At 37.4% G+C, this 57,671-nt stretch carries 57 protein-coding genes and 1 tRNA gene (2 of these 58 only partly in view); 35 read left to right on the top strand and 23 right to left on the bottom strand.

Translation table 11 applies throughout. The features are described from left to right. The 6 genes from PP182_RS09710 to PP182_RS09735 all read left to right on the top strand — a co-directional run. A protein-coding gene (locus tag PP182_RS09710) for an MFS transporter (RefSeq protein ID WP_272651047.1) crosses the window boundary here: on the top strand, nucleotides 1-940 show its 3' portion. The gene continues 269 nt to the left of window position 1, outside the view; the window shows 940 of its 1,209 coding nt (coding positions 270-1,209); its start codon lies beyond the left edge, outside the window; its stop codon occupies nucleotides 938-940. A gap of 2 nt (nucleotides 941-942) precedes the next feature. After that, nucleotides 943-2,133, top strand: a complete 1,191-nt coding sequence (locus tag PP182_RS09715) for a phospholipase D-like domain-containing protein (RefSeq protein ID WP_272651048.1) — start codon at nucleotides 943-945, stop codon at nucleotides 2,131-2,133. A 138-nt stretch (nucleotides 2,134-2,271) separates the two neighbouring features. After that, on the top strand, nucleotides 2,272-3,984 hold the full coding sequence (locus PP182_RS09720) for a GMC oxidoreductase (RefSeq protein WP_272651049.1): 1,713 nt from the start codon (nucleotides 2,272-2,274) through the stop codon (nucleotides 3,982-3,984). After that, complete coding sequence (locus PP182_RS09725) at nucleotides 3,984-4,631, top strand: gluconate 2-dehydrogenase subunit 3 family protein (protein ID WP_272651050.1); 648 nt, start codon at nucleotides 3,984-3,986, stop codon at nucleotides 4,629-4,631. The genes PP182_RS09720 and PP182_RS09725 overlap by 1 nt, the downstream gene beginning before the upstream one ends. A 59-nt stretch (nucleotides 4,632-4,690) precedes the next feature. Next, the gene (locus PP182_RS09730; RefSeq protein ID WP_272651051.1) at nucleotides 4,691-5,143 is read left to right on the top strand and encodes a pyridoxamine 5'-phosphate oxidase family protein; all 453 of its coding nucleotides are present in this window, start codon (nucleotides 4,691-4,693) and stop codon (nucleotides 5,141-5,143) included. 112 nt (nucleotides 5,144-5,255) lie between these two features. Next, nucleotides 5,256-5,762 (top strand): hypothetical protein, encoded by a 507-nt coding sequence (locus PP182_RS09735; RefSeq protein ID WP_272651052.1) that lies wholly within the window; start codon nucleotides 5,256-5,258, stop codon nucleotides 5,760-5,762. 20 nt (nucleotides 5,763-5,782) lie between these two features. Here the strand turns inward: PP182_RS09735 and PP182_RS09740 are convergent, their stop codons facing one another. Beyond that, nucleotides 5,783-7,459, bottom strand: a complete 1,677-nt coding sequence (locus PP182_RS09740; RefSeq protein ID WP_272651053.1) for a DUF6035 family protein — start codon at nucleotides 7,457-7,459, stop codon at nucleotides 5,783-5,785. A 5-nt stretch (nucleotides 7,460-7,464) separates the two neighbouring features. Continuing rightward, nucleotides 7,465-8,343, bottom strand: a complete 879-nt coding sequence (locus tag PP182_RS09745) for a HEPN domain-containing protein (RefSeq protein ID WP_272651054.1) — start codon at nucleotides 8,341-8,343, stop codon at nucleotides 7,465-7,467. 167 nt (nucleotides 8,344-8,510) lie between these two features. Here PP182_RS09745 and PP182_RS09750 point away from each other — a divergent pair, with 167 nt between their 5' ends. The 3 genes from PP182_RS09750 to PP182_RS09760 all read left to right on the top strand — a co-directional run bounded on the left by PP182_RS09750 (nucleotide 8,511) and on the right by PP182_RS09760 (nucleotide 12,932). Beyond that, entirely contained in the window at nucleotides 8,511-12,296 is a 3,786-nt protein-coding gene (locus tag PP182_RS09750; protein ID WP_272651055.1) for a hypothetical protein, read from the top strand. Between the two features lie 243 nt (nucleotides 12,297-12,539). Continuing rightward, nucleotides 12,540-12,612: transfer RNA gene (locus tag PP182_RS09755), tRNA-Met, on the top strand. 53 nt (nucleotides 12,613-12,665) lie between these two features. Next, complete coding sequence (locus PP182_RS09760) at nucleotides 12,666-12,932, top strand: hypothetical protein (protein ID WP_272651056.1); 267 nt, start codon at nucleotides 12,666-12,668, stop codon at nucleotides 12,930-12,932. Nucleotides 12,933-13,275: 343 nt separating this feature from the next. Here the strand turns inward: PP182_RS09760 and PP182_RS09765 are convergent, their stop codons facing one another. The 8 genes from PP182_RS09765 to PP182_RS09800 all read right to left on the bottom strand — a co-directional run bounded on the left by PP182_RS09765 (nucleotide 13,276) and on the right by PP182_RS09800 (nucleotide 19,782). Further along, nucleotides 13,276-13,947: a type 1 glutamine amidotransferase domain-containing protein gene (locus PP182_RS09765; RefSeq protein WP_272651057.1), complete on the bottom strand. Its 672-nt coding sequence runs from the start codon at nucleotides 13,945-13,947 to the stop codon at nucleotides 13,276-13,278. Nucleotides 13,948-14,169: 222 nt separating this feature from the next. Further along, the gene (locus PP182_RS09770; protein ID WP_272651058.1) at nucleotides 14,170-15,396 is read right to left on the bottom strand and encodes an alpha/beta hydrolase-fold protein; all 1,227 of its coding nucleotides are present in this window, start codon (nucleotides 15,394-15,396) and stop codon (nucleotides 14,170-14,172) included. After that, entirely contained in the window at nucleotides 15,393-16,100 is a 708-nt protein-coding gene (locus PP182_RS09775; protein ID WP_272651059.1) for a DUF4386 domain-containing protein, read from the bottom strand. Before PP182_RS09775 ends, PP182_RS09770 begins: the two co-directional genes overlap by 4 nt. Before the next feature lie 150 nt (nucleotides 16,101-16,250). Beyond that, a complete protein-coding gene (locus PP182_RS09780) occupies nucleotides 16,251-17,369 on the bottom strand; it encodes a type 1 glutamine amidotransferase domain-containing protein (protein ID WP_272651060.1) in 1,119 nt (372 codons plus the stop codon). A 111-nt stretch (nucleotides 17,370-17,480) separates the two neighbouring features. Continuing rightward, nucleotides 17,481-18,011, bottom strand: coding sequence for an NADPH-dependent FMN reductase (locus PP182_RS09785; RefSeq protein ID WP_272651061.1), 531 nt, complete (start codon nucleotides 18,009-18,011; stop codon nucleotides 17,481-17,483). 2 nt (nucleotides 18,012-18,013) lie between these two features. Further along, nucleotides 18,014-18,469: a DoxX family protein gene (locus PP182_RS09790; protein ID WP_272651062.1), complete on the bottom strand. Its 456-nt coding sequence runs from the start codon at nucleotides 18,467-18,469 to the stop codon at nucleotides 18,014-18,016. A 21-nt stretch (nucleotides 18,470-18,490) separates the two neighbouring features. Then, nucleotides 18,491-19,135 (bottom strand): hypothetical protein, encoded by a 645-nt coding sequence (locus PP182_RS09795; protein ID WP_272651063.1) that lies wholly within the window; start codon nucleotides 19,133-19,135, stop codon nucleotides 18,491-18,493. A 53-nt stretch (nucleotides 19,136-19,188) separates the two neighbouring features. Next, nucleotides 19,189-19,782, bottom strand: a complete 594-nt coding sequence (locus PP182_RS09800) for a Crp/Fnr family transcriptional regulator (RefSeq protein WP_272651064.1) — start codon at nucleotides 19,780-19,782, stop codon at nucleotides 19,189-19,191. A 418-nt stretch (nucleotides 19,783-20,200) separates the two neighbouring features. Here PP182_RS09800 and PP182_RS09805 point away from each other — a divergent pair, with 418 nt between their 5' ends. The 13 genes from PP182_RS09805 to PP182_RS09865 all read left to right on the top strand — a co-directional run bounded on the left by PP182_RS09805 (nucleotide 20,201) and on the right by PP182_RS09865 (nucleotide 30,270). Next, a complete protein-coding gene (locus PP182_RS09805; protein WP_272651065.1) occupies nucleotides 20,201-21,190 on the top strand; it encodes an AraC family transcriptional regulator in 990 nt (329 codons plus the stop codon). 258 nt (nucleotides 21,191-21,448) lie between these two features. Next, the gene (locus tag PP182_RS09810) at nucleotides 21,449-21,940 is read left to right on the top strand and encodes an anthrone oxygenase family protein (RefSeq protein WP_272651066.1); all 492 of its coding nucleotides are present in this window, start codon (nucleotides 21,449-21,451) and stop codon (nucleotides 21,938-21,940) included. 30 nt (nucleotides 21,941-21,970) lie between these two features. Then, nucleotides 21,971-22,381, top strand: a complete 411-nt coding sequence (locus PP182_RS09815) for a DUF5367 family protein (protein WP_272651067.1) — start codon at nucleotides 21,971-21,973, stop codon at nucleotides 22,379-22,381. Nucleotides 22,382-22,403: 22 nt separating this feature from the next. Continuing rightward, the gene (locus PP182_RS09820) at nucleotides 22,404-23,228 is read left to right on the top strand and encodes an NmrA family NAD(P)-binding protein (protein ID WP_272651068.1); all 825 of its coding nucleotides are present in this window, start codon (nucleotides 22,404-22,406) and stop codon (nucleotides 23,226-23,228) included. Nucleotides 23,229-23,242: 14 nt separating this feature from the next. Continuing rightward, the gene (locus tag PP182_RS09825) at nucleotides 23,243-23,674 is read left to right on the top strand and encodes a hypothetical protein (protein ID WP_272651069.1); all 432 of its coding nucleotides are present in this window, start codon (nucleotides 23,243-23,245) and stop codon (nucleotides 23,672-23,674) included. Nucleotides 23,675-23,699: 25 nt separating this feature from the next. Then, the gene (locus tag PP182_RS09830) at nucleotides 23,700-25,391 is read left to right on the top strand and encodes a serine hydrolase domain-containing protein (protein WP_272651070.1); all 1,692 of its coding nucleotides are present in this window, start codon (nucleotides 23,700-23,702) and stop codon (nucleotides 25,389-25,391) included. Beyond that, nucleotides 25,388-26,317: a hypothetical protein gene (locus tag PP182_RS09835; protein WP_272651071.1), complete on the top strand. Its 930-nt coding sequence runs from the start codon at nucleotides 25,388-25,390 to the stop codon at nucleotides 26,315-26,317. The genes PP182_RS09830 and PP182_RS09835 overlap by 4 nt, the downstream gene beginning before the upstream one ends. Further along, nucleotides 26,301-26,753: a GNAT family N-acetyltransferase gene (locus PP182_RS09840; protein WP_272651072.1), complete on the top strand. Its 453-nt coding sequence runs from the start codon at nucleotides 26,301-26,303 to the stop codon at nucleotides 26,751-26,753. Before PP182_RS09835 ends, PP182_RS09840 begins: the two co-directional genes overlap by 17 nt. 52 nt (nucleotides 26,754-26,805) lie before the next feature. Further along, nucleotides 26,806-27,258, top strand: coding sequence for a GNAT family N-acetyltransferase (locus tag PP182_RS09845; RefSeq protein WP_272651073.1), 453 nt, complete (start codon nucleotides 26,806-26,808; stop codon nucleotides 27,256-27,258). Between the two features lie 374 nt (nucleotides 27,259-27,632). Continuing rightward, on the top strand, nucleotides 27,633-28,178 hold the full coding sequence (locus PP182_RS09850; RefSeq protein WP_272651074.1) for a carboxymuconolactone decarboxylase family protein: 546 nt from the start codon (nucleotides 27,633-27,635) through the stop codon (nucleotides 28,176-28,178). Between the two features lie 363 nt (nucleotides 28,179-28,541). Continuing rightward, entirely contained in the window at nucleotides 28,542-28,952 is a 411-nt protein-coding gene (locus PP182_RS09855; RefSeq protein WP_272651075.1) for an OsmC family protein, read from the top strand. 20 nt (nucleotides 28,953-28,972) lie between these two features. Beyond that, nucleotides 28,973-29,383 (top strand): nuclear transport factor 2 family protein, encoded by a 411-nt coding sequence (locus tag PP182_RS09860; RefSeq protein ID WP_272651076.1) that lies wholly within the window; start codon nucleotides 28,973-28,975, stop codon nucleotides 29,381-29,383. A gap of 2 nt (nucleotides 29,384-29,385) precedes the next feature. Then, nucleotides 29,386-30,270 carry a helix-turn-helix domain-containing protein gene (locus PP182_RS09865; protein ID WP_272651077.1) on the top strand — a complete coding sequence of 295 codons (885 nt, stop codon included), beginning with the start codon at nucleotides 29,386-29,388 and terminating at the stop codon, nucleotides 30,268-30,270. Between the two features lie 457 nt (nucleotides 30,271-30,727). On the opposite strand, the gene PP182_RS09870 is transcribed toward PP182_RS09865, so the two are convergent. The 5 genes from PP182_RS09870 to PP182_RS09890 form a co-directional block, all read right to left on the bottom strand. Beyond that, a complete protein-coding gene (locus PP182_RS09870) occupies nucleotides 30,728-31,753 on the bottom strand; it encodes a phosphotriesterase family protein (RefSeq protein ID WP_272651078.1) in 1,026 nt (341 codons plus the stop codon). 1,786 nt (nucleotides 31,754-33,539) lie between these two features. Then, complete coding sequence (locus PP182_RS09875; RefSeq protein WP_272651079.1) at nucleotides 33,540-35,726, bottom strand: xanthine dehydrogenase family protein molybdopterin-binding subunit; 2,187 nt, start codon at nucleotides 35,724-35,726, stop codon at nucleotides 33,540-33,542. Nucleotides 35,727-35,730: 4 nt separating this feature from the next. Next, complete coding sequence (locus PP182_RS09880) at nucleotides 35,731-36,204, bottom strand: (2Fe-2S)-binding protein (protein ID WP_272651080.1); 474 nt, start codon at nucleotides 36,202-36,204, stop codon at nucleotides 35,731-35,733. Between the two features lie 183 nt (nucleotides 36,205-36,387). Further along, nucleotides 36,388-37,119, bottom strand: coding sequence for an SOS response-associated peptidase (locus tag PP182_RS09885; RefSeq protein ID WP_272651081.1), 732 nt, complete (start codon nucleotides 37,117-37,119; stop codon nucleotides 36,388-36,390). A 78-nt stretch (nucleotides 37,120-37,197) separates the two neighbouring features. Beyond that, nucleotides 37,198-40,500, bottom strand: a complete 3,303-nt coding sequence (locus PP182_RS09890) for a WD40/YVTN/BNR-like repeat-containing protein (protein ID WP_272651082.1) — start codon at nucleotides 40,498-40,500, stop codon at nucleotides 37,198-37,200. A gap of 276 nt (nucleotides 40,501-40,776) precedes the next feature. Here PP182_RS09890 and PP182_RS09895 point away from each other — a divergent pair, with 276 nt between their 5' ends. Together PP182_RS09895 and PP182_RS09900 are read left to right on the top strand one after the other, a co-directional pair. Then, nucleotides 40,777-41,229, top strand: a complete 453-nt coding sequence (locus tag PP182_RS09895; protein WP_272651083.1) for a response regulator — start codon at nucleotides 40,777-40,779, stop codon at nucleotides 41,227-41,229. Between the two features lie 195 nt (nucleotides 41,230-41,424). Further along, the gene (locus PP182_RS09900) at nucleotides 41,425-41,739 is read left to right on the top strand and encodes a BLUF domain-containing protein (RefSeq protein ID WP_272651284.1); all 315 of its coding nucleotides are present in this window, start codon (nucleotides 41,425-41,427) and stop codon (nucleotides 41,737-41,739) included. A gap of 75 nt (nucleotides 41,740-41,814) precedes the next feature. On the opposite strand, the gene PP182_RS09905 is transcribed toward PP182_RS09900, so the two are convergent. The 5 genes from PP182_RS09905 to PP182_RS09925 form a co-directional block, all read right to left on the bottom strand. After that, nucleotides 41,815-42,201: a hypothetical protein gene (locus tag PP182_RS09905; protein ID WP_272651084.1), complete on the bottom strand. Its 387-nt coding sequence runs from the start codon at nucleotides 42,199-42,201 to the stop codon at nucleotides 41,815-41,817. A gap of 111 nt (nucleotides 42,202-42,312) precedes the next feature. Then, the gene (locus PP182_RS09910; RefSeq protein ID WP_272651085.1) at nucleotides 42,313-43,314 is read right to left on the bottom strand and encodes a helix-turn-helix domain-containing protein; all 1,002 of its coding nucleotides are present in this window, start codon (nucleotides 43,312-43,314) and stop codon (nucleotides 42,313-42,315) included. Between the two features lie 165 nt (nucleotides 43,315-43,479). Further along, on the bottom strand, nucleotides 43,480-45,024 hold the full coding sequence (locus PP182_RS09915; RefSeq protein WP_272651086.1) for a PAS domain-containing sensor histidine kinase: 1,545 nt from the start codon (nucleotides 45,022-45,024) through the stop codon (nucleotides 43,480-43,482). A 214-nt stretch (nucleotides 45,025-45,238) separates the two neighbouring features. Next, nucleotides 45,239-45,670, bottom strand: coding sequence for a response regulator (locus tag PP182_RS09920; RefSeq protein ID WP_330097988.1), 432 nt, complete (start codon nucleotides 45,668-45,670; stop codon nucleotides 45,239-45,241). Between the two features lie 20 nt (nucleotides 45,671-45,690). Further along, entirely contained in the window at nucleotides 45,691-46,242 is a 552-nt protein-coding gene (locus tag PP182_RS09925) for a helix-turn-helix domain-containing protein (protein ID WP_272651088.1), read from the bottom strand. Nucleotides 46,243-46,622: 380 nt separating this feature from the next. On the opposite strand from PP182_RS09925, the gene PP182_RS09930 reads away from it, so the two are divergent. Beyond that, nucleotides 46,623-47,282: an ankyrin repeat domain-containing protein gene (locus tag PP182_RS09930; RefSeq protein ID WP_272651089.1), complete on the top strand. Its 660-nt coding sequence runs from the start codon at nucleotides 46,623-46,625 to the stop codon at nucleotides 47,280-47,282. 52 nt (nucleotides 47,283-47,334) lie between these two features. Further along, nucleotides 47,335-48,048, top strand: coding sequence for a VIT1/CCC1 transporter family protein (locus tag PP182_RS09935; RefSeq protein WP_272651090.1), 714 nt, complete (start codon nucleotides 47,335-47,337; stop codon nucleotides 48,046-48,048). Nucleotides 48,049-48,080: 32 nt separating this feature from the next. Here the strand turns inward: PP182_RS09935 and PP182_RS09940 are convergent, their stop codons facing one another. Then, nucleotides 48,081-48,857 carry an RNA polymerase sigma factor gene (locus PP182_RS09940; RefSeq protein WP_272651091.1) on the bottom strand — a complete coding sequence of 259 codons (777 nt, stop codon included), beginning with the start codon at nucleotides 48,855-48,857 and terminating at the stop codon, nucleotides 48,081-48,083. Between the two features lie 176 nt (nucleotides 48,858-49,033). Between PP182_RS09940 and PP182_RS09945 the strand changes: the two genes are divergently transcribed. Continuing rightward, nucleotides 49,034-49,879: a universal stress protein gene (locus PP182_RS09945; protein WP_272651092.1), complete on the top strand. Its 846-nt coding sequence runs from the start codon at nucleotides 49,034-49,036 to the stop codon at nucleotides 49,877-49,879. 16 nt (nucleotides 49,880-49,895) lie between these two features. After that, nucleotides 49,896-50,741, top strand: a complete 846-nt coding sequence (locus tag PP182_RS09950) for a universal stress protein (RefSeq protein WP_272651093.1) — start codon at nucleotides 49,896-49,898, stop codon at nucleotides 50,739-50,741. A 22-nt stretch (nucleotides 50,742-50,763) separates the two neighbouring features. Here PP182_RS09950 and trxA read toward each other — a convergent pair whose 3' ends face one another. After that, a complete protein-coding gene (trxA, locus tag PP182_RS09955) occupies nucleotides 50,764-51,063 on the bottom strand; it encodes a thioredoxin (RefSeq protein ID WP_272651094.1) in 300 nt (99 codons plus the stop codon). A gap of 112 nt (nucleotides 51,064-51,175) precedes the next feature. Here trxA and PP182_RS09960 point away from each other — a divergent pair, with 112 nt between their 5' ends. From PP182_RS09960 to PP182_RS09990, 7 genes are all read left to right on the top strand, one after another. Beyond that, the gene (locus tag PP182_RS09960) at nucleotides 51,176-52,012 is read left to right on the top strand and encodes a universal stress protein (protein ID WP_272651095.1); all 837 of its coding nucleotides are present in this window, start codon (nucleotides 51,176-51,178) and stop codon (nucleotides 52,010-52,012) included. A gap of 3 nt (nucleotides 52,013-52,015) precedes the next feature. Beyond that, nucleotides 52,016-52,870, top strand: coding sequence for a universal stress protein (locus PP182_RS09965; protein WP_272651096.1), 855 nt, complete (start codon nucleotides 52,016-52,018; stop codon nucleotides 52,868-52,870). A gap of 111 nt (nucleotides 52,871-52,981) precedes the next feature. Beyond that, complete coding sequence (locus PP182_RS09970) at nucleotides 52,982-53,392, top strand: hypothetical protein (RefSeq protein ID WP_272651097.1); 411 nt, start codon at nucleotides 52,982-52,984, stop codon at nucleotides 53,390-53,392. 10 nt (nucleotides 53,393-53,402) lie between these two features. Beyond that, nucleotides 53,403-54,308: a mechanosensitive ion channel family protein gene (locus tag PP182_RS09975; protein ID WP_272651098.1), complete on the top strand. Its 906-nt coding sequence runs from the start codon at nucleotides 53,403-53,405 to the stop codon at nucleotides 54,306-54,308. Beyond that, on the top strand, nucleotides 54,305-55,147 hold the full coding sequence (locus PP182_RS09980; RefSeq protein WP_272651099.1) for an ATP cone domain-containing protein: 843 nt from the start codon (nucleotides 54,305-54,307) through the stop codon (nucleotides 55,145-55,147). Before PP182_RS09975 ends, PP182_RS09980 begins: the two co-directional genes overlap by 4 nt. A 4-nt stretch (nucleotides 55,148-55,151) precedes the next feature. Beyond that, a complete protein-coding gene (locus tag PP182_RS09985) occupies nucleotides 55,152-56,528 on the top strand; it encodes an MBL fold metallo-hydrolase RNA specificity domain-containing protein (protein ID WP_272651100.1) in 1,377 nt (458 codons plus the stop codon). A gap of 74 nt (nucleotides 56,529-56,602) precedes the next feature. Beyond that, nucleotides 56,603-57,238 (top strand): hypothetical protein, encoded by a 636-nt coding sequence (locus PP182_RS09990; RefSeq protein WP_272651101.1) that lies wholly within the window; start codon nucleotides 56,603-56,605, stop codon nucleotides 57,236-57,238. 13 nt (nucleotides 57,239-57,251) lie between these two features. Here the strand turns inward: PP182_RS09990 and cls are convergent, their stop codons facing one another. Then, nucleotides 57,252-57,671 carry the final stretch of a cardiolipin synthase gene (gene cls / locus PP182_RS09995; RefSeq protein WP_272651102.1) on the bottom strand. It continues 987 nt past the right edge of the window, so the window shows 420 of its 1,407 coding nt (coding positions 988-1,407); its start codon lies off the right edge, out of view; its stop codon occupies nucleotides 57,252-57,254.

The following is a 57,671-nucleotide window of genomic DNA, read 5'->3' on the forward strand; positions in this document are numbered from 1 at the left end:
GTTTATAACAATGAACCTATTGACCGGTCTGGCAACTTCGCTCACCATGTTGTATGTAGCCCGTATAATCGGAGGAATATTTACCTCTTCGGTAATTCCCGTCAGCAATGCCTATCTAAGTGATATAACCTCGGAAAAGCGTAGGACCAAGATAATGGCGTGGTCAGGGGTCGCAATCAGTTCGGGTGTTATCTTTGGCCCTGTTTTGGGGGGGCTGTTATCACAGACCAACGTGCACTTGAAATATTCTTTTGGCGTATTTCATTTTGACCGATTTTCGGTTCCATTTTTCTTTGCTTCCATATTAGGGTTAATCATATTATTCATAATTATGAAATGGTTGAAGAACACGGCAATAATGACCAAGATCAGAGAAAAAACGATAAAATTTAATTTTACTTTTAGTAATTATTTTATCATACTGTTGCTGCTATCCTTTGTAATGCAATTTGTTGTGACCCTGTTTGAAACCGTATTTTCAATCTATGGCAAGGATGAATTAGCGTTCAATAGTAGTCAAGTCGGTATTGGCTTTATGCTTTGCGGTTCAGTGATGGCAGTCTTACAGCCTGTTTTTGCTACTTATGGGGAAAAGATAATGACCTCGAAACAGCAAATCACGTTAGGCTTAGTGATTACCGGACTTTCACTTATTGTATTCCCTTTTTTGCGCAATGAGCTATCTGTATATGGTATGATAATAATATTTGCCAGTGGTGGTGCGATGGTAACCCCAAATCTGCTTTCAGCCGTCTCTTTGTTATCTAAGGAAGATACGGGAAGAAACATTTCCATACAAAGCTCAACGAACAGTATCGGACAGATTTTGGGGCCCGTATTGGGAACTTGGTTGCTTGCAGGTGGCTTTTATTATCCTTTTATAATTGCAGGATTAGTCGTTTTAGTTGCAATAGGATTGGTTTATTATTTAAGGAAATAGTGATGATACAGAAATCAGCAGAAGATAATACCAAAAAAGTATTGCACGTTATGGACCATAATGAAGACTATATCGAGTTGGTGCATTCGGGCGAAGATTATTTTTATAGGTTGGAAAAAACAATTGAAAAGGCGCAAGAGGAAATACATTTACAAACCTACATTTTTGAAAACGATAGTACGGGAAATCGCATAGCTACTCTACTGAAGGAAGCCGCCAAACGAAAAGTCAAAGTGTATGTCTTACTGGATGCCTATGGCTGTGCTGCGCTTCCAGATAGTTATGCCCATGATTTGGTACAACATGGTATTTCACTACGTTTTTTCTCCCCTTTGTTCTCTTGGAACAATTTTTATCTCGGTAGGCGTATGCATCACAAAGTAGTCGTTGCCGACGGAAAAACAGCACTCATCGGGGGAATCAATATTGCCGACAAATACCACGGCACAACTGAATCGGAGCCTTGGCTAGATTATGCCGTGCAGTTGTATTGTCCGGCCGCAGAAGATTTACAGAAACTGTGTAGGGATTATTTTTTTAAACAAAGTAGCTCAAAAAAAATAAAGCCTGTCTTGCATTTGGTGGAAAAAGCAAGGGTTGGAATCTTACAGAACGACTGGCTTAAAAGTAAAACTGAAGTCTGCGATGCCTATACTAATGCCATTCTCCATGCCGAAAAAGAGATAGTAATCGTAGGCTCGTATTTTTTGCCTGGAAGCATAATAGCAAAGGCATTGAAAAAAGCCTGTAAAAGAGGAATAAAGACAACGGTAATCTTAGCGGGCATTAGCGATGTGCCGTTGGTACGTAGGGCAACCGAACATTTGTATTCCTCTTTTTTAAACCACCATATGAGGATATATGAGTGGAACAAATCCGTAGTGCATGGTAAAGCCTCCGTGGTAGATAAAAAATGGTCCACCGTAGGCTCATTTAACCTGAACAGTCTTAGTTGCTACGGTAGTATTGAAATGAACGTGGAAATTCACTCCGTAGAATTTGCCGAAAACCTTCGCGCTGACTTTGAAAAGGTTATCAGCGAGTGTAGCGAAATTACAAAGGAGAGTCTCAAACAAAGAGCAGGTATATTCAACAGGTTGGCAAATTGGGTTTCCTATCAAATGGTTCGTACGGCGATGCTTTTACTCACCTTTCTTCCCCATTTAAGGTTTTTGAAAGACTACAGGTTATAGAATATTGATAAATGGTTATAAGAACTATGGTGCCCGATTAGAAAACTAAATGCTAAAAGATGATAAAAATGTGAACACAAAGTCATTTATACATTTTAAGATAGCGAAAGAATGAATGGCTTTTTAAAAGATTTGACAATGAAAAAATTCTATTACAACGAAGAACAGCAATCCTATGATGCGATTGTTGTGGGAACCGGCATCAGCGGTGGCTGGGCCGCCAAAGAACTTTGTGAGAACGGCCTTAAGACCTTGGTTCTTGAGCGTGGAAGGATGGTACGCCATATCGAGGACTATCCGACTGCCTATAAAGATCCATGGGACTTACCGAACGGAGGGAAACCAACCCAGGAAGATTTAAAAAAACAACCAAAGCAAAATAGGACCGGGTACACGACCAATGCGGCCAGTGCCCTGTGGTTCGTGAACGATTTGGAACACCCCTACAACGAAATCAAACGTTTTGACTGGATGCGTGGCTACCATGTGGGTGGGCGTTCTATCATGTGGGGGCGACATAGTTACCGCTGGAGCGATATCGATTTTACCGCCAACCAGCGAGAGGGAATCGCAGTGGATTGGCCTGTTAGATATAAAGATATTGCCCCTTGGTACGATAAAGTAGAGACCTATATCGGCGTGTCGGGGGAAAATCTTGGGTTGAAACAATTACCCGATGGCCAGTTTTTACCGATGATGGAACTAAATTGTGTCGAACAACGTTTTCGGGAAAAGGTAAGCGAGAATTTCGATGGCCGTGTGGTCACGGCAGGAAGGGTCGCCAATATCACGGGAACCAAGAAATTCGAGGGACGGCAGCATTGCATGTTCAGAAATCGCTGTATTAGGGGTTGCCCATTCGGGGCGTATTTTAGCAGCAATTCATCTACTTTGCCCGCTGCCGAACGCACCGGAAATATGACATTGAGACCAGATTCCATCGTACATCAGATAATATACGGTCCGGATACGAAACGGGCAACCGGAGTTAAGGTCATCGATAGGGTCTCCAAGGAAGCCTACGAATTCAAGGCCAAGGTAATTTTCTTATGCGCCTCGGCCATTGCCTCAACCTCTATATTAATGCAATCGAGATCCGATCGCTTCCCAAACGGGATGGGCAACGACTCAGATCAATTGGGAAGAAATATCATGGATCACCATCTCGGTGTCGGGGCACAAGGAAAGTTCGACGGCTTCGAGGATAGATACTATAAAGGAAGAAAACCTAATGGCATCTATATTCCGCGTTTTAGAAATCTGGGCGACAATACCAACAGAAACGATTACAAAAGGGGCTTTGGCTACCAGGGCGGTGGCGGAAGGGGCAACTGGGAAGACTTGATCGCGGAACTATCTTTTGGCAAGGAACTCAAGGAGGCCGTTCTAAAACCGGGAGGTTGGTCCATGGGCCTTGGGGGCTTCGGTGAAGTGCTCCCATATGAAGACAACAGAATGACCTTGGACTATGATAAATTGGACGGCTGGGGGCTGCCCACGGTAACCTTCGATGCCGAATTCAAGGCGAATGAATGGGCCATGCGCAAAGACATGAAAGAATCCGCCGTTGAAATGCTCCAGAAGGCAGGTTTTCGCAACGTAGAACCTTATGACACCCCCGGGGCACTGGGTCTTGGCATTCATGAAATGGGTACGGCCCGGATGGGCAGGGACCCTAGGACTTCTGTCCTTAATGGAAACAATCAAATTCATGACGTTCCCAATGTATACGTAACCGACGGGGCTTTTATGACCTCTGCCAGTTGTGTAAACCCATCATTGACCTACATGGCCTTTACGGCGAGAGCTGCCGATCATGCAGCGCAAGAACTTAAAAAAGGAAATATCTAATGGAAAGAAGAAAAGCATTGAAGAACATGGGGCTGTCTCTTGGTTATATTGTGGCAACCCCGACATTGATGGGCATTGCCCAAAGCTGTAAAAATGAAAGTGCAACTACATGGACACCGAAATTTTTTACAAAGGAAGAAGGTACGGTTATTACTCACTTGGTGGACATTATTCTTCCAAAGACCGATACACCGTCGGCCTCTGAGGTAAAAACACACCTATTTATCGACAAATTTTTCGATGAGGCCATGGAGAAGAATCAGCAGGATTTCGTTAAAATGTCAATGGGCCGTTTTATGGACAAAGCTTTAAAGGATTCTGGCAAGGATAGGGCATTTGACCTCACTCCCGAGGATTTAAAGCCGGTCTTGGCCTCGTCATTAAAGGTATCCAAAGAACAGGAGGCCAAAAATTTTGAAACGATAAACTCGTATCAAGAATCGGTTGCCCATGGTAACATTGCTAATCTGGATGACATTGTTGCCCGATTTGGCTTTGCGAACAATCTTCGTGGGCTGACTATCTGGGGCTATAAAATCTCTGAATATATGGGTGAGGAAGTACTGGCCTATCTCCCTATTCCGGCAGAATATATTTCATGTGAGGCTACACAAAAACTTACTGGAGGTAAAGCATGGTCATTATAATTAATCGACCTGTTCCAAAACAGTCTCTAAACGATTTGTAATTTTTAAAAAAAAAAACGATGACAGATTTAACAACAAGCGCAAGTACGCGTGTCTTCAGAAACAACTACCTTGGCCACCTGGCCTATCTATGGCAGGGCAAACCCTATGTAATTCCCATTACCTATTATTTTGATCCTACTGACAATACAATCATTAGCTATACCTCGGAAGGCCATAAAATCGATGCGATGCGCAAAAACAATTCGGTCTCCGTACAGGTTGAAGAAATACAATCCATGTTTAATTGGGAATCGGCCATGGCACACGGCACATTCGAAGAACCTGAAGGCAGCGTTGCAAAGCAAAAGTTACACGTATTTACCGAAGGCATAAAAAATACAATAAAACGAAAAGAACACAAAGAGGTCGAGTTCATCAACGAATTTTCAAGCAAATTATACTCTAGGGGTATTCCAATTGTTTACCGTATCAAAATACTGGAAAATATGGGAAAACGCAGGGAAACCTAAAGATACTATCAATAATGGGCTAAAGCTATAGGGCAATTTTAAAAAATGATGAAATGCCAAGAATAGATACATTGAACGTTATGATAGAAAGTAACTTTATACTACTATAGCTATGTTAAAACGGGCAAATCTTTTATTACCCTTAATTTTGTTGATTTTATTGGCATGTAATAACGACGACCAAGGTTCACAACAGGTTAACCTATTGTTTACCGAAGATAATCTAATAGGAGATTGGAAAAGGATAGCCGAATTTAGAGGGCAACCTAATGATTCATTGGGAATTTTGGAACCAACAGAAGATTTATTTACCCAATTCGAGAATTGCCGAAAAGATGATATGATCCGCTATGTCAAGGCAATACAACAAGAAGAAAACACTTATTTCTGGGGAATCGGGGAAGTTGCATGTCATAACCAGATACCCAACTCATTTATAGAAATTGGCACTTGGACTATTCAGGAATCAGGGAAACTAAACCGCTTTTATTCGGATATCAGTGAACCCTTTGTCGTAGTCTTATTGACAAGCCAACAGTTGCGTATTCGAAAGGAATCGGGAGTAAAGGAATCTGAAGGAACCATCTATGAATTTACTGAATATGAACGTGTGAGATAAAGCTATTGGGCAAATTCTAATTACCATTCAGATTCTTCCTTCTTCAATTCAGGATATAGAGCATTTAGCAAGGGTATGCAATCAATTTTCTGTTTTGGATTTGTAGCATGGAACTTTGCCAACTTTTTTTGAAAGGTTTTCTTTTTGTCCAAAAGCATCAATTTTTCCCAAATACCATAGCTCTTAAAGGCTTTTTCGATGTAACTCCAATAGTCGGCATAACTATGTATGGCATTGTTTGCAAAGGCTATCCATTGATTTTTTTGATATCTGTAGCCAATAATCTCATCTCTTTTTGCGCTTTCAATTATGCAAATAAGGGGTTTATGTTCGAAAAGTTCATCGATTATATAACTACTATTAAGCACATTTGCCAATCGAAACATTAATAATGTCGATTCGTATTCAATAATATCGGTTTCGATTTGGGCTAATATTGTTTCGTCCTCTTTTTTTAACATATATCCTTTTCGGACAAGTTTCCTTAAAAGCCACATTTTATGCTCAATAGCGTTATTTTCAAAAATTGTTGTAAGAAGCGTTTTATTGTCCTTGGATTTTTCGTTTAAGTCAATTTCCAAATATGAACTATCAATCATATGCTCCAAAAAACCCATATGACCTTTTTTTGCTATTGAAAACCAATGGTGGATTCTTGGTTGACCATCATTAGGTTTAAAAGCATCGGATTCATTTAATATCGATAGTTCAAATTCGTCCAAATTTTCCATTTGTTCTTCGATGGAAGAAAAATTATAACTTTTGTTTTTCCATAAGAATCGGAGATTCTCTATTATAGAGGTTGCTTTTTCTTCCGCTACTATCTTTCTTCGAAGCTCTTGATTTTTGATTTCCTCTTGCCTTTCCTTTTCAAGAAGTTTGGCATGTTCCTTCTCTCTAACCTTTAGTTTTTCCCCATAGTCGTAATAATAAACCTGACAAGATCCAATACTGAACTTGAGTTGCTGCAAGCTGACCGATTTTTCTATCCATTTGCTGAGTAATTTATTATCATCTGTTAGAAATGGATATTTGTACGTACACAGCAATCTAAAAGGTTCTGAGTCTTCATCCAGTTTGAAGAAGTTTTGAAAATCCGTAAGATATTTGATATCGCGTTCCATTTGTCGCTGGCCATGAACATCAAAATCATCCAATATCCAAATAAGAAAGATCCCTTTCCTTTGGTAAAAATCATGGCGGTCATAGATATAACGCAGGGATAGGTCGGATAGTTGTATCTCGAAAACTAGTTCTTTGTCCAAATATTTACAATACGCATCGGGCCTGCGTTTTTCATTCTCATCGTAAATAAAGGTATCATCTACGCAGATAGAATGAACACCACCTATGTTGGAAAGTTTTTCGGCTATTTTGTTCTTGAGTGTCTTATGTCTTGCACTTTCTTTTCCCCGATAAAGCTGTGCCATTTGGTCTGTTTCCTCTTGCGATAGGTTGGCTTCTTTTAAATAACAGTACGGCGCATTTGGTTGGTGCTTAAAATGTAGTCTATCATACTTGCTATTGGAAACATTCAATTTTTGGTCACACTCACAACAGTAAAGTTCTACTTCATCCATATGATACCGCTTGCGAAGTTCAAATGAATTTTTAGCTGTGTCAAAGACATCATCCGCTTCAAGAATCTCTCCTGAAGTTTTGTCAAAAGCTACTTTTATTGATCTTTGAAATGGCATTTCTATTATTGAGTAGTTTTAAGGTTCGAAAACAAGTTTTGTAACACTTGTTTATTCGCATTCATTTTCTCCAAACGAAGTATCGCCTCCTTTAACAATTCCATAAAATCCAATTGTTTTTGTACAATTGGTAGTTCTTTGATGTAAATGCTCTCTGGATTGATTCCGTTTTTGGGATATCTTGTCATAGAACTATGTTGAATGGTCAATAGAGCACAGAAGTACAACGCATAATCTATAAATATAGAATCCAATTGAATTGGTATTAAACGATGTATTATATTTTGAAAAAAGCTCTGCGATTTATTTTTATCCGCAAGCAAATCCATAATTTCCTTTTCTGTTTCTAAAGCATCTACCGTACCAAATTGGCCAAAGTATTTTGCCATGGCCTGCAAGTGCGATCTAAGTATTGAATTGTTATTTTCCGGAAACTTATATTCTATAGTTTTTAACCCTTTTAGCAATTCTAGATAGCCATCGAGGTCTTCCAATGTAAAATTAACCAAATCGTAATTTTTCAAACTATCTATGAGACGAATACCATCCGAAATTGATTTGTAGTGTTTGGCAAAACCCTCATTAGAAAAAGGCTCTATATCTTTTGGCATGGGATAGAGTTCAAGAAGCCCTATTGCAGCCTTCATTTTTTCTTCTTTTCGCACCATAATTTTTCTGGGGATTTTAAATTGATTGTGGGAGGCTTCCTCGACTTCCTTTTCTGTAAAATCGCCGGAGAAAAGAGCCGCCGCTTTATTGGCTTTCTCGCTTGCCTGTTGGAACAGGAAATAAGAGTTTCTAAAATGTCCTGTTTGATGCAGTATAAAGGCAGATTCCAAATCTTTATCAGCAATCTTTAGCCAAGTGTTAACAGTTTTTCTCATAAGTAATGTACGTGTTCTTTGAATAATAATATTGATATTTCAATCAGTGTGCAAAACATAAACCAGCATGCCAATATACTTTCTTAAATTTACTAATAGCAAATGAATAAGTTCCTGCCATTTTTTAATGGTCATTGAGATTTACTATTGCGAAAAAATATTGGCGAATGCAATTAATAGATAGAAAAAATCTAGAAAACTGGGCAGACACCTATGATTCCATGGGCTATCTGCCCTACTTGATGTTGCGTTTGATAAGGGCCTCTACACCGAATACGACTTTCGTTGATATTCCGTTCGGAAGTGCCGTGACCGTTGGAGGTTGGGACGGAGTTGTCAAATGTTCGGGTTGTGGAAACCATGTTCCCGATGGAATTTCATTATGGGAATTTGGGACAGATTCAAATGTCAAGGGCAAAGCAGAAAAGGAATATACCAAACGAACTGGCGATCCCTTGGGTTATGACATAGACCAATCCACTTTTGTTTTTGTAACACCAAGATTTTGGAAGTTCAAAGAGAAATGGAGACAGGAAAAGATTGCCGAAAAGAAATGGAAAGATATAAGGGTATACGATTCTTCTGATTTAGCACAATGGTTGGATTCAACTATGGCGGTTGCCAGATGGTTCTCAAGTTACATCGGAAAATACCCTATGGACGGTATTGTTACGGCTGATGAATATTGGGAGGAATGGTCTTCAGGACCGGCTGGAATTCTACCTCCTGAGACGGTTACCTCGGGCCGACAAAAGGAAATGGAATTATTGGCGAATTTTCTAAATGACAGTCCTGCAATTAAAGGTGTTAAGGCTTCGACCAAAGGAGAAGCGATTGCCTTCATCATAGCTTGTGCGAAACAGTTTGAACCATCACTGAACGAGAGATTCTTTTCTAAAACCCTATTGGTCGATACTGAAGGGAATTATAGAGGTATTCGTATTAACACGACAGCTCTCAACCTAATACCAAGATTTGAAGACACCCAACCCCTCTATGCGGCAATAGCCAAAGGTCATCATGTGCTTGTTCCGCTTGGAGGGGATGATTCCTTCAATCAAGATACCATTGTGCTGCCAACTATTGAAAAAGATGGGCAAGTAGCTAGTCTAATTGATATGGGCCTATCAAGGGAGGATGCAGTAAAGTATTCTAGGGAATCAGGTCGCAACATTACAATTCTAAAAAGATTGATAGGTTTTCCACATTTGTCCGCAAAGTGGCTAAATAAGGAAGATATCCGAGATATAGTACCAGCACTACTGCTCGGCAGATGGAACGAAAACCACCTTGGAGATAGGGAGCTTCTGGAACAACTATCGGGTCAGACCTATGCCGACTATATTAAAGTCATAGCATACTGGAGGGATATCGATGAATCTCCGATAATTCAAATAGGCGAAACTTGGAGGCTCCTCTCTCCGCTGGATGCATGGACGCAATTGGCACCTGTACTACAGGAAGAAGACTTAAAACTTTTAGGGCAGTGCTTTCTACAGGCTTTTCAAAATGGAAATCCCGATATAGAGGATGCTAATCCGTTATTTTCTGAAGTGCAATATTTAAGTCGAGAGAAAAAATTTTCTGGTTGGGCGCGAGAAGGCTTGATACAGTCTTTGATACTGATAGCACACTTTGGGAAAAGTCTTAAAATTCCCCAGCTTGCCATGCCACAAGATTGGGTGGATGGACTACTAAGTCGATTGCTTAATGATGCGGACGGAAAACTTTGGATATCGTTGGATCATGAATTACCACTAATTTCGGAAGCTTCCCCAGAGGTTTTCCTTAATTCGGTCGATAAATCCCTGTCTATGGACCCGCCCCCAATAATGGAAATGTTCGAGGAGCATGAAGGGTTCTTGTATAAGAATAGTAATCATACCGGTTTGTTATGGGCATTGGAGGGATTGGCTTGGGCTCCTGAATACTTGTATGAAACAACCGTTCTGTTATTAAAGTTATCCAAATTGGATCCCGGTGGAAATTTATCCAATCGACCTATCAATAGCCTTGCTGAAATTTATAAGCCATGGCACTATCAGACCCTAGCTGATTTTTCCGAAAGAATGGATGTTTTGAAAAGGGCGGTATTTGAGGAAAAAGAATTAGGTTGGGTACTATTATTGAGTATGCTGCCAGATAGCTTGGGGGTTGCACAGCCCACTCACAAAATGAGATGGCGTTTGTTTGCCGAGAATGTCAATCTTACGTACACCTATGATGAAATCTTTGGCACATATTCTACTGTCGTCGATTTACTTATTTCAATTTTTGACAACTCCGATGAGAGATTGTCCGAGCTGATAAAAAATTCTGTGAAACTTTCCCCGCCTGATAGGGTTAAAATTATTGAATTGGCGAATCAGAGTATTCCAGATTTAAAACGGAACAGATTTGTTACGTGGGATGCGATTAGGGAAATCCTAAACCATCATCGGTCACACCCCGAAACCGATTGGGCGTTGCCGGAAAAAGTATTGGCTGATTATGAAGTCCTCTATAAAAAACTAGAGCCTCAGAATACCGTCAAAAAACATCTATGGCTTTTTAATGACCACTGGCCTCATTTTCCAGAGGGCTTTAAAGATGTTAACGATGCAGCGGTCGATCGCTATAATACACAGGAAATAAAAATTGACGAAGAAAGAGAAAAGGGTTTGAAGGCTATTCTGAAGGAATTGGGCATTGTAAAAACTCTTGAATTAGCTTCCGACGTTAAGGAGAAATGGAGTTTTGGCAAGGCGTTGGCTAATATAACGGATAGTCATGGATCTGTGTTGACAGTACTACAACTTTTGAAAACAGGAGATTTTGAAGAATGGTTTGTGCACAGTTATATATACTTTAAAGTTAATGAGAATGGTTTTGAGTGGCTTTTGGAATTTTATGAAGAAATAAAAGGAGATTTTATCGATGAACAGTTGGCGCATTTGTTCATACCATTGGATCAATCGAAAGAACTTTGGGATTTTATAGATAACACTAACGACAAATTAGTCGAAAAATATTGGGTCAACATGTTACCTAGATTTCATAATTTAAGCCAAAAAGAAAAAATATACGGTACAAACCGGCTGATATATTTCAAAAGATTTTTTACAATCATCAATAGTGCACATACAATTTTCGAGGACATCCCATCGGATTTGTTGGTAGAACTATTAGAGAAAACGGCGTTAGTCAAGGCGAATGAAAAAGTTAATTTCAGGGAATATGAACTCTCCAAAATTTTCGAGGTTCTTGATGCAAGGAATGATGTTGAGCACCAAAAGCTAATAAATTTAGAATGGTTGTACCTTCCTGTATTGGCAAGATATGGCGCCCATAGAAGTCCCAAAACTCTTCATAAAGAACTTACTGAAAATTCAGATTTCTTTATTGAATTGTTAAAGTGGGCTTATAGACCGAAAGATAATGATAGAGCAGAGGCCGAAGCAAAAGATACTTCGGATCCGGATATTCAGGAGCGTGCAAAACAAGCCTATCAGCTTTTAAGCTCATGGAAAGGTATTCCTGGGGTTGAAACAGACGGAACCATCGATAAGGATAAATTGTTGAGTTGGATCGATCGTGCAAGACATTTAGCCAAGGAAGCAGATCGTATCGAGGTCGCTGATGCGCAAATAGGGCAAAGTCTGGCTCAGTATCCGGAAACTGGTATGGAATGGCCGCCCGATGAAATTTGCGAAATTATCGAGCGAATAAATACGGATAGTTTAAAAAGAAATTTTTCAAGTGCCACCAGCAACAAGAGAAGTTTTTCCTCAAGGGGTGCCTTTGAAGGTGGCGACATAGAACGTGATAAAGCTATGTATTTCGAAAAATTAGCTTTAAGGATAAAATCAAAATATCCGAATGTTGCGGCAATACTTCAGAGGTTATCAAAAAGATATTTGATAGACGCCAAAAGAATGGATGATCGTGCTGAAAGAGATAAATTGGAGTATTAACCCAAATTTTAAGAATCCTCCTTTTCGGAGGTCGTAAACAGAACTTCTGTCTGAAATAAAATTAATGTCGCCATGATTACCCACAAGTGAAGGTGGCATAATTATTTCTAAAAAATCTATACGAATCTTTTGAAACAAAACTTTTTTATGATACTTTTACCGTATATAAAACCGCATACGCCGTATGTAGTTTATAAGATTTAAGCGATTATTAACTCGCTGTTAATTAAAGAGTTATAAAACCGCGGGATAGAGCAGTAGGTAGCTCGTCGGGCTCATAACCCGAAGGTCACTGGTTCGAGTCCAGTTCCCGCTACAAAGGCCAAGGCCTAGAGAATCAACGGTTTGTGTACCCACAGACCGTTTTTTATGTCCATTATTTTCCCACTTTTACAAAACGAATACAAAAAGGCATACGTTTTTCGCAGGAAAATTAATTTTTCAGAGCCAAAGATTTATACTGGGGGGGGGGGGGTAGATATCGTCAAGTGGTCCACCCTATCCAGCAAAAAACAAAATGACGCTTTGAAAAAACGTTGGTATGTTTATTATTCCTTTAGAAATCCCGAGACCGGGAAGTTCACCAGACAGAGACAGATCAAGGGAGGCGCCAATACTTTAAAGACCAAAAACTAACACTAAAAGTTTAGTCCATTTTTCGCAACAACCGGCACCAATTGCTTCCCATGTGATTAAATCTCTACTATGACAATTCTGAACTCATCAAAAAAATAGAGGGAGAACCCAATCTAAAGGAGGATCGGTTCAAAACTAAAAAAAGAAAATCCAGTACCAAAAATGAAATCGGTACCAGAGTCGAGTGGCCTGATGTGGACCTGTATGCTGATGAATGAATAAAAATCCAATTACGTTAAAAGTACAGACAGCCGCTTAGATGAATTTCGCTTACTGGAATCTAAATCCGGCTTTCATTGACCTAGTCAGGGTCATGACCATAGCCTCCACCTATTGCCTCAAATCAGTTCCCTTCCAATTCAACAATCATTTCTTTTGCCACTATTGCGGACGAAGGTAAGAACATGGTAGTAACGATTCTTGAATCTAGTACCACATCGTGTTTATCGTTTAAGTCATTTTTAGTCTGAAAAAGGGCGCCATTTTTCCGTAACTGATCTTCAAGCATTACAGGTAATAAGGTCCCTTCTTTAGCCCAACTTTTGGTCACCTCCGTAGAATTTGGAAATCCGGTCACCTTTTTATCCTTGACCATATATTCGCCACTACCAAGTTTTACATTGGCCAAAGCACCAGGGCCATGTCCGCAACCTCCCACTACTCCACCATTTTCATAAATTTGGGCAATGATGGACACCAAACTCTCGTTGTTGGCAACATCAAACAAGGGTCCATAACCTCCTCCAATAAAAACAGCTTTATAATTTTTGAAGTCCATTTCATCAGGTGTCAATGAACTTTCAACTTTGTCCTTAAAATTCTCATATTTAATGGTGTAGCTACTTATTCCCATAGGGTCAATGGAAAAAGGTACGTTTCCACCCGTAGGTGAAACAAAATCAACTTCATATCCATGTGACACAAAAACGTGATATGGGGGTGCTACTTCCCATAGGTTGTTTCCTGCAAAATGCTTTTCAGGGTCTCCCATGTCTTCCATGTTTGATACTATCATCAAAATTTTTCCCTTTTCGCTTTTAGTATCCTTACACGCAATAAAAAGTAGCATTATTACTATTGCCTAAAATGTTCTTTTCATCTTTATTTATTTAAGGTTTATACTTGTTTATTGTTTCAATTTGTGCTGTATGCGAAATCAATTAGGTTTAATGAAATAATAAGAACTCAGGCAACCATACGTTTGATTCTGATATCATTTTGCCCTTTTGAATTATGTTTATTTATTTGTTTCTCTCAGTCTTCTAATCTCCACCATTAAATCCTTCTCTTGTCCCTGCTTGTACTTTTTGGAGACTTCAACCCCTTGAAGGTAGGTGGCTATAGCTTTTTCCTTCTGACCGGTTTTCTCATACAATCGTGCCAAATAGGTCAACAATCCAATGTACATAGGATATGCTCCTGAAGCTCTTTTGAGTACGGTAATCGCACCAAGCTCATTCCCTTTGTCAACCAATTCCGAAACAAGGTCCATATAGTCCTCCGCGGGTCTTCTCACCCGTTTTCCGTACTTGTTTTTCAGTTGTTCCTCTGCGCTTAGAAAGTCCGTATCATTGAAGTTATCCTTCAAAGCTTCCTCTAATTTTAAGTCCGAAAACAAAAACCTTAAACCATTGTAGTTTAACAGCAACCTGGAAGCCATGTGGCCTTCATCTCCCGCCTCCTCATGTTTCCACCTAAAGTTTTTTGGTGGGTGCTTTTCTATCACCTCAACATACCTGATTAATTCCTGACGCATTCCCCAACCGTCTCCTCCACCAATTCCGAAGTATATCGTTTTTTCCAAATTTTTAGTTGATTTAAAAAAGCTTTTTCCCTTTTCCGTCATCTCTTCTTTGTTCCACCACAACTCTGGAGCTTCCACAATAAACGCATCAAATAGATTGGGTCTTCCCATGAGTGTGAAGACACTAAACAGACCTCCCAAAGAATGACCCTCCAAAATCCGATAGGGATGTGTTCTGTAGTTGGTATCCATAAAAGGAATCAATTCCTCACCTAAAAACTCAAGAAATTTAGGGGCACCGCCACTTTGAGGTATACCAGCGTTTCCAACACCACCATGAACATTCTGCCCAGCTTTGGATGGGGTTAAATCTTTTGTTCTGTCCAAACTCTCTATCCCCACTATGATCAAAGGCGATATCAAGCCTGATTCCGTTAATAATTCCACAGTACCCACCGTGTGCTTTATATTTTGTAGGCCATCCAATACATATAGAACCGGATACGTTGCATCGGTATCCTTGTAACCTAAAGGCAATGAAATAATTATGGGCCTTTCTTCTTGTAGAATATTTGATTTTAGTATATGTTGTTTTCCCAATCCCAATAATTGCCAATCTTGCGTCATTTCTATCTTTTCGGCTACCTGTGTATATGATGGATGACAGCACAGTATCACGATGACTGCGGATACTAGTTGCTTGATGATATTAGTTTTCATAATGTTTTTTCTTTTAAATTTTTATAAGATTCTGTAGTGCCTTTTAAAAGTATATAAAAGGTTAACCCAACTTCTCCGAGTGCAGCAGCTACACCTACAAACAATGCAGTATAACCTTCGTAGCCCGGAGCATTAAAATTCCCGAAAGTTTCTATGAGATAGCCTGCGGCGGATCCCAACAACAATCCTCCAAACACTTTTGGAAAAACATTGGACCTGTAAATAAGTATGGCCAGTAAAAGGCAATGCACCCCAAAAAAGGCTCCTGCAATGAGATAGCCATACTGATGGGCTTCCATAAAATAGGCACTTATTTGCTGTATTTGGGTTGTCTCGAATGAACCAGGCAAGGTTTCAGTATTGAGTACTTTTAGCGCCATATAGTGATTCAATAAATTAAGACTTCCAATGGCCGGATGGGCTACAATCCTAAATGCAGAGGATACCATGGCCAAAGTCGCATTGAAGGGTTTGAAGATTTTGTACAATAGTATGGCAATCACCACATCTAAAAGAAATGCCAACAAGTCGGTCGTCATCCCTAATTGAAACAGTCCTTTATTTTGAAGAATATTGCTTGCAGTTTCCACAGGGTTTTCTGGGATAACAAGGATACCCCGAACATACCCTTGGCCAAACCCCGCAAAGATGATGACCAATAGGTACAATAACCCGGTAAGCCGAATCATTTTTATACTTGCCATTGTTTTTAACCTTTTTATTTTTTTAGTTTTTATATTTGAAGGAAGTTGAGCTAAAGCATTATTCTTAAAGTAGCTTTTTCCCAAAAAATTGATATCCGGTTACTTTACAGGTATTCAAATTAGGGTGAGTAAGCTGCCGAACAATCTATCTCAGTTCAACGCTACAAGTAATTGTTCCGCTTCCTTCTTTAATAAATTTTTCGAAATCAATTCGTTTGCTATTTGCTTTGCCCTTTCCCTATTATCTAATGTCATATGAGTTTTGGCCAATAGGAGTTGTAGGTTTTCATTAAAAAAATAGGGTGCAGTCAGTTCCACCAATTCCACACCTTTTATTAAACCTTCTTCGTTTTCTGCGGATGATAAAATTTTATAATATCCATAGACAGCAATCAATGGAACATCATAGTTGGTTTCGTTTTTAGACAGTTCCATTTCCGCCCATTTTAAGGTTTTTGTCTTGTTCAAAAGGTCTTGAATCAGATAGGCACTTCTTTCGTCTTTATACAGTTCTCTCTCAACAGGTACAAGCCCCAAAGATGCAACGACCGCTTCAGCTGATTTTATTGTTGAAAAGGGGTTTTGACCGGTAACAAACTTTCCAGATACCACCACTTTGGACAACATAAAATCGGTTTGCTGAAAAATTGCTCCTCTTGAGGTTAACTGGTCTTCTAAACTAAATGGAAACTCTTTTACCCATTTTTTACCAAAAAGCTCTTCTTCCACATTTGTAAAACCGGTTAATGCGATATCTTTGATTATGTAGTCATCATCATTCTTGACATTCGCAAATACTGCTGGTCCATGACACACTGAAGCGATTACGGTGTTTTCTCGGTTATAAAGATTCAATATGATATCTTGAAGTGAAGGATCAAAAGGTAAATCAAACATAGCACCCTTACCCCCAACAATATAAATAGCATCGTAGTCTTCGGCGCTAACGCTAGTCGTAGGCTTGGTGTTGTTTAATAAGTTCAAAGCTTCTTGATCTTCTAAAAGCTTCTGATTGTAAAGCTTGTCTTTATTGTATTGGTCAGGTTCGACTTTTCCGCCCTTAGGACTAGCTACATCGACTTTTAAATTGTTGGCTTTAAATACCAGGTAAGCTTGTGAGAACTCATCAAACTCATAACCAGGTCTCACTGCTCCCATATCTTTTCCGTAGCTACTAACCACCATTAAAACTTTTTTTCGGACATCGTTGGTTTGGGAGAGAAGCATGATTGGTACTAACAAGAGGATACTTAAAATTGATTTTTTCATTTTTTGATTATTTTGATTGTTTTGATTGTTTTGATTGTTTGATTGTTTTGAATTTCACTAATAACACGAAAGAAATACAATAGTGTTACATCAATAGTTTTATAATCAATGTCAAATTGTTTTCTGAAATTTATGAAGCTTGGTAGCAAGCTCCTTTTTCAAGCTTTCATTGCTGATTTCCCCTTTGGTAAAATTATCATAGAAGGAGGGCAATGAAAAGGTATCCGTGATACTGGCTCCCATAAAGGGAAAGTAAGTACTTGCCGCATGTAATACTGTTGCTCCTCCCCTTCCCCCCGGCGAGGTTGCCATTAACAGCATCGGTTTCTCCCTCCAAACCTTCCCGTTCACACGAGACAACCAGTCCAAGGTATTTTTGAATACCGATGCATAAGATCCATTGTGTTCTGCCAGGGATAACATAAAACCATCGGCCATATTCAATAGCTCGTCCAATCTTTTTATTGCCGTCGGTATACCATTTTCGGCTTCAAAATCAACACCATATATGGGTAGGACATAATTGTTCAAATCAATTGAAATGATTTCAGTATTTTCCATCATATCAGCGGTATAGAATAGTAAACACCTATTAATGGATTTTTGACTATTGCTTCCTGTTATTGTGATTATCTTTTTCATGATTATTGGTTTTTAGCGATTATAGTATCTATTGACCATTTTCCACTGCCATTGACCAGTATGGTCATGGCCAGACCGATTACCAGAAGGGAATATTCATACCCCTCACCTGCTTGGTTCCCGAACCAGTTCATAAAAAAACCATGTTCTAACTGCGTCGTGTAAATGATACCTATAAACATTCCAGCAAGTGATAGAGCCCAAAACCTACTGAGGAAACCTAGAATAAGTGAAATGGACCCAAAAAATTCGATTATGATAATCGAAAAGGCCACAAAACTTGGTAATCCCATTTGTGTGGTGAAAAAATCCATGGTTGCGGAATACCCATTACCTCCAAAAAGTCCCAAGAGTTTTTGGGCTCCATGTGGAAATATGACCAAGCCAAGCGCTAATCGTGCAATGCTAAACCCAATATTCGGATTCGTTGTTAAAAGTGTTTTTACTAAATGTTTCATACTGTTTTGGATTTAAATTGTTTATAAAGTTTTTCGATAGTATATACCGAAGGATGATTTTTTAATTGGTTCTGGCCCATACTGGTCAAAGTCCACACCCACACCAAATTGGTGCCCATTGAATGACACTCCTGCACGTAATTGCTGAAAACTCCTGGAGTGTGTTTTAAACTTGTCCCAAACCGTTAAAAACTGCCCGTTTAACCATAGGTAAACCTTATCGTTTATAGGTACACTGAATTGGATTTGTGAAAACGCTTCCGCATAGCCAGCATTCTTTTGCTCGGAACGGGCAACCGTAGGAATAAGAACGAATAATATGCGTGAGTTCTTTAGTGTGAGCTTTGCCGATAGGCGTTCTGAATAACCGGCAAAACTGTTGTAGTATAAAGATGGACCAACGGCAATGTTTTTGTTGATGTTCCAAAATAAACTAGGTTGAACGCCCACTTCATCTAATCCTTCATTTTCTTCTTTATTGAATTTTTGAAAGAAAGCAAGCGTTGCAATACTTAGCGTATTCTTTTCATTAATCGGATAACTGGAATACAGGGTGAAATCCGTTTTATCAAAACCTGAAAACAGTTCTACTTGGGTGAATTGCGCATTTAAGTGCTGTGCAAATCCAAGAATTATCAGTAAAAAGGTGATTGCTATTTTTTTCATGCTTCAAAATTCCGACAGGAACACATGAAAAAAAATGAACTAGTTTAAGACTTTTACATTCTGTTGACCTTGGAGATAATCTTACTCATAAATTCAGGAGTAATGCCAATATAGCCTGCTAAGTCCTTCTGGGTAATTCGATTGACGGTTTTAGGGTATTTCCTTTTGAACTCGATATATCTTTCCTCTGCGGTAAGTGATATACCATGGTTGGATCGCCTTATATAACTTATGAGTGATTTCTGGTACAATATGCGGTAGAACCGCTCGAATTTTGGTATCTCTTGAAAAAGCAGGTCATAATTCGCTCTGGAGATACCTAACAATTCCGAATCTTCCTTAGCCTTGATGAAATAACGGGATGGTTCCTTGGTCATAAAACTGGCCATGTCCCCTGTCCAATAATCCTCAACGGCAAACATGGAGATGTGGGGCGCCCCATCTTCATCCAAAGTATAGACCTTTAAACAACCTTTGGTTATAAAGTATTCGTATTGCGCAATATCGCCGGCCTGCATCAAAAAAGTCTTTCTTTTTACTTTGACTTCTGTCAGTAGGGAAATATACTTCTGTTTTTCAAGCTCGGTCAAATCAATAAACCTACCGACATTGTCAAGAATTAGTTGATATGAGGTCTCAAAGTTCAAAACAAATTACAATTTCTTCTAAATTAAGTATTTAAAACTTTCGTTTGAAAACACGATTCAATAATTCCAAAATAAATGATGCCATCTATTCCCGCCGAAAATGAACTTCTACTATCCCTCTTTATTTTATCATGTAATACCTATTTTAAATCCTTATTACTATCTTGTCAGTATGGTTAGTCAGAATGGCAAAGGAACCGATTGCCCGAAATAATCATGGAAATCCATGTTAATGGTTTTTTGGTGAGAAACGCCTAATGATTGGCTTAAAGAATAGTACCATATAATTGGAAGAAGCATCTACGAGTAAAAAATCAATAGATTCTTTTTTTTATGAACCTATACTAGCCATAGTAATTTTTAGCGAAGGGCATGTCTACCAAAAATTAAATAATGAAGTTATTAGTGCTGACACAAAATGAATTACTTCTCTGTTCGTCTTTATGAAAAAATTCTTAATTGTGCTATTGCCGAAGGTTTAACCAGCAAGGATTTAAAAGATTTGACCATTTCACCGGAAGATGCCGAAAGTTTAAAATTTGTTTCAGCCGATGAACATCTAAGAGCCCATGAATTACTAAATCAAAAACTTAAACCTGGGTTTGCCATTAGAGTAGGTCAGCAGATGAAAATAGATGATTATGGTGTTCTAGGGTTATCATGGAGAACCTGTTCTAGAGTTAGGGAAATTTTTGATCGAAGCGAGCGCTACTTTAAGTTGCTTTCCAATACCTATAATTGGGAAGTCCAGGAGGGAGCGTCTATTTCCCAAATAATTCTCAACAGGGAAGCCCATAAAAGAGGTATGCAACTATCTTCTGAAGCTAGTTTGTCCGCTACCGTAGTCGTGATTCAGGCAATGTCCGAAAAAAAATTAGGGCCTGTAGAAGTATGCTTTAAACATAATCCTCCCAAAGACTTAACCAGCTTTACCGAAGCTTTCAAATGTAAGATAAACTTCAATCAACCCCAATATTCGATAAGTTATAGAACCATTGACCTTAATTTAAGGACAGCCAAGGCAGATGCAAGCATCAATGAATATTTATTAAAACAGGTTGATGAGGAGACCAAGGGCATCAAGATCCAGAGTAATAAATTTGTACAAGATGTTGAATTATTAATTCAAGATGCACTTCCTACTGGAATTCCCAGTATTCATTATATTGCCGACCTTACGGCTATGAGTAACCGTACACTGACAAGAAGACTGTCTGAAGCTGGTGTCACCTACAGGGACTTAATTAAAAAAACGCAGGAAACCATCGCAATGGATATGCTGAGCAATACGAATCAAAGCATAGGCGAAATCGCCTTCTTAACAGGTTTTTCCGAGCAAAGTGCGTTCAATCGTGCATTTAAAAAATGGACGGGCCTAACACCATCAGAATTTAGAAAACCCAATTAAAACTTACCATTTGGCGTAAAATGTCAAATCATTGTCTTTAAGTGTCAAAAATCCCTTTTGAACACTTCTCACCTTTGTATCATCAAATTAGTTAAATCAAATTAACGATGGTCACCTTAGTAAAACTTTTAGTAATAATGATAACATCCATTACAGTTCATTCAATGGATGCTTATGAGAAAGGCAAAAATATAAAACTCACCGCTTCCGAGTATCTAGAATTATTAACCTGGATACCATCCAATAAAACTTTAACCCATGGAATTTAAACTAAAATTTATAGTGTTAGTTCTCGGCATACTATTTACGGGACTTACAGCTGGCTTGTGCTTTACTTGGTCCAATGCCGTAACACCCGGGATTGGTCGTCTAGACAATCTAACCTTCTTAAAATCTTTTCAATCAATGAATAGAGCCATAATTAATTGGAAATTTATGATTGTATTTTTTGGACCGGTTTTACTGCTCTTTCTTAACACTTATCTATTTAAGGAAAACAACACCAGCTTTTGGCTATTTCTAATAGCAGCACTACTCTTCTTTGCGGGAATAGGTTTGGTCACCATTTTGGGTAACGTACCCTTAAATGAAGTTTTGGACAAATCGCATCTAGAGGAACTTTCAAAAATTGAATTGCAAGAACTTAGAAACAAATTTGAACAGCCTTGGAACCGCTGGCATACCATAAGAACAATCTCCTCTATTAGTGCTTTTGTGCTCTTAATCATGGGAATTCTTTACTCAAAATAAGACAACTCATCAATCAAAAAACGAACAATCATGAAACTAACAAGAACTATTGGATTCGGACTACTTATTTGGATAATCGGAGTGAATTTATATGCACTATCCTTTTATCTACCCATTCTAGAAGATTCTGAAAAACAAGCCAATATATGGCTGTCAATAATCATAATACCCGTGGTTTGGTTTTGTTCCAAACTGTATTTCAAAAAAGACATTACTACACACGGTCTATGGATAGGGCTTATTTTCTTTGGTATATCGGCAATTTTGGATGCATTAATAACTGTTCCCTTTACCATATTGCCCTATGGCGGTACCTATTATGACTTCTTTGTCAACTTCGGTTTTTGGTTCATTGGTTTGGAATTTATAGTAACCACGTACCTCTGTTGGTACATCAATGTTAGGAGTAAAAGAACAATATCAAAAGTTTCACACAATTAATATCAATTTAAAACAAACAGAAATGAAAACAGAAAACATTTTAGTTATCGGAGGAACCGGAAAAACCGGACGTCGAGTAGCAAAAAACTTAAAGGAAGTTGGTCATAACATCAGAGTTGTGGGTAGAAATACAACTCCTGCCTTTGATTGGGAAAATCCTGAAACCTATGACGCGGCTTTAAAGGACATGGACAGGGCCTACATTGTCTATTATCCAGATTTGGCCGTACCTGGCTCCAGAAATGCTATTACTACACTGACCAAAAAAGCCTTGGAAGCTGGTTTGGAAAAAGTAGTTTTATTATCCGGCAAAGGAGAGACGGAGGCTGAAGCCTGTGAGGATATCGTTGCCAATTCAGGTTTAAACTACACCTTGGTTAGAGCTTCTTGGTTCAATCAAAATTTTAGTGAAGGTGCTTTTTTAGATTTTGTTCTTGACGGTGTAGTTGCACTACCCATGCCAAAGGCCGAAATTCCTTTCGTGGATGCAGATGATATTGCCGATGTCGTTTCCAAGGTACTAGTCGATGATTCGTACAACGGACAAACCATAACCGTTACCGGACCGCAAAAAAGAACCTTTAAGGAGGTGGTTGCTATTATGTCAGAAGCTTCTCATAAGCACATCCAATTTGTACCCATCTCCATAGATGAGTTTAAGGAGGGAATGCGAAAAGCAGGCTTGCCCGATTCCTATGTTTGGCTCTTCGGTTATTTATTCAAAGAAGTACTGGGAAATCCAGATAACCAAGAAGTTTCTAATGATGTTGCCAAAGTGCTAGGTAGACCCGCTAAAGATTTTGAAACCTATGCTAGAGAAACTGCTGCAACTGGTATTTGGAATTAGGGAAAAGGAATCAAATGATATTAAAAAAGAGTACAATTTCGTTCGTTATCCTTTTGTATGCTGTGGCCGTCCCATTTCTAGAAATTAATGACACACATGTGTTTAATCCAGATTGGACTCCACATGCTAAAATTCATGAAGTTTGGCAACTTCTTACCAACTCTTCAATCGGCATATTCTGCCTTTGGTTAGTTTGGGTAAAAAAAGAACTAAAAACAAGCGTACTAATAAGTATGCTTGTTACTGGTGGATTTTTAATTGCTTATAGCATTCAAAATTTATATGGCGGTTCAATGAAATACTTAGATGGAAGTGAAAAAACCATTCTGGGTTTGAATATAGGTGTTGTTGGGTTTGGAGTGGGTTTTATACTATTATCAATACTTTATTTTAAAACTCATAATCATGGTGAAAAACTTAACAATAGATGGTTAAAAGGGCTTTAGAATTGTCTGAAATAATTAATATAACATGGAAACAAATTTAAAATCAAGGGTAATTCTTCTTCTTATTTTATGTGCTATCAAAACATCTGCTCAAAACAATATTGAGGAAATCAACACCCATCGCACAGCCATAAAAATCGATAGCCTGTTAAGTGGTTATAATGAGACCGAACCAGGCGTTGCAATTGGTCTTGTACAGAAAAATGAATTGATATATGAAAAGTACTTTGGAATGGCCAATCTTGATTATGAGATACCGATTCATAAAGGGACTTCTTTTCATGTGGCTTCCGTATCTAAACAATTTACCGCGTTTGCCATACTCTTACTTGAAGATGAAGGAAAACTGTCTTTAGAAGATGATATTAGGATCTACCTGCCCGAGATGCATAAGTTTGAGCCTAAAATTACCATTAGCCATTTGTTAAATCACACCAGTGGACTAAAAGATAAGTATAACCTATTACGCCTTTCAGGCTGGACGCTAAATGATGTCATTACAAATGAACAGGTGTTAGAGCTTATTTTCAATCAAGAGAGCTTAAATTTCAAGCCCAACGAAAAACATATGTACAGCAATGCTAACTATGCACTGTTGGCCGAAATAGTGGCGCGTGTATCGAAAATGTCCTTTGCAGAATTTACGCATCAGCGCATTTTTGAACCGCTACAAATGGAGGATTCTAAATTCGTTGATCAAGAAGGACAGGTTGTTAAAAACAAAAGTCTTTCATATTACAAAGTCGATTCAATTTATGTGGAAGATCTATTTAATAATTTCAGCGTTGGCGCTACCAATTTGAACACGACAATTACAGATCTGAGTAAATGGGCCATTAACTATGACACAAAAAAAGTAGGTAGCGAAGCGATTTTTAATAAAATGCAAACCCTAAAGCACTTAAATAATGGGGAAACCTATGGCTACGCAAATGGTTTATTTATCAATACCTACGAGGGATTCAAACGTATAGAACATAGTGGCCAAGATGCCAGCTATCAAGCCTATTTGGCTACTTTTCCAGAATTGAACTTGAGCGTGATTTTCACCAATATAAATGGCGAAATCAATGGTGCTAGAATGGTGTATGATATCATGGACATTTGTTTAGAACAATATGTAGGCAATGAAGCGACCAAAAAACCAACTGAAGAAAAATTGACCCATCAAAAACCAATTTCAAAAACACCTGCGGAGTTAAGACGTTATGAAGGCCATTATTGGGATGAAGGAGATAGCTATTCAAGAGAAATAAAAGTAGAAAACGACACCTTACGTTTCATTACAAAGAATGGAACTACTACTTTAGTGCCCGTGGACGAACATGCTTTTGAACTGGATATTGATGACTATGTGGGTATCTCCTTTGCAAACAACCAGATGATTATCACTTTGGATGATGGCTATCAGATTTATACGGAAAAATATGTGCCTGCACATTACACTGCAACGACACTTGAAGAATTTACAGGAAGGTATTACAGTTCTGAGTTAAACGCCTATTACTCGTTTTATATTGAAGAAGACCAGCTAATAGCAAAACATACAAGACTTGGGAACTTTCCACTAAAAGCAATCAAAAATGACTATTTCATCGGTAATAAAGGATCTTTTCTAAAAGTAGTTATTGTAAGAAACTCGTCTAATGATGTGAGAGGTTTTGAAGTATCGAGCAGCAGGGCGAAAAATGTGTTGTTCACAAAATTAAAATCATGAAAGTACCATACTTTACATTCTTATTCTTCGCATTCCTTTCATTTTCTTGTAAAAAAGGAGCCACATCAAATTTAATGTTGCTAGATGCGAACATTCCAACAAATAAGCCTCTGGTTTTTGGTGAAGGTATTATCTCTACCCATAGTTATGAGTTTGCAATCACATTTACTCCAGAAATGGATGAACTCTATTTTACACGTAGGAAACCTGAAGAGGACAATAAAATTTATACTATGAAAATGGTTGATGGCAAGTGGTCTAATCCAGAGCCCGCATTTTTTACAGCAACTGAAGGCTGGGATTTTGAGCCTCATATTAGTCCTAAAGGAGACAAACTATATTTTGGAAGTACAAGACCACTACCAGACTCTTTAAAATCAAATGGACTTCACCAATGGTATAGTACGAAAACTCAGAATGGATGGAGCAATCCTGTTCCATTAGAACATCCATTTATGGACAAATTCATCATCATGTATTTAACCTCTTCAGAAAATGAGAACCTATATTTCACAACTGGAGAAAAAGGAGACAAACCCGAAGATTGGGTGATATACAACTCTGAGAAAGAAGAAGGTCAATACAAAAGTATTGATAGAATGAGTAACGCAATAAATGGCACTGGAAAATGGGTCGCCCACTCATACATTGCTCCAGACGAAAGCTATCTCATCTATGATTATAAGAGTGATTTAGGCTTTGGGGAAAGTGATCTGTACATCAGCTTTAACAAAAATGGAACATGGACAAAGCCTTACAATCTAGGGCCTAAAGTAAACACTGAACAAACTGAAATGGCAGCAAATGTCTCATTAGATGGCAAGTATTTATTTTTTCATAGAGGAAATGAAAATGAGGGCAATATTTATTGGTTAGAATTTGAACCTATTAAAGAAAAAATTAAAAACGATGTGGGAAATAGATAACATCTATAAAAATGAATATCAAGAAGTCGTAGAGCTTTGGGAAGCTTCAGTTCGGGCAACGCATCATTTTCTCAAAGAAGATGATATTGAATTTTTTAAGCCTCTAATTCTAAACACTTATTTAGATGCCGTTGAATTGAAGTGCATAAGAAATAATGATAAAAAAATAATTGGTTTTTTAGGAGTAGCTGATCATAATCTTGAAATGCTTTTTATTCATCCTAACTTTAGAGGAAAAGGAATAGGAAAAATACTTTTGATTTATGCTGTAGACTTTTTGAAAGTGACAAAAGTAGACGTAAATGAACAGAATCAGCAAGCTGTTGGATTTTACAAACATTTTGGGTTTGAAACTATTAAACGCTCTGAATTGGATGCTTCTGGAAAACCCTACCCAACTTTGCACATGTGTTTACATCAATTAAAGAATAAGTAAAAAATTCAGCATCAGAAATTGAAAAATAGAAACTCGCTAAAACAAATTAAAGATGAACTTTAGAAAAGCAACAATATCTGATGTTCCGCTAATTGTAGAAATGATAGCAGATGATGAATTAGGTAAAACAAGAGAAGATTTTAGGATACCATTGCCAAAACCATATTATAGCGCATTTGAAAATATTAACTCTGATGAAAATCAAGAACTCATGGTAGTAGAAAATGATAAGCTTGAAATTGTTGGTACTATGCAATTATCATATTTACAATACTTAACCTACCAAGGAGGCATTCGCGCACAAATTGAAGGGGTACGCGTACACAAGGACCATCGAGGTTTGGGAATAGGTAAAATTATATTTGAATGGGCCTTCCAAAGAGCCAAGGAGCGTAATGCACATCTATTACAGTTGACCACAGACAAAAAACGTCCAGACGCCATTCGGTTTTATGAATCTCTTGGATTTAAAGCCAGCCATGAAGGTATGAAAATGCATTTTTAAAAAAATTCAATATTAAAGGAAAAAACTTCAGTCAATTTGAACGGAAGAGGTTATATAAATAGTGATGTTTTGTTTGATAGCCTCCCTTGTTTGATTCAATTTGAATCAAGCCAGTTTTCTATCGAATTATTCATTAAATATCCCTGAGTATCCTTAGTATTATAAAGGCAAGCCTAAGAAAAAGATTTCACATTCCTTAAGCTTAAGGAATAACAAGGTTGTAAGATTTCTTAGTCAAAAAGAACTTGGGTTGACAAACTTTAAAGCTTAAGGAAAATTATCCATTCATTGGGGAAGATCATCCATTTTAAGCAACTACCATTTGCTTCAACTTTGCAGTGTCAATAATGACAAACAATTTTAATTATAATCAAATGGAAAATGTAACCGCAACAGAATTTAATGTTCCAACTCGAGAAGAAGTATCTCCAATCAATCAAGAGATTTTTGACAATCTAAACAAAGCGTTGGGCTTTGTGCCAAATCTATATGCCACCATAGCGTATTCAGATAATGGCCTTAAACGATTTTTAGATTACCAGAATGCAAAAACATCGTTATCCAATAAAGAAAAGGAAGCGGTAAACCTAATTGTAAGTCAGGTAAACGAATGTGCTTATTGCCAAAGTGCACATACTGTTTTGGGAAAAATGAATGGGTTTAGCGATGAACAATTATTGGACATTCGAAAAGGAAAGAGCAGCAACGCGAAATTGGATGCCTTAGTAAAATTAGCAGCTGATATAACCTTGAACCGAGGCAAAGCAAGTGGGGAAAAGATTGATGAGTTCTTCGCCCAGGGCTATACCAAGGAGCACCTCGTAGATGTCATTCTTCAGGTGAGCGATAAAACCGCAATGAACTATTTACACAATCTTACTAAAGTACCCGTAGATTTCCCAATAGCGCAAACATTATAATATTTTAAGGGAAGTGGGCATTTGCATACTTCCCTTTTTAAATTTTAAAGCCAAAAAAATGAATTCATTAAACAACATAATTCAGTTTTTAAGAAAAAATCCAAACCATACCAAAGAAAAATCACCGGAAGGGTTTTGTCCTAATTGCTGGGGAAGACAGGAATATGGGGGCACTTTTATAATGCCTTAAAATCTGAAAGCCCAAAAGATATGGAACTAAAAAAGGGGTGGATCACAACATATGTTGAGCAAAATTTAAAAAGTATACAAATACCGGCAAAGACTGTAAAACCTTTATGTAACGTTTGTTTTGAAAGTTTTCCTCGATAAGCATCCGGAATATTAAACACCAATTTTGTAAAAATGGCAACAAAAATTAATATCAAGAACATACCCACAGGCTACCAATCCATCATCACAAATGGTAGGCATAGCATAGTAGGTGACGAACCTGAAAAGGTAAATGGAACTGATTTGGGCATGACACCTACAGAACTTGTCTTGGCAGGTATCGCTATGTGCAAGGTGGCGACTATTAGAAATATAGCCAGAAGCAAGAATATCGAAATAGAAAATATAGATGCGGAACTTTCTCAAATAACAAAAAGAAATACCGAGGGCAACTATACCACGGAAGTAAATTCCGCTATTAAAATTTCAGGAAACATAACGCCAGAGCAAAAAGCAATGCTGATTCAAGAAGCAGATAATTGCTATGTTACTAGGCTAATAAAAGGAGATTGGGTCTTAAATGATTCCACCGATGTACATTAACCGCAATAAAAATTGAAAAAATGAAAAAATATCCGCTACCCCCTTTTACCGAAGAAACTGCAAAACTCAAAGTACAAATGGCAGAAGATGCCTGGAATACAAAGGACCCCGTACAAGTTTCAAAAGCCTATACCGTAGATTCCAAATGGAGAAATAGAACCCAATTCATAAATGGTAGAGCGGAAATCGTAGACTTTTTAACCCAAAAATGGAAAAACGAAAAGAATTATAAGCTTAAAAAAGAGCTTTGGGGTTTTAGAGAAAATAGAATGGCCGTACGATTTGAGTATGAATTTCAAGATATTTACGACCAATGGTATAGAGCCTACGGAAACGAACTCTGGGAATTTGATGAAAACGGGCTGATGAAAAAACGATTTGCAAGTATTAATGATTTAAAAATTAAGGAAGAAGATAGAAAACTTAAATAGTTGTGATACAAACAAATACATATACCCTAATTGAACCTCGAACAGGAAATTTGGCACTTAAAATCTGTGATTTCGAAAAGGAAAACCCTTTTGACCAAATTCAAAGACTAAACCATTATTCACTTATTTGGATTCGAAAAGGACGTGGAAAATTAAACTCAGAGCTCCATGAATATGATTTTAAGGAGAACATGTTGTTATCATTTTCTCCATATCAACCTTTTACGCTTTGTTTTGATGGTGAGGCTAAGGGTACGGTCATTCAATTTCATCCCGACTTTTTCTGTATTCATAAACACCATCAGGAAGTTGCTTGTCACGGCGTCTTGTTCAATAATATTTATGACACACCCACAGTCCGTGTGGATGAAAAATCTGCAATGAACTTTGAGATGGTAGTTGACCAACTTCAAGAAGAGATTAAGAAGTCTGCATTGGCCCAATATGAATTGCTGATCTCCTATTTAAAAATATTTCTGATCACGGCATCCAGACTTAAAAGAGACCAACAATCTGATAATGAAGATTCTCCTATTAATAAAGAGGAACCATATATTTTACAGAACTTAAAGAATTATATCGAAACACATTATAAGACAAAACACTCTGCGAGTGATTACGCAGACATGCTAGCCATTACACCCAAAGCATTAACCAAAATCACAAAATCACACTTTAACAAAACATTGACCGATTTAATCTCTGAACGTATCGTTATTGAGGCCAAAAGAGAATTGTATTTAACCAATAAAACAATAAAGGAAATTGCCTTTGAATTAGGATACAACGATGAATATTATTTTAGTCGATTTTTTAAAAAAAATGCGGATGTCTCACCGCAGATATATAGGGAAACTGTTGGTTTTAATAGAGCAGCCGCTACTTAATGATAACCCAATCTTCGATACCAGTGTTGAACAAGAAAGTTTTATCCTTTTCGTTTCGGTTATTCAACAACCCAGAATTTAAAATTCATGAACATAAAGAAGGGAGAAATATAGAATAATAAAGTTGAGTAATACACCTGTAATGGCAACCAATTTGACGCTTACCTATACTTCAACAAAACTACATTATTGGTACATCTTTGTTTAAATAAATTGGTGGCATGCATTTTATACTAAAAAAGCAACACTTCACACAATTCCATTATAAAAATTGGTATTGCGTTTTTAGATTAGTATAAAATAAGAACTCTATGTATTCGCTTACCTACTTCATCTCAATTGCTGCCATCTTCCTTAGCGTAAATGCAATTATTTACATTTTGACAGGACTTATCAGAAATCGATTTAACCGCTAGATATTTCGGAGATTTTTTGAAAAAGGTCATACTGGAAGATGTTATTCCTTTCTTACACCAATGGAATAGGCCCTTTTTGGATTGTCCTTAAGTATTATATCCAAGTCATCTTGAGTAAAACCATTTTCCTTAAGCCGCGGAATGAGCTTGGTAAACAGATCCGTATACCCTCTGTAATCCCCCCCATCTTTTTCTCCTACATCATACCAACCTGCATCATGTGATATTAGAATATGGTCCAATATCCCATTAGCCTTAAGATCCAAAAGTATTTTAACGAACCATTCAATATTTCCAAGACTGCCATTGCCGTCCGATGATTGACCATTTATATGGTCCAGTGAAATCCAGGCCCCTTGGCCTGCTGCCCTTAGATACCCCTCCAGGGTTCCGTTTTGGGCATGTGTCCAAACGAATGCTTTGGGAGACACCCCCATTTCTTTCAACACCTTCAGTTGTGCCATCGCAGGCCCGTCGCTTCCCGTATGCGAGACTATGGTCATACCGGTTTCCAAATGTGTCAATGCAGCCGCCCTGATCAAATTCTCATGTGTTCCCGATAGCAGAGCTTGGTCATCCACGGACATCTTTATGAACCCCGGTCTAATGCCGGAGCTATCGATTCCAAACCTGAACTCTTCGATCCAATGCGCTGCCATTTTTTCCGGAGAATCGTTCACGAGCGTTTCAGGAATATATTTGTTGTTACCGGATCCATAATAACCGGTATTTGTAAGGATATGAATTCCGGTCCGCTCAGATAATTGCTTCAACACATAGGGATCACGACCGAGATATGCAGGAGTACAATCAAGAAAGGTAGCTACGCCATGTTCCCCAAGTTCTTCCAAATAGGGCAATACTATTTCGACGATCTCATCCCTGTCCCAACGATGGTAGCCCGTACTGTCTGCCCCGATCCAATCTACCATAATATGTTCATGAATAAGTGCAAGGCCCATTTTTTCGGGCTTAATAGGACCGTTCACGGTAATTATTTGCGCCCATAGAAAATAAGGAGCTAGCACTAAGAAACCTATCCATGAAAACTTGAAAGACTCTTTCATTTTTGATTCTTAAAGGGAAGTTCAAAATTGCCACTGTATGATTTTTTCAAAAATCTTATGCATAGGTCAATTAATTGAACTTTTACGGAAAATACCAAAAATATACCTTCAATATAAAACTTTTTCAAAAGGTATTTTTCATAAAGATTCTAAAAGTGCACTTTAAAAGATGAATTAACAAAACGATTAAACAGACTTACTGAAGGAACAATTCAGTATACACCAGCAGTCCTATAATACAGCTATTAAAAAGGGTGGTAAGAATATTTGGTACCTAGTCCCATCATTAAAAAGTTTAGCGGCTCGGCAAAATTGGGTGAGGGGTACTTAAAAAGAAAGGGGATGGACTTTGATGAAGGTCCATCCCCTTTAATAGGTATGAAATTTTCTGCTAGTGCAGATCATTTGGCATTGACCAACGAATTCTTTTGCTATCCTCTTGATTAGAAAGGAATGTAAGCCCTCTAGATTCCATTGGTGATTGATTGATGAAGGTTCTCATGATTGATGTTTATTGATTGATGTGTTGTTCTAAATCGTAATTAGCGATTAAAGTTGCGGTACTGTGCCCATTGTGCTCTTTTGCTATTGCTAAAAGAGGAAAAGTACTGTCCTGTTCTTGATTCTGTTACCGTATTGTTGAATGATGCTTTCATGATTTCTTTGTTTATATTGATTGATGATTGTTTTTTTTGATTCAGACTATCTGTTGAAATTCCTGTACTGTGCCCATTGAGCTCTTTTACTATTACTAAAAGATGAAAAGTACTGTCCTGTTCTTGATTCTGTTGCCGTATTGTTGAATGATGCTTTCATGATATTTTTGTTTTTTATAGATTGATGATTGTTTTTTTAAGATACAGACTATCTGTTGAAATTTCTGTACTGTGCCCATTGAGCTCTTTTGCTGTTGCTAAAAGAGGAAAAGTACTGTCCTGTTCTTGATTCTGTTGCCGTATTGTTGAATGATGCTTTCATAGTTTCTTTAATTTTATAAATTGATGTTTAATAGTTGTTTTTAAATTGCACTACATCTACTAGACGACACTAATTTCATTTTGTTACAGTACTATGCATAAAAAGGTACTATATTATGTAATATTTAACATTTTAAAAAGACTTCTATTAGATTAAATTTATTTTAAACATTTGACATATAGATACTTGTGATATATTCAGAAAATAGAAGCTATTTAATAAAAAAGGTGAAGTAAATTACTAGTTTCTGCAAAAGCACATAATTTCTACAGATTAAGGAATATAGAAATGCTTATTTAGAAGAGTTATAGTAGTATGCTTTAATACGAACCCAGTTAATTTTTTTCGTCGTTGCTCTTAAGTAACTTTTCATGCAACTATCCTTTTTAAAGGTATATAGTATAACTACTGGAATCCCTCAAGCCGATTTCAGAAAAAATCCTACGCGTTGCAAATTACATTTTTTGTAAAGAGTATCAAGGTTTATTATAATTAGGTGGATTAACGAAAATACAGTAAGAAATCATATAAAGGACTCCCTACCCTTTGCTTCCTACCTCCATTTACTCGTAGATTGTTTATACACATCGCATCCAAAGATGCGTACTAATTCCTGTTGATCTATAAGCATAATAATGCCATATCCTTGCCTTACTTAATACCGCTATACATCTTTAATGATTCGCCAATTTCCTATTTTCCATCTGAAAATCATTTTCTTTTACAGTACGAACTTGGTCCTCGCTCGCTATATGGTCTAATCAAACCTTAATTTTAGTTGCTAACTTAACTACAGCGCTTTGGTGTTTTAACTATTTAATACCTCCAATACGCGTTCCGGGGTAAAGGGCATGTGTCTTAGCCGTTTGCCCGTTAACTTTAAAAATGCGTTTGCAATGGCTCCTGCCACCATGGGTGTCGCAGTTTCCCCCACCCCTTCAGGATGTTCCGCAGATGGGATAATCACCGTTTCAATACTATCGGGCACCTCCTGCATACGCAACAGTTGATAGTCGTCATAATTTCGTTGTTGTACTTTACCGTCTACCAAGGTAATCTGCTCTTTAAGTGCCGAGCTTATACCCATAATGATTCCGCCTTCCATTTGTGCTTTTACATTGTTGGGTTGTACTACCACACCTGCATCCAAGGCAATCCAAAATCGATGCACCGTAATTTGACCTGTGTTATAGTTTACCGATATCTCACATACTCCTGTGCCCAAGGAACCATGTTCTACAAAGGCCACACCTTTGGCACGACCTTCGGCAGAAGGGGAGTTCCAGTCCGAGATTTTAGCGACTTTCTCTAGCGTGGCCAAGGCCCTTGGCGCATTAATCATAAGTTTCCTTCGAAAGTCAATCGGATCTATACTATGATCATAGGCCACTTCATCCAACATGGCCTCAATAGCAAATTTGTTGGGTCCATGTCCCACCGAACGCCAATGCTTTAAACGTACCCCATGTGAGGCCTCTCTCCATTCTACCCATTGGTTGGGTATGGTATAATGATCGTTCCGTGCACCACTGGCCACCAAATTACCACCATCGCCCACCACGCAGTGCCAGAAACCGGTTAGATTTCCCTGGGCATCTGTACTTACTCTTAGTCGTTGGAGTGTCAAGGGCCTAAAGGCGCCATAGGTAACATCATCTTCCCGTGTCCAAATTAATTTTACGGGTTGTGGTGCCATAGCCTTGGCCAAGCTACCACATTCCAAAACAAAATCGTTCATACTTCGTCTTCCAAAACCACCGCCCAAATACTGCAAATTTACTTTTACAGCTTCATGAGGAATGCCCAATAGATCAGGAATACCTAGTTTGGTATCCGCTCCTTGCTGGCTGCCCACCCATACTTCGGCACTTTGCCCATCTTGGGCCACCTGCACTACGGCATTGAGTGGTTCCATTTGAGCATGATACACATAATCATTTTTAAAGTCCGCTTCGTACGTTTTGGACGCATTGTGCATTGCAAGTTCCACATCACCCAATTCGTTGACAGTATCACCCTTTTTTAAGGCATTAGCCCTTTGGGCATAGGTAGAATAAATTTCTTGAGAATTGAACCCTTTGGGTAGGGCATCGCCCCATTCGATGTTAAGAGCATCCTTAGCACTCAAGGCGGCCTCCAAAGTATTGGCCACTACCCCAATAGCATAATCAAAGGGCACTACTTTTAGTACACCTTCCATGGCCAAGATCTCCGACTCATTGGTCAAGGTGGGTTTTGCTCCATGCATGGAACCCCGCTCCAAAACACCATAGACCATATTGGGCAAACGAAGGTCAATGGCAAAAAGGGCACTTCCATCTACTTTTTCAGGAATTTCTGTTCTGGGAATTTCATTTCCAATTAACTTAAAATCCTTTGGGTTCTTTAATCCTGATTCGGTGAAATCGGGCAAGGTTTCAGGCATGCTCAAATGAGACACCAAGTCGCCATAGCCTATTTTTTGGCCGCTCTTTTCATGGATGACCTCACTTTGGTCCGTGGTCAATTCATCAAATGGCACTTTCCAATACCCCGCTGCCGAATGCAGCAAAACATAACGTGCTTGTGCTCCTGCTTTTCGCATTACAGGATAATAGCTTTTGGTGGTTCGGCTACCCACTGTGAACATAAGTTTAGAACCGGGCTGCCAGCCTTCGGAGCCATATATCTCGGACTCCTGGGGCGAGAATTCAACGTTCACTCTAGACCAATCTGCATCCATTTCCTCTGCAAAGATTAAAGGCAGGGCAGTCATAGATCCCTGTCCCATTTCGGCAGCTGGATTGTAAATGGTAATTTGGCCGTCTTCGGTAATCCGTACCCAAGCGGTGACGCCATGTTTTGTCAATTGTCTTTGAACCCCTTTGGAATCCGAACATGACAACAAATTAGGCAATAGGCCTGAAGCTCCAATAAAAAGGGCCACACCTCCAGAAGATTTTAAGAACTTCCTGCGGCTAAACGGTGAAATCGTTTTTGTATTCGTATTGCTCATAGTCTTAGGAAGTTGTTTTGGTTTGTTCTTTGGTCATTTCAATAGCCTCCAGGATTCGCAAATAGGTACCACAACGACACAGTACTCCGTTCATGTAACTTTTAATCTCTTCCCTTGATGGATTCGGGTTTTTTTCCAATAGCGCGGCAGCTTGCATTAATTGACCAGACTGGCAGTAGCCACATTGAGGAGCTTGTGCCTTAACCCATGCTTGTTGTAAGGGGTGATTACCCTTTTCAGAAAGCCCTTCAATGGTCTTTATCCGTTGCCCATTGGCAACATTGTCTACCTGAAGAATACAGGCCCTAACTGGATTACCATCGAGATGGATAGTACAACTGCCGCATTGCGCAATACCACAACCGTATTTAGTCCCGGTTAGACCCAAGTGTTCCCGTAGTACCCAGAGTAAAGAAGTGCCCTGGACGACATCAACCTCGTAAGAGGTTTCGTTAATATTCAGTGAATAGGTAGCCATAATCATCTAGTTTCCGTTAAGTTACCAAAAAAGAAGCAGCTAAACCATTACAATCAACAATTAAGATTAAACCTTATATGAAAAGTACTGATCAAAGTAAATCACCTTTAAAAAGCTAGTAGAAAACGATTTGAGACAAATTTTTAAAATTATTAGCTTGTGAATTTTCTCAATTAATTAAAGTCAGTATTCGATTTTCAACTCCTCATATTGTACTTTTTCTGTTATATCAGGTCGTTGTCCTGCATTACCCCGATATAAATCCTTACTGATGGGCCAGGTTTCCAATTTTTCATCAGGTAAATCATCATCGATAACCTCATTGATTTGTTCTTCTTCCAAACCGGTATCCAACCAAACTTCGATATCTGGTTCTTGAAGTATTACCGGTCTTCTATTTTTTTGGTTATGGATCTTTGCAAATAAAGGAGTGGCGGTTTTGGTCAAAATGGAATAAGTGATAATACCATGGGCAGTGACAGTGTAAATAGCGGCAAGACTTAATGGGTTATCGTCTACTCTTTTAAAATAAAATGGGATTTTAAAATTATTTTTTGCCGTGTGCGGCTCAAAAAAACCCTTCACGGGAACGATACACTTTTTAAAACCTCTGTAGTTTGCAGATTCGAATAGTTTCTCCGACCTGGCATTTAAACCAGAACCATATCTCACCGTTTCCTTATAGTATTCCTTTGGATCAACTTTGGATTTATAATAGGGAATAATTCCCCACATTGCCGAAGTAAGACTTTTTGGGTCTTCCTCCGTAATAATCAATGAATCATTGTGCGCGAAACCATTATTAAAGTATCTATTATACTCATTTTCAGGTTCAGCATAAACATACTTATGGTCAACCCGATAATATCGCTCTACCAATTTTACATCTCCAAATTCCTCAGTGGAAAAACACATGGTTATACAATCAAATTCCCTTCAATTTAAAAGAAAAAAATGAAGAATAAAAAAAGGAAATCTCTGTTATCACTGAAACTATATTTTTCTGTTTGGAGTGTACGGAGCTTTAATCGTTTCCAAGTCCTTTTCGAAGGACTCCATTGACTGTCTATAGGACTGTAAGGATTCCTGAAAATCACTAAATTCCTTTGTGGCCAATTCAATATTGGTCCTTTGGGTTTGGGTCGGTTCTTGTGTGGTTTCCCAATGTGCCCCAGCTACTTGCCCTACCCTGGACCGTATGGAAGGTGTTATGGCCTCCTCCTTGGATTGCTTAGCCCGGTTGCCATATAATTTTATCACTAATGTCCGTAACCCCTCTTCCAACTCTTTAAGTTTTTCGAAGTGACTTTTTTTGGCCATCGGTGTCTTTAGCAATGCCTCCTTTATATACCTCAGTTGTTCTCTATATTCGCCTATTTTCTGGCCTGCAATAGCAATTTGCCTCGAAAGTTCTGCCGTTCTTTTTTGAAATTGCATGGACGCTATAATATCAATACCTCCATCAATATTTCCTAAAGGAGTTACCTCAAAGCTTTGAGGGTTACCCTGCGTTTGCAAATCACCATCAAATAAGACATAGAGTTGTACACTATATTTACCCGGTGCAACCAAAGGCCCCGTATCTTCACCTGCCCATGGTGGCCTAAAATCCGGCACCGTTAAGTCAATTGGGTCCGGTGGTGAAAGGCGCAAGTCCCAATTTGTTCTATGTAAACCCTTCTTGTTCGAGCCTTCAATCCATCGCACTGGTTTACCTTCATTATCAGAAACCAAAAGCAACACTTTTGCCTCATCCTGCCTTTCTTCTTCCTCCAATTCCTCCCAACCCGGAAATGGAATTGACATTTTCCTTGATGACAAGGATTTTTCTTTTTCTAAACGAGAACTCTTTCTAGTTTTTGGAACATCAGTTATAAGATACGTGAATATTGCTCCAAAAGGAGGGTTTTCAGTTGCAAAGCTTGTAGAACCTAATGTTGGCATGCCCTTCGCTTGCATGGGTGTATTCGGGACATACCACCAAGTATCCCTAATCGAAAAAAGTTTGTTTCCACCGTCTTTAATCGTATTGCCCAATTCCCTTAATGGGGAATAATCATCCAATACAAAAAAGCCTCTACCAAATGATGCTCCAACCAAATCATGTTCTTTTGGGTGTAATTCTATATCTCGAAACGGTATTGTAGGCAGACCAGACTTTAATTGAATCCAGTTTGTTCCTTTGTTTGGGGAAAAATAGATTCCATATTCGGTCCCAATAAACAACAGGTTTGGGTCTATGGGATCTTGTTTAACCACCCAAACGATTGTTTCTTTTGGAAGGTCTCCCACTATGGATTTCCATGAACGACCTCGGTCGGTACTCATAAACAAATAGGGTTTATAATCACCCACTTTATGGGCATCTGCACTTGCAAATACCACATCAGAATTATGATGCGAGGCCTCAATATCATTGATAAAGGAAAATTCAGGGATTTTAGGAAGCGTGCCACTTCTTCTCCAATTTACACCACCATCCTCACTAATATGTATTAAACCATCATCTGAACCGGTATACAACAACCCTTCTTCCTTTGGAGACTCTGAAATGGACGTGAGCGTGGCATACTTGGACATAGCACCATTATCATAAAGTGCATCTACGCTCCAAACTTTTCCCATCATCTCTAACTCATACCTATTTTGATTTGTCGTTAAGTCCGAGCTTATAGCTTCCCAAGAATTACCTTGATCTTCACTTCGCCAAACCCTCTGTGAACCATAATATAGTGTTCTATTATTATGGGGACTAATAAGTATTGGACTGTCCCAATTCCATCGATCTGCAGCATCTCCTATAGCACCTTGTGGCTGTATGTCCATACCCTCCTCCGTTTTTCTATCATAACGATGAAGGTTGCCCTCCTGTATTTCCATATATACAATATTAGGGTCTTTTGGGTCAAAAGCATTATCATACCCATCTGCACCTAAAGGAACATACCAATCCCTATTACGTACACCCTCTACATTCATGGTTCTAGAAGGGCCTATTAGTGTGCCCAAATCTTGTGCTCCGCCGACGATGTTATAATAGGGCGCTGAACTGTCCAAAGAAAGTTTATAGAATTGGGAAATTGGTAGGTTGGGAAAATGACGCCAAGTTTTGCCTTCATCAAATGTTTCATATAAGCCACCATCCGTTCCAGCAAGTAAATGCTTTCCATTATTGGGATCAATCCAGAGGGCATGATTATCGCTATGTTTTTCACGACCTGTTCCAAGTACTTTGAAATTCTTGCCACCATCCCTGGAGACCCTAATAAAAACATCCATTTGATAAATAAGGTCAGGATTTGTCTGGGATACTTCGATTTCTTGATAGTAATGGGGACCTGTACCCCCAGAAATATAGCTATTCAATTGTTTCCAACTCTCCCCTTTATCCTCGGACCTATAAAATCCCTTTTCTGTATTGTCCGCTTCAATGGTCGCATACACAAGATCAGGATTTGCCCTGGTAACCGCCAATCCTATTTTACCCATATCACCTTTGGGCAGACCTGTACTTTTTCTAGTCCAATTCTCACCATTATCCGTCGACTTGTAAATACCGGATTTGGGACCTCCAGAAAGCAGAGCCCAAACATGTCTTCTTCTTTGGTAAGCAGCTGCATAAACTATATCCGGGTTAGTTGGGTCGAATTCTATATCGGTTATACCTGTATTCTCATCAATTTGTAATACTAAATTCCAAGTTTTACCACCATCTACCGTTTTATAAACACCACGTTCACCTCCAGAAGACCATAATGGCCCTTCTGCAGCTACAAATACTACATCGCTATTTCTAGGATCCACTAGAATTTTTCCGATATGATCAGACTTAGAAAGTCCCATTTGTTCCCAGGTTGTACCCCCATTGGTAGACTTATAGACACCATCGCCCCAGCCAACATGCCTACCACTTACGTTTTCGCCCGTACCCACCCAAACCACTTGGGAGTTATTAGGGTCTATAGTTACGCTACCAATAGAATAAGAGGACTCTTTTTCGAAAACAGGATTCCATGTTATCCCTCTATTTATCGTCTTCCAAACTCCTCCGGAACCAACAGCTATAAACCAAATACTGGAATCTTCATCGCTGACGGCAATGTCCGCTATCCTGCCACCCATTAAGGCTGGTCCTATGGGTCTGAAGTGCAACCCCTCCACAGCATCAGAAATTGACTCCAGATTTGGGTCCTGAGAAGAAACCAGGTTATAAAATAAAAATAGAAGGGATGTTAATAGTACAAATTGACTTCTAAATGAAATCTTGGTCTGCAAGGGGTTGGTACCGTTTTTCATATTTTTTATCAAATAAATTAACGAAAGATGTAGTATATGTAAAAATAATCAACTGCCTTAAACAATTAGGTATTCTCCTTTTACTTTTGAAAAGTATTCAAATTGATTATCCTCTTTTTAAATTTTTCTATCCCAAGACATGGTATACGAACACATATGGAATTCAATTACAATATTGAGTTTTTTTATTGGGTTAGTATTTGCACGTTTTGTTGTATTATTAAAAATTGAAGCTTATTAACTTGCTACCATTCCAAAACCAAATTTCATTTACCAATGAATCAAGCTATACAGCATATTTACCTCGCGGATGATGATAGTGACGACAGAACATTTTTCTCGGATGCCCTAAACGAAATACCTGTAGCTACGTCTATCGAGGAGTTCAGCAACGGAGTAGATTTAATGGCTCATTTATTAAATGAAGACAATACAAAACCAGATGCAATTTTTTTAGATTTAAAAATGCCCATGATGAACGGTTTCGAATGTTTATCCGATATTAGGGACTTAAGCATGCTCGATGATGTTCCCGTTATTATATATTCAACCTCTTTTCATGAAAAAGATGTTGAAAGATTAAAGAATATGGGGGCTACCTTATATTTGAAAAAACCATCTTCATTTAATCAACTAAAAACATTGCTTCATAAGTGTCTTAATTATATTTCAACTATGGCACAAAATAAATCAATTCCCGAGCCTCAATTTCTAATTTCCATTTTATAAAGTCTTCCTTTAATTTAAGACATTTCGTTTGTTAAAATAGGATTGAATATTATTTGGGTCAAAAAAAAATAATTGGTTTTATGGCTACCTTTTAAAAATGAATTATTTTGGAGTCCCGAAACCTCTTAAATAATGCACGAATTGACTTATACTTCGGTTGCAAAGAAAAACCTTAGCTCCTAAGACTTAGATGACATTCTAAATACGGCCAAAGCGTTTAATAAAACACATTCTATTACAGGGTGTTTGGTATATCACAACAATCAATTTGTACAGACACTACATGGTGATAAAAAAGTCATTTTTGAGCTTTTAGAAAAAATAAAAGTGGACAAAAGACACGCTCATGTAAATTTGGTATGGGATGGTCCTTCAGAAAAGGAAGTTTTCTCCGGTTGGCACATGGCATTTTATGCTCCTAATTTGGAAACCAACAAAGACAGCCTAGTTGATTTTAAAAAAACCTTGTTACTCTATCCTCATTTTACGAATCGGATTCTGCATCGGTAAGAATATTTTGGTCTATCGTCAAGGATTTATGCCTGGACGAAGCCAAAACCAGTATCTAAAGATTTTAGAAATTAATTAAATGACTTTTTTGAAAAAAGGTGTGGAAGGGATTCCCCCATAAAAGGTCACATGTGATATGGCCTTTTTAATGTTTTCAGCTTCTTTTTCTGCATTTTCATTCAAATTATCAATAGAGGCTAACATTAAAGCATTTAATCTATTGGATTGATGGTGTTCAAAGTCAGCAGACCGATCAAGGAATAGACTAATCATTAATTTCTCGTTTCTAGCTATGCTTTCATCTATATAAACCAGAAGATCCTTAATCTCATCCAGTGGATTTCTGGTTATGATGTCATCGAAACCGATTTGAATCTCACTTTTCCATAAGTTTAATTGGTGTAAGCGAGTTTCGATGTCCTGCCTTACACTAAAATTTTTATCTTGATTTTCTTTTCGCAATTGCTCTCCCTTTTTATTTTTTTAATGAAGATAAAAAGATGTCGCTTACTGGCTTAGCCCTATAATTCTAAAGATGTACCTTTTTGATAGGCATAAACCTGGTATAATATTCTATGCACTAAGTTTTGTACCTCTGGCTTTTGTCAGGTAAATTTTTGGGGAATATTTAAAGCGTTTACTAAATATTTTTGAAAAATAGCTTCTGCTGGAAAACCCAATAGTATAGACAATTTCGGATACATTCAAATCTGTTTCCTTAATCAGCTTTTCTGCCAAATCCAATCTTTGGTTTTTTATACAACTAGCTACCGTAGAACCTGTAAGCACTTTAAACCCTGATTGCAGTTTAGCAGCGGACAATCCATATTTCCTAACAAAATAATCAATGGAATACGGGTGTTCCGGTTTCTGCCGAATTTCCTCTACTGCATCTTCTATACGTAAAAGTTCCCTTTTTGTTAAAGATGTTTCGTGTAGCGTCTTTTTTGAACTATCACTTTTATAATGTAATATTTCTAGAGCCAATGTAAAATGTACTATCCCTTCTATCAATAATCTTCTAACAATCCCTGTTTGGGAAATGGCATTTATTTGTAATAGGTGGTCCTTTATTTTTAGATTTACGGTACCTACATATTCATACTTATTATTCTGTAAGAACTGAGAAAACAACTGTTCCTTTAATTTTGAGTTTTCATTAGTTGAAGCTTCTAAATTTGAATCGTCTGTAACTTGTATTACCGAAAAATTCACTTTTTTGCCGGAAGCCACGGTTATTTTCACATCTTCCTCCATACCACCTAATATCACCGTCCTAAGGGAATCAATTTCAATTTTAGAACGACTGGTAGGCAACTTCAGCATTAAACTACCTTCCAAACAGTATATAAAAAACAAACTTTGGCTTGTAGTATTCTTTAAGTTAAGCTTTATTTCCTCTGTGGTAGTAAGTTCAAATTGACTATACCCTATACCAGATTCCAGCTCAACGGACTGTATTCTTCCCTTACCCTTGTCGTTATAGAACATTAAGATTCTTTCACTATCGAATACCGATATGCTACCTCCTAGACTATTATTTAACTGATTTAATTTTGCGTGTGTTGAATTCATAGGTTGACTTGTTTAGTTGTTAATAATTTTCTTGCCTTTCATTTAAAACCGACAAAAATTTATAACTCCAAATATCCAGGATTAGGCAGGTAAGTTTGTTATAACATTTTTACTTTCTGTTATAACATTACATTTGACCGTACTTGAAATTTAGTCCAAAGGGTTCTAGGAAAGGGATGGAAGGTAAACAGTAAAAACGGCTCCCTCGTCAATCTTGCCTTTTGCACTTATTGTTCCATTATGGGCCTCCACTATTTTTTTGCAAATAGCCAATCCTAAACCGGTTCCTGAATATTCTGTTTTTCCATGTAGTCTTTGAAAGATTTCAAAAATCTTATCTCCGTATTCATTCTCAAAACCAATTCCATTGTCTATAAAGTCCAACCTATGGTAAGTTCCCGACTTCAATTTGGGTATTTGATTAAAACTATTTACTACCACAGAACTACATTTGACTTTTATCACCGGTGTTCTATTAGCCTCAATATACTTAAGCGCATTACCGATTAGATTTGAGAACAATTGTTCCATTTGGAATAGCACACCATTGACCTCCGGAAGTTTATCGGAGATAATGGAAGCATCTGTTTCGTCTATCCTTCCACTTAAATCTTCAAGTACGTTCGTAAAAATTTCATTAAGATCTATTTTTGATGGCTTATCCTTAACTTCTTCAATTCGAGAATACGATAATAAATTGGAGATTAAATTTCGCATTCTCTCTGTGCTACTGATTACTTTATTCAAATAATTTTGTGACCTCGGCCCTAAAGTACCATGTTCCTCGTCATGTAATCTACTGATGAACATCTGTATTTTTCGAAGCGGCTCTTGTAAATCATGACTAGCAATTCTGTTGAAGGCCTCTAAATCAGCATTACTCTTTTTTAATTCGGCATTTTTGGACTGTAGTAAGGATTCGTGCTCAATTTGTTGGGTAACATCCTTAAAAACACCAACAACATACCAGTTGTCTTCGGATGGGTAATATTCTCCAATGGTATTTACATATTTTAACTCTTGTTTCTTCGTTATAATTTTAAAGGTAATATCAATTCGTTCCTTCGTTTTTCTGCTTTCTTCAATTACCCCCTTTACCCAGTTAATGTCGTTTTTATGAACAAATTTTAAAATACCTTCTAAAGTGGCATTCATTTCAAAGGGTTCATAACCTAGAAGTCGAAATACATTTTCAGACAAGTTCAGCGTGCCATTATTTAAGTCCCATCGGAAACTTCCTGTGCTGGCCACATGTTCCGCTTCCAGCAGCAGTTTATTTTGAATTAGGAGCTGCTTTTCATAATCTTTCTCCTTGCTTATATCCTTTAAAAACATGACAACTCCAACTTCTAGTTTCACCACCCTAGAACTAAACCAAACTAATTGATCTCCAAAAACATATTTAACCGCATAATTGAAACTTTCGCCAGTAGAAAAACAATCTTTAACCTTTTCAAAAGCCCCATTTTCTAAATTCTGGGCATCGTATTCCAGCCATCGCTTGCCAATCATCTCATTGGTATCCAAGGATGCGATATCTACAATCCGATTGTTCACGTATTTTATGACAAAGTCCTCAATTACATCATCATTATATAAAGGTTCAAAATAGGCAATCACGTCATTACTGCTGTCCAAAATTTTCTCTGTGAACATTTTGGAAATTTCCAGTTCAGAAATCCGGTTACGAAGTGCAATTCTATCTGGCATAGAATAAAATTTATACGGTTCCCATTATGATTAATCCTGTTTCCTTGAGAATGGAAGTAAACGGGTCCACGAAATTATATGTAAACTAAAAATTTTAAAATAGTCTAAAAGAATAAACAGTTTTTGCAGACAAAAGTATTACAAAAACTGTTTAAATTGTTCTAAAAAAGATTGTTTAAGGAGTACTGGTCAATATATACCAGTAGGGGAAAAATTAAATTCTTAGCAAAAAATTTTCCTTTTTAAAATCGTCCATATGAAAAGCCCAATTCATTTTAATCACCTGACTCAAGGACTTTTTTAGGTCATTAAAACTCGAAGGTTTCTTAATATAGATGTTGGCACCTTTTAGAAATGTTTGCTCTATATCCTGGTCTGAAGAGGATGTTGAATATATAGCAATGGGTAATTCCTTAAGTTTTGGATGTTTTCTAATCTCAGTCAAACACTCAAAACCGTTCATTACGGGCATATTCAAATCCAGAAAAATCAGGTTCGGCAAATTTTCTATTTGCCGGATTAAATACTCCAAGCAACTTTTACCATTTTCTAATTGTTCTAATTGTGTATTTAAATTAATTCCAACCAAGGCGTCAGCAAAAAATTCCCTGTCATCCTGGTCATCATCCACTAGTAAAATTTTCATCTTGTTCATATTGCATCTTATTAATTGGTTGTATTAATCGTATTATTTCTAAACTTTAGGTACTGTGTAATGGTCAACCCAGTTACTTTTTTAAATTGACCCGATAAATGCGGAACACTACTAAAATTTAGACTATACGCTATGTCCGATAATGTTTTTTCCTCATGTAACAAAAGATCCTTTACCTTTTCTATGCGAATTAAGATGTAAAAATTCTCAATGGTTGTAAAGGTTTTGGAAGTAAAGTGGTTTGAAAGATAGGAATAGCTAAATCCCAGTCCCTTCGACAGAAGCGAAGATAATGCTACATCCCTATAACTCTCATCATGCACATATTTTTTAATCAGCGATTTGATTTGTCCTAATAAATCCTTTGATTCACCACAATTTACACTAATTCCAAATGGAGCCAACTCATCCGCTAATTTTTCAGAACTTTCACTATCTATGTCGCCTTTTAGTTCTATAGTTCCCTCATTTATACTTTTTACTTCCATTCCAAGCGAGTTGATGGTTCTCTTAAATACTTCACTAACAAGCTTTTTACCATCGTATGAAAATTCAAACTTCATATACAATTAAAATAAACCTCTAATATATTCTGTTTCAAAAAAACCTTTTAATGAAATCAGGTTTTTGTTTAACGTTATTTGGCCATTAAAAAATAAAATTTCAAGTGCCATTCTCTAAGGTTATATACGCCTTTCCATGGAGAATGGTTTATCAAATTCATTTCTAAATATGGTATTAACAGTAAACAGAAAGTGAACAAACATCTAATTAGCATAATCCAAATATCTAAACTCCAATGTTTTACATTGGAATTGAATTTTATATATCATAAGTATGCCCTAATAAATAATTAACTAAATTTAGTAATCCAAAACCTAAAGATTTTAAAGGTTTTACCTATATAATTGACTATTAAAACATCTTTTTAAGAGCGTCTACCATGGTAGAAAAATTAAAGACATATTTACAACAGGCAGAAATTGAAAAGGCGCTTTCCATAATCACGGATAACCCTGAAATTTTAGAACTAGAAGATGATACTAAGAGTACCGGGTTTTTGTTAATCGCATATAATGGACCTGCAAAAGTCCTAAAAAAAGCCATAGAACTAAAAAAATCCTTTTCTTTTTATGAAGCTATAATAGCCGGGAAAATCGATGTTGTAGATGAGTGCCTCAGGAAGAATAAAAACCTAATAAATCACCATTCTACCGATGGTTTTACTCCAGTATCTTTGGCGGCTTTTTTTGACCAAACAGACATCGCCAAGCTATTATTAGAAAATGGAGCGGACCCAGGGCTTGCTGCCAAGAATCCTTCCAAGGTCAATGCCCTACATTCGGCAGTAGCAAAAGAAAACTATACGTTGTGTGAGCTTTTGATTGAAAAAGGGGGCGATGTCAATTCTACTCAAATGCAGCAAGTTACCGCCCTGCATTCCGCCATACATCGTGGTAATTGGGAAATTGTTCAACTCCTTATAAAAAATGGTGCGGACCCAAGTCTAAAAATGGAAAATGGAGATACTCCAATGGCAATTGCAAAAAGAGAAGGTTTCAAAAAAATAGAGAAGTTTTTAGCCGATCTCAAAATAGATTAGTGAATAGGATTGCTTCTATTGTCCTATCTTTAAAAGAATAAAGGTTGATTTTATGTCTGAAAAAAATGATTTAGACAATTACTTGGATAACCATTACATTCATCGAAGTAACTGGTTAAGGGCTGCCGTACTTGGTGCAAATGACGGAATCCTTTCAACGGCAAGTATTGCAATAGGGGTTTCCGCGGCAAGTGACTTTAGGGAGCCTATAATACTGGCTACTTTGGCCGGTTTGGTTGCTGGCGCCTTATCCATGGCTGCGGGTGAGTATGTTTCCGTTAGTTCCCAAACCGATGTTGAGAAAGCCGATATTGAAAGGGAAAAAGAGGAACTAGAGGAAATGCCCGAGTTGGAATTACAACGATTGGCTCAGATTTATGAAAGCCGAGGACTTAAAAAAGAAACGGCACTTATAGTTGCAGAGGAACTTACGGAACACGATGCCCTAGGTGCCCATGTGAGAGATGAATTAGGCATTAACGACGTAAGTGCCGCTAACCCTTTACAGGCGGCCTTCGCATCTGGTGCAGCATTTACCATAGGCGGAGTGCTACCATTTTTGGTAACGCTCTTTCTTCCTCTAAAGGGTATGGAATATTACCTATACGGATTTGCCATATTATTCCTGATTCTTCTTGGTGCTCTAGCTGCCAAGACCGGAGGATCAAGTATTGGAAAAGCGATTGCCCGAATTACATTTTGGGGTACAATAGCCATGGGCCTAACAGCCTTGGTTGGACACTTATTTGGAGTAAATGTTGCTTAAACTCAAAGAGTAACTTCAATCTTCTTCACCTTTTAATTACTATCAATTAAAAAACGTTTCATGAAACTTTCCTTTAAAAGCTTTCTGGCCCTGTTTAATAGATCTTCGACTTCGCTCAGGGTAGCTTCCTTTATTTTCGCAATTTCACTCGATGTAAAACCTTCGTCCCTATATAAGTGAAATACGGACCGCATGGGTGATGACATTTTGCTAAGTACCATATCTACATGTCTTTCTAAACGTTCCTTATCCAAACTTTTATCCAATTTTTCAGCAAGATCCTTTTCCTCGTCAGTAACAAAAACATGGTTTAAGGTATAATTATCTTTGGGATAAGAACTATCGTCCAACTCTTCTAACATTACCAAATCTCCATCACCATCCGTACTAAATTTTTCTTCCATGGTGTCCCATTCAGGTTTGGAGTAACTGTCTATATTATCGAAAAAAATATGGTCGAACTCCTCTTCTGTAAGACTGTCGTCTAGCAATTCATCTACTTTTTTAAAAAGAAAAGGTTGTAAATCCTTCTCATTTTTTATTTTATCCCAATTATCATAGACTTCAATAAACAACTGATCGGTAAAATCATTGGGACTGAACATGCCTTTATTCAATTTCCCCGCCAATACAGCTATCCTTAATCTATTTGCCACATATCGGTGTACTCTAGGTATTATTCGCAAAAGCTCTCTATTGAAATCCTTTCGATTATCTCGGTTTTTTAAATCCCCTAGTTTGGTATAGACCTCACTCATCACAAAGTGAATAGTTCCTTCATTTCCATTGTTAATTATTGTTTCGCTCATGATTTCTACTTTTGGTTTAATGAGAATATCTTCCTTAAACTTACTTTCCTTACACAATAAAAAACATGATTAATGTCATTAAATATGATTTAGTTATGATGTAAACTAAGGCATGATAAATGTCATACACTCCAAACTCATAATAGGCTATTTTTAAAAGCATAAAATTAAGAGCAATGAAAAATATTCTTATTCCTACAGATTTTTCCGAAAACGCCACCAATGCAATTTCATTTGCCTTAAATCTCGTTAAATGTGAGCGTTCTAATTTCTACCTGATTCACGCTTACGCAGATGAAGTATATCAAGCGAACCACATTATTGAAAGTGACTCATTTAAAGAACAAAAGGAAACAATAAAGAAACGTGCGGAAGTAAAACTTTCTAATACTGTGTTACAAATAAAGGAGAAATGGCAGAACCCTAGACATGATTTTGAATTCATAACCGTTTTTGAACCTTTGGTCGACGGGGTAAACAATGTTGTAAATGAAAAAAATATTGATCTGGTCATCATGGGCACCAAGGGACAAACAGCGGATAAAAAAATAACTTTTGGAAGTCATACTGTGCAAGTTTTTAAATATGTAAAATGTCCCGTGCTGGCCATACCGGATAACCAAGAATTTGTACAACCTAAAAGGATTCTTTTCCCTTCTGATTATATGATTCCCTACAAGCGTAGAGAATTAAAGCTTTTGGATACTATTGCATTTAGGTTTAAATCGGAAGTTCATTCCTTATACATTTCTGATTTTGAAGATTTAAGCCATAGACAAACGGATAACAAGAAGTTCTTTAAGGAATCTCTTCCTAATGCGAATCTTACCTTTCACAGGTCCGAAGTGAAAAACAAAGGCCTTGGCATTTTGGAATATACTGCCGAATATAATATGGACATGCTGGTGATGGTAAACTCCCGCCATTCTTTTTTGGAAGATATGCTTTACCGCTCTACCGTAGATCAAATTGCATTAAACCCTGTAATTCCATTTTTGGTATTACAAAACCTACCTCGATAATTATAAAATTAAAACCATGAAAAAAATTATATTACCTACCGATTTCTCAGAAAATGCATGGAATTCCATCTTTACGGCCTTAAAGCTTTATGCCAATATAACGTGTCAATTCTATATCTTGAATGCCTATGAACCCGGAGCTCTGAGGCCCTTGGGAACAAGAGTTCAGAAAAGGTTGGACGTTATTTATGATTCTCTTTCAAAAAACTCGGAAAATGAACTATCCGAGATTCTTAAATATCTGAAAATACACCATAAAAATCCCAAGCACAGTTTTGAAGCCATTTCCATAGGAGATAGTTTGGAAGAGTCTATTACAAAGGTATCTTCTGAAAAGGATATAGATATGATTATCATGGGAACCCAAGGAGCTACCGGTGCCAAACAAGTTTTTCTTGGCAGTAATACGGTTAAAGTATTAAACACCGTTAAAAAAATTCCCGTCCTTGCCGTACCGGATTCTTTTAATTTTCAAGAATTGAAGAATATAATTTTCTCAACGGATTTTATGAGAACCTATGACAAACATGAATTGAATCCTTTATTGGAGTTGGCTAATTTATGGAATTCTAAAGTTGAAATTGTCCACGTATCGGAAGAGTTTAAACTCAATGAGGTTCAGCAAACCAACAAGGATATATTGGAACATCGATTTTCCAAATTGGAATATGGATTCCAAGACCTTCCTTTTAAATCAAGTACGGCGTATACTATTGGACAATACGTTTCCAATAAGAAGTCGGATATTCTGGGAATTATTAGACATCAACATACATTTTGGGAAAAAATCATTGGTGAACCGGTTGTAAAGAAAATTGCCTTTCATTCCATTATCCCCGTTTTATTCCTGCCCGAAAAGTAGATTATATAAAAGGAATTAGGTCTTAAGAATGTTGTCGTACCACAGCGATAATATCATTCTTTTGCAGTACTCCGGATTGTCTCCATAACTGTTTACCATTCTTAAACAACATCATGGTAGGTACCCCCCTTACATTATACTTTGAGGCTAATTTTTGATTTTTATCCACATCAATCTTAACGACTTTTAATCCATCTCCCATATCTTCCTTTACCTGTTTAAGTATTGGGGTCAACATCTTACAAGGACCACACCAATCCGCATAAAAGTCTACCAAAACAGGTACCTCCGAGTCTATAATGTTCTTAAAAGAGCTTTTCATTCATTAACATTTTAATATACAAGTTACTAAATTTCAAATGACCAATTACTGACCAATGTCATACTTTTTAGGAAGAAGAATGCCTAATTTGACTATCTAAATGTAAGAAGCTATGACGCGTATTCTTTTACCCACGGATTTTTCGGATAACTCAATTAAGGCAATTGCTTATGGATTATCGCTCTATAAGAATGTTGACTGTACATTTTATATTTTAAATACCTATATGCCGCCGGTGTATCATACCGAATATATTTTAGGAAGTCCTGGGCAAATAGGTTTGGGGGATATTATTAAAGAAGAATCCAAAAAAAATCTAAAGGAACTAAAGTCCAAGCTGGAGAATGAATTTAAAAATCCCTTGCACACCTTCGTTACACATTCAGCATTTAATATGCTAACCAATGAAGTTACGCAAATCACAGAAGCGGAGGATATAGATTTGGTCATTATGGGAACCAAAGGTGCTACAGGTGCACAGGAAATATTGCTTGGCACCAATACAGTACATGTACTTAAAAACAGTAAATGCCCAGTTTTGGCAATACCACAAGACTTTGAATACGAAGAACCGAGTGTAATTTTGTTTCCAACGGATTATGAGGTGTCCTTTACAAAGGAAAAACTAGCAACTCTTTTAAAAATAGTAAAGGAGCATAGGTCCGAAATCAATGTGATGCATGTTTTTACTCAGCTAAAACTCAATCCCACCCAAATTAAAAATCGAAAATCCCTAGAAACACTTTTAGGAAACAATGGATTGTTCCATGATGTCGAAAGTGACGAAATTATAACGGCTATCAATAAATTTCAGGTGAAAGAAAAAATCGATTTTCTAGTTATGATACAGAATAAACATACGTTTTTTGAGCGGTTATTTATTGAACCTACCATTAAAAAAATAGGATTTCATGTCAATGTTCCTTTCTTGGTGATTCCTGAAAAATGATTTATGGAAATCAATAAAATATTGGTTGCGACAGATTTTTCAAATGAGGCCTATAATGCCCTTTTTTATGCAACCCAATTATGGGCCGAACAAGAATGTGAGTTTTATATCTTAAATGTTTATGATCGATTTACACCGCTCCAAAAGAAAACTAAGCATGAATTGGGAGAAATGTCAAAAATTGAAAAGTTGGAGAAGGAGTCCGTTGTAGGCCTAACAAAAACCTTTCACAAAATAAATCTTGACGTTGAAAACGACCTCCATGCCTTTAAAATACTGTCAAAGCAAGGTAAACTAGGTCAAGTAGTTACCCAAATGGTCAAAAACCTAAAGATAGGCTTGGTAATCATGGGAAATAAGGGAGAAACCGGAGCTAAAGAAATCTTTATGGGAAGTAACACCCTAAAAGTTATAAGTACCCTTGAGCAGTGCCCCCTTTTGGCTATTCCTAAGGAAGTAGCCTATAAACCATTAAAGGAAATAGCATTTATTACGGATTTTAAAAAAGGCTGTACCCTGAAAACACTGAATCCTTTATTATCAATACTAAAGGTACTAAATGCACAATTGAAGGTTTTTCATATAAAGGAAGAAGAATTTTTGAACGCTACTCAGGAATCCAATAAAAAGCTGTTGGAGATGTCATTAATGGGTGTTGAACATAGCTTTGAACCCATGTATGAATTTAGCTCAAAGGCTAAGGTAATAGACAGTTTTATAAAAAACAGGGAGATTACCCTCTTTTCAATGGTTTATACTAAAAAAGGTTTTTTAGAACGTCTGTTACACGAACCGGTAATAATGGATTTAAGTATGTACACCAGCAATCCATTTCTTGTGCTACCCAACAGGGATTGATAAATGAGGTACTCAAACCATTTGATAAGTATTAAATTAAAGAACAACAAAGGTCTTTATTCCCTTTGCAATTTTGTAAAGGGAATATAAGGTCCTATAAAATTTTTAGCGATGAAAAATATTGGTATTTGGTTAGATAGTAAAAAAGCATATATAGTCAGAGTTAGCGATAATAATGACAGTATGGAAAAAGTAGATTCCCAAATTGACTTTTATAATAGAACCAGCACAGGTGGTTCAAGGGTTAAGTGGGGAGGTACCCAAGACATTACACACGAGCAAAGTTTTTTAGAAAAAGAAAAGCATCAGTTTAAGAAGTACTTTAAGACCATTGCCGATACTATTTCCGATGTAGATTCCTTGGCTCTTTTTGGACCGGCTGACATCAACGAAAAGCTTAGAAAAGAATTGATGGATAACTACCCATCAATAGGTAAGAGAATCGTTGCCGTTAAAAAGGCAGATAGTATGACTGAAAATGAAACAAGGGCACTAATACTAGATTTCTTTAATAATAGATAAGGCGAACTATATGGAAACATTCTTAAAGCTTTTTGAAAATCCTTCGGTACTTAAATTCACAAAATTGGGTTTATGGATTTTATTGATCGTACTGATTATAGGGTTTCTGCGCAAATTGCTCAAAAAGCGAATCGAAGATACTTCCGTTAGATACAAGGCCCAGAAAGGAGTAGAAATAATTGGCTATTTCCTAATTATCCTAATGATATTTATGGCCATTACCCTAGATGATATTAAGGATTACACCATTATTATAGGGTTGTTCACTGCCGGCATAACCTTTACGTTACAGGAGTTGATATTGAGCATTGCAGGTTCATTTTATATCTTTTTTGTAAGGGTCTACAAGCCCGGTGATCGGATAGAAATCAATAATATTAAAGGCGATGTCATTGACATCGACAGCATCTACACCACACTTATGGAAATGGGCGAATGGGTTAGTAGTGACAACTATTCGGGAAGAATAGTCAAGATTAGTAACGCATTCGTTTTTAAAGGCCCTATTAAAAATTATTCAATGGATTTTCCCTTTGTTTGGGACGAACTAAATATCCTTGTAACCTATGACTCGGATATTACCCTGGCAAAAGATTTAATTTTGGCAGAAGCCAATGAATTACTTTCCGAATATTCCCAAAAATCCAAGACTAAATGGCAAGAAATGGTAGAGCGCTATTATATAGAGAATGCAACTATTGAACCGACGATTGCCGTGAATCTTACGGACAATTGGATTGCGCTAAACCTTAGATATATTACAGACTATAAATTGAGAAGAGATACAAGAAACAAGTTATTTTCAAATATTGAAAAGACCATTAGATCAACTAAAGGCAAGGTTACTTTGGCCTCTACAACCCTTCAACTTTTAAAAATACCAGAACTTGAGGTTCAATTAAAAAATAAATTATGAAAGGGCCGAATATCGAAGTATTGAAATCCTCAGGAGAACGGGTAAGCTTCTCTATGGATAAATTGAGAAATTCTTTAAAACGAAGTTCAGCTGACCATGAATTGGTAGAGGAAATTGTTGAAAAGGTGAAAGAGGAAGCCTATGAAGGCATTACCACTAATGAAATATTCAACCGAGCGTATGCACTTTTAAAGGGTAAAAAGTCGGTTTTTGCCTCTAAATATAAACTTAAAAAAGCCATTTACGAATTGGGTCCTACCGGGTTTCCCTTTGAGCGATTTGTAGCGGCCATTTTAAAATACTCAGGGTACCATGTGGAAGTAGGTGTCATTTTACAAGGTATCTGCGTAACCCATGAAATCGATGTTTTAGCTGAAAAAGAAAACCGAATTACGGTAATAGAATGTAAATTTCACAATGTGAAAGGCCTTAATTGTAATGTAAAAGTCCCGCTATACATTCATTCTAGATATAATGATGTAAAAGCACATTGGACAAGCATTAAAAAGGAAAACAAAAAATTAGAAAAAGGTTGGGTGGTTACCAATACCCGCTTTACTGAAGATGCCCTTAAATACGGAGAATGTTCCAATCTTTATTTATTAAGCTGGGACTATCCGAAAGAGGAAGGTCTAAAAGACAGGATAGATAGGTTAGGCCTATACCCAATAACCGTCTCATCACTATTAAGCAATAGGGAAAAACAATTTCTTTTAAGTAGGGATGTAGTCCTATGTCGCCAATTGGTCAAGGATAAATTCTTTTTAGATCACCTCGGGATATCGCAAACCCGAAAAATCAAAATTTTGGATGAGATAGGGCAATTGTGCAATATTTAATAACATGAAGAAGGTAAAAATTCATTTTCTAGGCGCCTGCGGTACGGTAACCGGGTCCAAATTTTATTTGGAAACCCCAGAGGTCAATATAATGGTAGACTGTGGGATGTTCCAAGGGTTAAAAGAGCTAAGAGAGCAGAATTGGAAAAACTTACCTATAGTAACCTCAAAAGTTGATGCCGTATTGTTAACCCATGGACACCTTGACCATACAGGATATTTACCTAGATTGCTCAAAGAAGGGTTTAATGGCAAAATCATAGCTACCGCCCCAACATTGGCAATTACAAAAATAATCCTGTTGGATAGTGGTAAAATACAAGAAGAACAAGCCAAAGCCGCAAATGAAGAAGGATACAGTAAACATCATCCTGCAGTACCTTTCTATACGGTGCAAGAAGCAGAAAAGACGATTGCCCTATTCAGCCCATGTGAGAAGGATGAATGGAAACCCTTGTCAGAAAACGTTCGTTTTAGATTTAGATATAACGGGCATATCATCGGGGCAACGTTTATAGAATTGGAAATTTTTGGGAAATTATTTGTTTTTTCCGGAGATATTGGCAGAAAAGAGGATGTACTGCTTGCATCTCCTCAACGTCCAAAATGGGCGGATTACCTTTTCCTGGAAAGTACTTATGGTAATAAACTTCACCCAATTGAAGATGTTTCCGAAATACTTAGCGAACTTATTAAGAAAACGATTCAAGAAAGGGGAAACCTAATTATACCTTCCTTTGCAGTTGAACGCCTACAGTCGCTTATGTATATCTTATGGCTGCTTTTCAAACAAAACAAGATTCCCAATATTCCAATTTTTGTAGATAGCCCCATGGGCAATAATGTACTTTCCGTATTTGAGCGTTTTCCTTCTTGGCACAATTTATCCATATCCGAATATAGGGCTATGTTAAATCATTTTAATGTAATCAGCTCCTACGCGGACACTTGGAAAACCATTGACGACCCAAGACCCAAAATAATAATAGCCGGTAGTGGTATGGTGACCGGAGGAAGGGTGTTGACCTATTTACAACAAATGATGAAAAAGTCGACGACAAATATTCTTTTAGTCGGTTTCCAAGCAGAAGGTACTAGAGGAAGACAGTTATTGGAAGGAGCGCATGAATTAAAACTATTCGGCAAATATTATCCGGTAAAGGCCAAAGTTCATCTTATTGAAAGTTTATCGGCCCATGCGGATCAAAATGAGCTTCTTCATTGGTTGGATGATATAGAAAATATACCCGAAAACATATTCCTTGTTCATGGGGAACCTAATGCATTGGATATATTTAAAGTAAAACTGAGAGATACCAAAAACTGGGATTGTGACATACCAAAATTATATAGCACTAAAGAGGTTATGTGCTCACCATAATTTTCGTATGATGAATGTCATTTTTATTGTTGTTTATAACGTATACATTCGAACCAAATATTAAGAAAGGAATAATGAAAAAAATAATAACAATCGCAGTAATCTTACTTTTTGGATGTTCTTCCACAAGCTTAATTGAAAACTGGAAAGACCCCGATACCGTACTATTCCATGCCAACAAGGTACTTTTGGTCGGTATGACGCAAAATAAAAGTGCAAGGACAGCCTTTGAAAACGAACTACAAAAAGAATTTGAAAAGAGGGATGTTGAAGCATTAAAAAGCTTGGATGTTTTTGATGTCGCTTTTACAGACTCCAAACAAACTGGGAAGGAACTCGACAATGTTGAACAAAGTTTATTGGACAAGGGTTTTGATGCCATTTTGTTTACCAAAATAACGGGCTCCGAAAACCGAGAGAATTTTTTAAAATCCATGTCGAAATGGGAGGACAATCAAGTTCGTTTTAACGATGATTACTTGGAACACCAAGGTATTTATTTTGACAATAGTTACTACGAAAACTTTAAAATATATTTTGCTGAAACTACACTCTACTGCATTTGCGAAGGAAAGGAAAGAGCCATGATTTGGCGGGGTATTATAGAAATTATGGATCCCAGTAATGTGAACAAAGCCATAAAGGACTATGTAAAACTTGTAGTGACCGCCCTGGAAGAGCAAGACCTTATTTTTATAGAGGATTTTTAGTATTGCGCTTAGTTTATAATAATGGACTGAATATTTTACCTATTCCCTCCTGTAATTTTTTTGTCCAAGGTCGTTGAATAAACTCATCGTAGGTCAGGAGTTTACTTGAGCCACTATCCTTTAAAAAATCGGCCTTTAACAAGTCGGCAAATTCGCACTGATAAATAATGGCATTGACCTCGTAGTTTTGTTCAAAACTTCTATCGTCCAAATTGGCAGTACCTATAGAAGATACGGCGTCATCACATACAATAACCTTGCTATGTAGAAAACCATCGGGAAACATATAAATTTTAATACCCGATTTTAGAAAAAGTTCAAAATAAGAATGGACGGACCAGTTGACCAGCGTATTATCGGCATTCTCCGAAACTAAAAGACGAACATCCACTCCACTCAACGCTGCCGTCTGTAACGCCTTAATTATAGCCTG

Origin of the sequence: Maribacter sp. PR1 (assembly GCF_028464145.1) — a bacterium.
Taxonomy (GTDB): Bacteria; Bacteroidota; Bacteroidia; order Flavobacteriales; family Flavobacteriaceae; genus Maribacter.

What these genes read in the sequence shown, in the direction of transcription:
- PP182_RS09805 (WP_272651065.1), top strand. Translation starts at nt 20,201, where the DNA reads ATGAATTACTTCTCTGTTCGTCTTTATGAAAAAATTCTTAATTGTGCT.
- PP182_RS09770 (WP_272651058.1), bottom strand. Translation starts at nt 15,396, where the DNA reads ATGAAAACTAATATCATCAAGCAACTAGTATCCGCAGTCATCGTGATA.
- PP182_RS09830 (WP_272651070.1), top strand. Translation starts at nt 23,700, where the DNA reads ATGGAAACAAATTTAAAATCAAGGGTAATTCTTCTTCTTATTTTATGT.
- PP182_RS09750 (WP_272651055.1), top strand. Translation starts at nt 8,511, where the DNA reads ATGCAATTAATAGATAGAAAAAATCTAGAAAACTGGGCAGACACCTAT.
- PP182_RS09915 (WP_272651086.1), bottom strand. Translation starts at nt 45,024, where the DNA reads ATGCCAGATAGAATTGCACTTCGTAACCGGATTTCTGAACTGGAAATT.
- PP182_RS09920 (WP_330097988.1), bottom strand. Translation starts at nt 45,670, where the DNA reads ATGAAAATTTTACTAGTGGATGATGACCAGGATGACAGGGAATTTTTT.
- PP182_RS09875 (WP_272651079.1), bottom strand. Translation starts at nt 35,726, where the DNA reads ATGAGCAATACGAATACAAAAACGATTTCACCGTTTAGCCGCAGGAAG.
- PP182_RS09790 (WP_272651062.1), bottom strand. Translation starts at nt 18,469, where the DNA reads ATGAAACATTTAGTAAAAACACTTTTAACAACGAATCCGAATATTGGG.
- PP182_RS09845 (WP_272651073.1), top strand. Translation starts at nt 26,806, where the DNA reads ATGAACTTTAGAAAAGCAACAATATCTGATGTTCCGCTAATTGTAGAA.
- PP182_RS09910 (WP_272651085.1), bottom strand. Translation starts at nt 43,314, where the DNA reads ATGAATTCAACACACGCAAAATTAAATCAGTTAAATAATAGTCTAGGA.
- PP182_RS09990 (WP_272651101.1), top strand. Translation starts at nt 56,603, where the DNA reads ATGAAAAAAATAATAACAATCGCAGTAATCTTACTTTTTGGATGTTCT.
- PP182_RS09860 (WP_272651076.1), top strand. Translation starts at nt 28,973, where the DNA reads ATGAAAAAATATCCGCTACCCCCTTTTACCGAAGAAACTGCAAAACTC.
- PP182_RS09885 (WP_272651081.1), bottom strand. Translation starts at nt 37,119, where the DNA reads ATGTGTTTTTCCACTGAGGAATTTGGAGATGTAAAATTGGTAGAGCGA.
- PP182_RS09870 (WP_272651078.1), bottom strand. Translation starts at nt 31,753, where the DNA reads ATGAAAGAGTCTTTCAAGTTTTCATGGATAGGTTTCTTAGTGCTAGCT.
- PP182_RS09850 (WP_272651074.1), top strand. Translation starts at nt 27,633, where the DNA reads ATGGAAAATGTAACCGCAACAGAATTTAATGTTCCAACTCGAGAAGAA.
- PP182_RS09740 (WP_272651053.1), bottom strand. Translation starts at nt 7,459, where the DNA reads ATGCCATTTCAAAGATCAATAAAAGTAGCTTTTGACAAAACTTCAGGA.
- PP182_RS09785 (WP_272651061.1), bottom strand. Translation starts at nt 18,011, where the DNA reads ATGAAAAAGATAATCACAATAACAGGAAGCAATAGTCAAAAATCCATT.
- PP182_RS09760 (WP_272651056.1), top strand. Translation starts at nt 12,666, where the DNA reads ATGTCCATTATTTTCCCACTTTTACAAAACGAATACAAAAAGGCATAC.
- PP182_RS09980 (WP_272651099.1), top strand. Translation starts at nt 54,305, where the DNA reads ATGAAAGGGCCGAATATCGAAGTATTGAAATCCTCAGGAGAACGGGTA.
- PP182_RS09970 (WP_272651097.1), top strand. Translation starts at nt 52,982, where the DNA reads ATGAAAAATATTGGTATTTGGTTAGATAGTAAAAAAGCATATATAGTC.
- PP182_RS09945 (WP_272651092.1), top strand. Translation starts at nt 49,034, where the DNA reads ATGAAAAATATTCTTATTCCTACAGATTTTTCCGAAAACGCCACCAAT.
- PP182_RS09950 (WP_272651093.1), top strand. Translation starts at nt 49,896, where the DNA reads ATGAAAAAAATTATATTACCTACCGATTTCTCAGAAAATGCATGGAAT.
- PP182_RS09820 (WP_272651068.1), top strand. Translation starts at nt 22,404, where the DNA reads ATGAAAACAGAAAACATTTTAGTTATCGGAGGAACCGGAAAAACCGGA.
- PP182_RS09880 (WP_272651080.1), bottom strand. Translation starts at nt 36,204, where the DNA reads ATGGCTACCTATTCACTGAATATTAACGAAACCTCTTACGAGGTTGAT.
- PP182_RS09835 (WP_272651071.1), top strand. Translation starts at nt 25,388, where the DNA reads ATGAAAGTACCATACTTTACATTCTTATTCTTCGCATTCCTTTCATTT.
- PP182_RS09715 (WP_272651048.1), top strand. Translation starts at nt 943, where the DNA reads ATGATACAGAAATCAGCAGAAGATAATACCAAAAAAGTATTGCACGTT.
- PP182_RS09895 (WP_272651083.1), top strand. Translation starts at nt 40,777, where the DNA reads ATGAATCAAGCTATACAGCATATTTACCTCGCGGATGATGATAGTGAC.
- PP182_RS09775 (WP_272651059.1), bottom strand. Translation starts at nt 16,100, where the DNA reads ATGGCAAGTATAAAAATGATTCGGCTTACCGGGTTATTGTACCTATTG.
- PP182_RS09730 (WP_272651051.1), top strand. Translation starts at nt 4,691, where the DNA reads ATGACAGATTTAACAACAAGCGCAAGTACGCGTGTCTTCAGAAACAAC.
- PP182_RS09795 (WP_272651063.1), bottom strand. Translation starts at nt 19,135, where the DNA reads ATGAAAAAAATAGCAATCACCTTTTTACTGATAATTCTTGGATTTGCA.
- trxA (WP_272651094.1), bottom strand. Translation starts at nt 51,063, where the DNA reads ATGAAAAGCTCTTTTAAGAACATTATAGACTCGGAGGTACCTGTTTTG.
- PP182_RS09855 (WP_272651075.1), top strand. Translation starts at nt 28,542, where the DNA reads ATGGCAACAAAAATTAATATCAAGAACATACCCACAGGCTACCAATCC.
- PP182_RS09765 (WP_272651057.1), bottom strand. Translation starts at nt 13,947, where the DNA reads ATGATAGTATCAAACATGGAAGACATGGGAGACCCTGAAAAGCATTTT.
- PP182_RS09940 (WP_272651091.1), bottom strand. Translation starts at nt 48,857, where the DNA reads ATGAGCGAAACAATAATTAACAATGGAAATGAAGGAACTATTCACTTT.
- PP182_RS09960 (WP_272651095.1), top strand. Translation starts at nt 51,176, where the DNA reads ATGACGCGTATTCTTTTACCCACGGATTTTTCGGATAACTCAATTAAG.
- PP182_RS09975 (WP_272651098.1), top strand. Translation starts at nt 53,403, where the DNA reads ATGGAAACATTCTTAAAGCTTTTTGAAAATCCTTCGGTACTTAAATTC.
- PP182_RS09810 (WP_272651066.1), top strand. Translation starts at nt 21,449, where the DNA reads ATGGAATTTAAACTAAAATTTATAGTGTTAGTTCTCGGCATACTATTT.
- PP182_RS09840 (WP_272651072.1), top strand. Translation starts at nt 26,301, where the DNA reads ATGTGGGAAATAGATAACATCTATAAAAATGAATATCAAGAAGTCGTA.
- PP182_RS09725 (WP_272651050.1), top strand. Translation starts at nt 3,984, where the DNA reads ATGGAAAGAAGAAAAGCATTGAAGAACATGGGGCTGTCTCTTGGTTAT.
- PP182_RS09815 (WP_272651067.1), top strand. Translation starts at nt 21,971, where the DNA reads ATGAAACTAACAAGAACTATTGGATTCGGACTACTTATTTGGATAATC.
- PP182_RS09930 (WP_272651089.1), top strand. Translation starts at nt 46,623, where the DNA reads ATGGTAGAAAAATTAAAGACATATTTACAACAGGCAGAAATTGAAAAG.
- PP182_RS09925 (WP_272651088.1), bottom strand. Translation starts at nt 46,242, where the DNA reads ATGAAGTTTGAATTTTCATACGATGGTAAAAAGCTTGTTAGTGAAGTA.
- PP182_RS09720 (WP_272651049.1), top strand. Translation starts at nt 2,272, where the DNA reads ATGAAAAAATTCTATTACAACGAAGAACAGCAATCCTATGATGCGATT.
- PP182_RS09890 (WP_272651082.1), bottom strand. Translation starts at nt 40,500, where the DNA reads ATGAAAAACGGTACCAACCCCTTGCAGACCAAGATTTCATTTAGAAGT.
- PP182_RS09985 (WP_272651100.1), top strand. Translation starts at nt 55,152, where the DNA reads ATGAAGAAGGTAAAAATTCATTTTCTAGGCGCCTGCGGTACGGTAACC.
- PP182_RS09735 (WP_272651052.1), top strand. Translation starts at nt 5,256, where the DNA reads ATGTTAAAACGGGCAAATCTTTTATTACCCTTAATTTTGTTGATTTTA.
- PP182_RS09780 (WP_272651060.1), bottom strand. Translation starts at nt 17,369, where the DNA reads ATGAAAAAATCAATTTTAAGTATCCTCTTGTTAGTACCAATCATGCTT.
- PP182_RS09825 (WP_272651069.1), top strand. Translation starts at nt 23,243, where the DNA reads ATGATATTAAAAAAGAGTACAATTTCGTTCGTTATCCTTTTGTATGCT.
- PP182_RS09745 (WP_272651054.1), bottom strand. Translation starts at nt 8,343, where the DNA reads ATGAGAAAAACTGTTAACACTTGGCTAAAGATTGCTGATAAAGATTTG.
- PP182_RS09965 (WP_272651096.1), top strand. Translation starts at nt 52,016, where the DNA reads ATGGAAATCAATAAAATATTGGTTGCGACAGATTTTTCAAATGAGGCC.
- PP182_RS09935 (WP_272651090.1), top strand. Translation starts at nt 47,335, where the DNA reads ATGTCTGAAAAAAATGATTTAGACAATTACTTGGATAACCATTACATT.